This is a genomic window from Mycobacterium scrofulaceum, from assembly GCF_001667885.1.
Lineage (GTDB): Bacteria > Actinomycetota > Actinomycetes > Mycobacteriales > Mycobacteriaceae > Mycobacterium > Mycobacterium scrofulaceum_C.
Map to the genome: position 1 here is coordinate 56050 of NZ_LZJW01000177.1, position 56190 is coordinate 112239.

Sequence of the window (56190 nt, forward strand, 5' to 3'; positions counted from 1 at the left end):
CGTGGCCGCCCTCGATGTTCTCGTAGTAGAAGACCGGGTGCCCGGCCGCCTCGAGCGCGGCGGTCATCTTGCGGGCGTGGCCCGGATGCACCCGGTCGTCGCGGGTGGAGGTGGTCATCAGCACCGGCGGGTAGTGACGCGTCGCCGAGATGTTCTGGTAGGGCGAATATTCGGAGATGAATGCCCAGTCCTGCGGGTTGTCCGGGTCGCCGTACTCGGCCATCCACGAGGCGCCGGCGAGCAGCAGGTGGTAGCGCTTCATGTCCAGCAGCGGGACGCTGCACACCAGCGCGCCGAATCGTTCAGGGTACTGGGTCAGCATGATGCCCATCAGCAGGCCGCCGTTGCTGCCGCCCTGCGCGCCGAGCTGGTCGACGGTGGTGATGCCGCGGTTCACCAAATCCGTTGCGACCGCGGCGAAGTCCTCGGCCACCTTGTGCCGGTTCTCGCGCATGGCCTGGGTGTGCCAGCGGGGGCCGTATTCGCCGCCGCCGCGGATGTTGGCGAGCACATAGGTGCCGCCACGGGCCAGCCACAGCCGGCCGAGGACGCCGCTGTAGGCGGGGGTGTTCGCGGATTCGAAGCCGCCGTAGCCGTACAGCATGGTCGGGCCCGGGCCTTCCGCGTCGGCCGGCCGCACCACGAAGTAGGGGATCGGCGTGCCGTCCTCCGAGTTCACGAAATGCTGTGCCACGGTGAGGTTCCCGGCGTCGAAGAAGGCGGGCGCCGACTTGACTTGCTCGAGTGGGCCGGCGCCGGTGCCGCGCATTAGCCGCGAGGGTGTGACGAATCCGCTGGAGTCGAGGAAGAACTCGTCGCCGGTGTCGTCGGCGGCGACGACGACGGTGTTGGTCGCCTCCGGGATGCCGGCCACCGGCTCGCGGCGCCAGTCGCCCCGCACGACGGGCGTGAGGATCTCCACCCGGCTGGCCACGTCGGCGAGGGTGACCATCAGCAACCGGTCCCGCGTCCACGCGTAATGGTTCAGCGCGGTGTGCTCGTCGGGGGTGAACAGAGAGACCAATTCTGCTGTGCCGGAGAGGAATTCGTCGTACTTGGTCGCCAGCAGGGAACCGGCAGGGTAGCTTTGGGCGCCGTAGAACCAGTCGGAGCGCAGCTCGATCAACAGCCATTCGCGGTGTATCGACAGGCTCGCGTCGGTGGGCGCGTCGATCCGGATCAGCTCGGTGTTTCCTGGCGAGCCCCGCAGTTCGTAGACCTCTTCGTTCCAGAAGTCCAGGGCCCGCCCCAGCAGCGTGCGCTCGAAGCCTTCGGTGCGGTCCACCGAGGCGGACACGCGGACGTCGGTGCGGGCCCCCTCGAACAGCGTTTCCGCATCGCTCAGCGGGGTGCCCCGGCGCCACCGCTTGATCACCCGGGGATAGCCCGAGTCGGTGAGCGAGTCGGCGCCGAAATCCGTGCCGACCAGGACCGTGTCGAGGTCCACCCAGGCGACCTGCGATTTCGCCTCCGGCAGTACGAACCCGTCGTCGACGAATTGGCGTGTCGCCATGTCGAATTCGCGCACGATCGACGCGTCCGAGCCGCCCCTGGACAGCGCGACCAGCGCGCGCGTGTATTCGGGTTCGATGACGCCGGCGCCTGCCCACACCCATTTCTCGTTGTCAGCTCGCCCGAGTTCATCGACGTCGATCAGCACGTCCCACTCGGGCGCATCGGTGCGATAGCTGTCCAGCGTGGTGCGCCGCCACAACCCGCGCGGGTTGGCGGCGTCGCGCCAGAAGTTGTACAGGTACTCGCCGCGGCGGGCCACGTACGGGATGCGCGCGTCGGTGTCGAGCACCTCGAGCGCCTCGGCGCGCATCCGCTCGAATTCCGCGCCGCGGAACGCCGCCAGCGTCGGTTCGTTGCGCGCCCGCACCCAGTCCAGCGCCTCGTCGCCGGTGACGTCCTCGAGCCACAGGTAAGGGTCTTGGGCATCTTCGCGGTCGGCGGCGGCGTGTGACGTCATGGACGCCATTGTGGCCTCCGGCGGTAGTGTGAGGTGTATTACACCGACGAGCGAGGGGCCGAGCAGATGACTGTTTTCGCACGTCCCGGTTCCGCTGGGGCCTTGATGTCGTACGAATCCCGCTACGACAACTTCATCGGGGGGCAATGGGTGCCGCCGGCGCAGGGCCGCTACTTCGAGAACCCGACACCGGTGACAGGCCAGCCGTTCTGCGAGGTGGCCCGCTCCGACGAGGCCGACATCGAGAAGGCGCTCGACGCCGCCCACGGGGCGGCGAAGGCGTGGGGCAAGACCGCTCCCGCGGAACGGGCGCTGATCCTGAACAAGATCGCCGACCGCATCGAGGAGAACAAGGCCGCGCTGGCGGTCGCCGAAGTCTGGGACAACGGCAAACCGATCCGCGAGGCGCTCGGTGCCGACATCACGTTGGCGGTCGACCATTTCCGCTACTTCGCCGGCGCGATTCGGGCGCAGGAGGGTTCGCTGTCGCAGATCGACGAGAACACCGTCGCCTACCACTTCCACGAGCCGCTCGGGGTGGTCGGGCAGATCATCCCGTGGAACTTCCCGATCCTGATGGCCACCTGGAAGCTGGCGCCGGCGCTCGCGGCCGGCAACGCCGTGGTGCTCAAACCCGCCGAGCAGACACCGGTCTCGGTGCTCTACCTGATGTCGCTCATCGGCGACCTGCTGCCGGCGGGCGTGGTCAACGTCGTCAACGGCTTCGGCGCCGAAGCCGGCAAGCCGCTGGCGTCGAGCAACCGCATCGCCAAGGTGGCGTTCACCGGCGAGACCACCACCGGACGGCTGATCATGCAGTACGCCTCGCAGAACCTGATTCCGGTCACGCTGGAACTCGGCGGCAAGAGCCCCAACATCTTCTTCTCCGACGTGATGGCCAAGGGTGACGACTTCCAGGACAAGGCCCTCGAGGGCTTCACCATGTTCGCCCTGAACCAGGGCGAGGTGTGCACCTGCCCGTCACGCAGCCTGATCCAGTCCGACATCTATGACGAGTTCCTCGAGCTGGCGGCCATCCGGACCAAGGCGGTGCGGCAGGGCGACCCGCTGGACTCCGAGACGATGCTGGGTTCGCAGGCGTCCAACGATCAGCTGGAAAAGGTGTTGTCCTACATCGAGATCGGCAAGGACGAGGGCGCCAAGATCATCACCGGGGGCGAGCGCGCCGAGCTGGGCGGCGACCTGTCCGGTGGTTACTACATGCAGCCGACCATCTTCGCCGGCAACAACAAGATGCGGATCTTCCAGGAGGAGATCTTCGGTCCCGTCGTCACCGTGACGTCGTTCGCCGACTACGACGACGCGATCTCGATCGCCAACGACACCCTCTACGGCCTGGGCGCCGGGGTGTGGAGCCGCGACGGAAACACCGCCTACCGGGCCGGTCGCGACATCCAGGCCGGCCGGGTGTGGGTCAACTGCTATCACGCCTATCCCGCGCACGCCGCGTTCGGCGGCTACAAGCAGTCCGGCATCGGCCGGGAGAACCACAAGATGATGCTGGACCATTACCAGCAGACCAAGAACCTGATGGTGTCCTACTCCGATAAGGCGCAGGGCTTCTTCTGATGGTTCCGGGTGTCGTCATCACCGCCGGGGCCGCCGAACTGTTGACCCGCCTGCAGGGCCGGCACGGCCCGCTGATGTTCCACCAGTCCGGCGGCTGCTGCGACGGGTCGTCGCCGATGTGCTACCCGTCCGGGGACTTCCTGGTGGGCGACCGCGACGTGTTGCTCGGCGTGCTCGACGTCGGGGACGGGGTCCCGGTATGGATCTCGGGTCCGCAGTACGAGGCCTGGAAGCACACCCAGCTGGTCATCGACGTGGTCCCGGGCCGCGGCGGCGGGTTCAGCGTGGAAGCCCCCGAAGGGCTGCGCTTTCTGTCCCGCGGCCGCGTCTTCACCGACGAGGAACAGGCCGAGCTGCGCGCCGCGCCGGTCATCACCGGCGCCGATTATCAACGCGGCGAGCGCCCTTCGGCGCGCGGTCAGGTGGTGACTGACACGGCGTTGCGAACGTGCCCTCCGGGTCGGTGACGGCAGTAACCTCGAAGGCGTGATCCCCCTTCCGCGCCCGCGGTTGTTGGCCGGCGCCATGCTGATCGGCGCCGCCGTCGGGCTGTTGGCGGGCGTGGGATTCGCCGGGACCGTCCACGGCGGCATCCGCCCGGCCTTCGCCCTGGCGCTGGTGGTCGGGGTTCCGAGCGTCGCCGGGCTGGTGACGATCCTGTTCTCCGGGCGTCGGTGGGTGACGATGGTCGGCGCGTTCGCCTTGGCGGTGGCCCCGGGCTGGTTCGGTGTCCTGGTCGCCCTCCAGGTGACGTCCCGTGGCTGACGACGACACCCCGTCGAGCCCGGGCACCCAAGCGTTCAAGCCCGACTTCTCGGATTCCGACGACGACCCGGGCACCCAGTCGTGGACGCCGGATTTCTCGGATTCCGACGAGGACACGGGCGCTCGCCCGGTGGCCGCCCACGACGACGAGCCGGAAACGTCTGAGCCGCCCGCCGGCGAGGACGATGCGGCCGCCGAATCCGCCGCCGTGCCGGTGCAACCGGTGACCGTTCCCGGGCGCTACCTCTACCTGAGGTGGTGGAAGCTGTTGTTGGTCGCTTTGGGCGTGTGGTCGGTGGCCGCCGTCGTCGGGCTCGGCCTGTTCTCGTGGTGGTACCACTCGGCGGACGCGACCCCGGCGCTCTACGTGGTGCTGGTCTACGTGGTGGCGTGCGCAGTCGCCGGCGTGCTGCTCGCGATGGTCGAGGGCAGGCCGCTGGTCTCGGCGCTGTCGCTGGCGGTGATGTCGGGACCCTTCGCCTCCCTGGCCGCCTCCGCGCCGCTGCTCGGCTATTACCACTGCGCGCGGGTGGGCCACTGCCTCGTCGGCCTCATTCCGTATTAACGCCCCGGCCGGGCGGCCACTAGGGTAGGGGCCGTGACCCATTTTGACGTCGTCGTCCTCGGGGCCGGTCCCGGCGGATATGTCGCAGCCATCCGCGCCGCGCAGCTTGGCCTCAACACCGCAGTCGTCGAGCCGAAGTACTGGGGCGGTGTCTGCCTCAACGTCGGCTGCATCCCGTCCAAGGCGTTGCTGCGCAACGCCGAGCTGGTGCACATCTTCACCAAGGAGGCCGCGACGTTCGGGATGAACGGCGAGGCGACCTTCGACTACGGCGTGGCCTTCGACCGCAGCCGCAAGGTGGCCGAGGGCCGGGTCGCGGGCGTGCACTTCCTGATGAAGAAGAACAAGATCACCGAGATCCAGGGGTACGGCCGGTTCACCGACGCCAACACGCTCTCGGTCGAGCTTAACGACGGCGGCACCGACACCGTGACGTTTGACAACGCCATCATCGCCACCGGCAGCAGCACCCGGCTGGTGCCCGGGACGTCGCTGTCGGAAAACGTGGTGACCTACGAGGAACAGATCCTCTCGCGCGAACTGCCCGAGTCGATCGTGATCGCCGGTGCGGGTGCGATCGGCATGGAGTTCGGCTACGTGCTGAAGAACTACGGCGTCGACGTGACCATCGTGGAGTTCCTGCCCCGCGCGCTGCCCAACGAGGACGCCGACGTGTCCAAGGAGATCGAGAAGCAGTTCAAGAAGCTGGGTATCAAGATCCTCACCGGCACCAAGGTCGAGTCGATCTCGGACAACGGTTCCGAGGTCACCGTCGTCGTCAGCAAGGACGGCAACGCCCAGGAACTCAAGGCCGCAAAAGTGCTGCAGGCCATCGGGTTTGCGCCCAACGTCGAGGGATACGGCCTGGAGAAGGCCGGCGTCGCGCTGACCGACCGCAAGGCCATCGGCGTCAACGACTACATGATGACCAGCGTGCCGCACATCTACGCCATCGGTGACGTCACCGGGCTGCTGCAGCTCGCGCACGTCGCCGAGGCGCAGGGCGTGGTGGCGGCCGAAACCATTGCCGGCGCAGAGACTTTGGCCCTGGGTGACTACCGGATGCTGCCGCGCGCGACGTTCTGCCAGCCCCAGGTGGCCAGCTTCGGGCTGACCGAGCAGCAGGCCCGGGACGAGGGCTACGACGTGGTGGTGGCCAAGTTCCCGTTCACCGCCAACGGCAAGGCGCACGGCCTGGGCGACCCCAGCGGCTTCGTCAAGCTGGTCGCCGACGCGAAACACCTCGAGCTGCTGGGCGGGCACCTGATCGGCCACGACGTGTCCGAGCTGCTGCCCGAGCTGACCCTGGCGCAGAAGTGGGACCTGACCGCCACCGAGCTGGCCCGCAACGTGCACACGCATCCGACCATGTCCGAGGCGCTGCAGGAGTGCTTCCACGGCCTGACCGGCCACATGATCAACTTCTAGGTTCCCATGCGCAGCGACATCGTTCTGGGGGCCATCGGCGGCCTCGCCGCGGGCTATGTCCTGTGGCTGGTGGCCTTCTCGATCGCCGACGACAACGCGGCCGTGGGCCAGTGGGCCCCGACGGTGTTGCTGCTGTCGCTCGCGCTGGCGGTCTGCGCCACGATGTGGGCGTCGTTTCTGCGGCGGCGGCGCAACTACGCGTGGTCGGGGTTCGGGTTCGGGCTGCCCGTGCCGCCGCTGCTGCTGACGCTGGCCGTCCTGGCGAACGTCTACCTCTAGGCGGGGCCGCTCTGGCGCGGGTTGTCCAGCGGGATCGCCAGGGCCGACATCGTCGCGGCCAGGCCGTCGTATTGGCTTGCCAGCAAACAGAATTCGATGAGCTGACGCCGGTCCAGGTGCTGGGCGAGCTGCCGCCAGGTGGCGTCGGTGACGGTGCGGTCCTTGACGAACTCGTCCGTCGCGGTCAGCAGCGCCTGCTGGCGCACGGTCAGGCGCGCCTCCACCCGGTCCAGGCGCTCCGGCCACGCGAAGATGGCGGCCTGCAGGTCCGCGTCGAGCCCCTGGCGGGCGGCCATCCGGCGATGGTGCTGCAGCTCGTATTCGCAGGCGCGCAGGTGCGCGACCCGCAGGATCACCAGCTCGGTGTCGATCGCCGGCAGGCGGCCGCGCAGCACGCGGCCGCTGTAGATGCTCCACACCAGGAACAGGAACTTGTTCTGGCCCAGCGTGGTGAACAGGTGCATCTCGGGCGCGCCGACCTTGCGGGCGGCCGACTTCGCGAGAATCCAGTTGATCAGCCCGAGTTCGCGGAACCGCCCGGAGGGGATCCGGCCCCCTTGCCCCGCGGTCACGGCTGCTTCACCAGGTACGGGGAGACGGTGCTGCGGTGCTCGTCGAGATCGAGCGCGCGCCCCAGGGCCGGGAAGGCCCGCTGTGGGCAGTTGTCGCGTTCGCAGACACGGCAACCTGCCCCGATCGGTGTGGCCACTGTTCCTGGTCCTCCGGAGACGTCGAGTCCTTCCGAGTAGACGAGCCGGTGCGCGTGGCGGAGCTCGCAGCCCAGGCCGATCGCGAAGGTCTTACCCGGCTGACCATACCGCGCGGCACGGCGCTCCACGGTGCGGGCCACCCACATGTAGTTGCGGCCGTCGGGCATCTGGGCGATCTGCACCAGGATCTTGCCCGGGTTGGCGAACGTTTCGTAGACGTTCCACAGCGGGCAGGTGCCGCCGCTGGAGGAGAAGTGAAAACCCGTGGCGGACTGACGTTTTGACATATTGCCGGCCCGGTCCACCCGGACGAAGGAGAACGGCACGCCACGCATCGAAGGCCGCTGCAACGTGGAGAGCCGGTGCGCGATGGTCTCGTAGCTGACCGAGTAGAAGGAGGACAACCGTTCGACGTCGTAGCGGAAATTCTCTGCGACGTCGTGGAATTGGCGGTACGGCAGCACCGCGGCCGCGGCGAAGTAGTTGGCCAGCCCGAGCCGGGCCAGCGTGTGCGACTCTTCGCTGGTGAACTTGCCCTCCTCCACCAGGGTGTCGATCAGGTCGCCGTACTCGAGGTAGGCCAATTCGGCGGCCATCTTGAAAACCTGCTGGCCGAGCGACAGGTGGTTGCTGATCTCCAGCGTCTTGGTCCCGGGGTCAAACCGGTGCAGCACCGTGTCACCGAGATCGATCCGCCTGTTGATGTGCACGCCGTGCACCTCGGTCAGCCGGCGATTCAGCTCGCGCGCCAAATCGCCGTGGTGCAGCCGCATCTTGATCGTCAGGTCCTCGGCGGCGGTGTCCAGCTCGTGCAGGTAGTTCTGCCGCTGGTAGAAGTAGTCGCGCACCTCCTCGTGCGGCATGGTGATCGATCCGGTGCCGCTGCCGTCGGAGTACCGCTCCTCGGTGGCGGCGGCCAGCTGCGCCGTGGTGATGCGGTAGCGCCGGTGCAGGTTGACCACCGCGCGGGCCAGCGCGGGATGGGAGCCGACCATCTCGGCCACCTCGGCCGGGTCGACGTCGATGTCCAGGTCGCGGTCCATGGTGACCTCGCGCAGCTCGGCCACCAGCCGGGTGTCGTCCTGGGACGCGAAGAACGTCGCGTCCACGCCGAACACCTCGGTGATCCGCAGCAGCACCGCCACGGTCAGCGGCCGGACGTCGTGCTCGATCTGGTTGAGGTAACTCGGCGAGATCTCCAGCATCTGGGCCAGGGCGGCCTGGGAGAAGCCGCGCTCGTTGCGGAGCTGACGGACGCGGGAGCCGACGAAGGTCTTGGACACTTTGCCAGGATACCGGGTTGCTAAGCCGAAGTTGGCAGGGTTCGCAGCGGGCGCAAACGCGTCGCGATTGGTTTTTGACAGTGGTCGTTGGCATGATTCGCAACGGAGGCCTCAGCGTGAGTGCCCACAAGGAGGAAACGGGGAGCGAAGCCGTGAGCCTGGACAAAGAACTGATGCCGGTTCCCGACGGCCACCCCGACGTGTTCGACCGTGAATGGCCGCTTCGGGTGGCCGACATCGACCGGACGGGCCGGCTGCGGCTGGACGCGGCGTGCCGGCACATCCAGGACATCGGCCAGGATCAGCTGCGCGAGATGGGCTTCGAGGAGACCCACCCGCTGTGGATCGTCCGCCGCACGATGCTCGACCTGATCCGTCCCATCGAGTTTCAGGACATGCTGCGCTGCCGGCGGTGGTGCTCGGGCACGTCGAACCGGTGGTGTGAGATGCGGGTCCGCGTCGACGGACGCAAGGGCGGCCTGATCGAGTCCGAGGCCTTCTGGATCAACATCAACCGGGAGACCCAGATGCCGTCGCGCATCTCCGACGACTTCCTCGCCGGCCTGCACAAGACCACCTCGGTCGACCGGCTGCGGTGGAAGGGCTACCTGAAGCCGGGCAGCCGCGACGACGCGGTCGAGATCCACGAGTTTCCCGTCCGGGTCACCGACATCGACCTGTTCGACCACATGAACAACTCGGTGTACTGGAGCGTGATCGAGGACTACCTCGCGTCGCACCTGGCCCTGATGGCGCGGCCCCTGCGCGTGACGATCGAGCACGAGGCCCCGGTGGCGCTGGGCGACAAGCTGGAGATCATCTCGCACATCCACCCGGCCGGATCGACCGACCAGTTCGGTCCCGGGCTCGTCGATCGGCCTGTTACAACGCTCACATATGCGGTCGGCGACGAGACCAAAGCGGTCGCCGCGCTCTTCAACCGCTAACAGGACAAGCGTCCCGGTAAATGACCCGCTGACCTGCGGATTCTTGTTACCAGCCGGTAGTTTCTGGAACGGTTCAGTTCCCGTTCATCTTTGCAAGATTTGCTAAATACCGCCGAGTCGTTGCCGAAATTGGCAAATGAAATGGGTGGAAATGCGTGGTCAAGCTGTGCCATCTTCGAATTAGCACACCAGCGAAGTTGAGCCGCTAGCTACCGCCGGTGACGCGTTCACCAACTCAGAAGTAGTGAAGATTCGTTAAGGAGCATGCCCAATGTCTGCCGTTGGCACCCCGAAGAGCGCCGAAGAGATCAAGAAGGACTGGGACACCAACCCGCGCTGGAAGGGTGTCACCCGCACCTACAGCGCCGAGGATGTCGTCGCCCTGCAGGGCACCGTGGTCGAGGAGAACACCCTGGCCCGGCGCGGCGCCGAGGTCCTGTGGAGCCAGTTGCACGACCTCGAGTTCGTCAACGCGCTCGGCGCGCTGACCGGCAACATGGCCGTCCAGCAGGTCCGCGCCGGCCTGAAGGCCATCTACCTGTCGGGTTGGCAGGTCGCCGGTGACGCCAACCTGTCCGGCCACACCTACCCCGACCAGAGCCTGTACCCGGCCAACTCCGTGCCGCAGGTCGTGCGCCGGATCAACAACGCGCTGCTGCGCGCCGACCAGATCGCCAAGGTCGAGGGCGACACCTCGGTGGAGAACTGGCTGGCCCCGATCGTCGCCGACGGCGAGGCGGGCTTCGGTGGCGCGCTGAACGTCTACGAGCTGCAGAAGGCGATGATCGCCGCCGGTGTCGCCGGTTCGCACTGGGAGGACCAGCTGGCCTCGGAGAAGAAGTGCGGCCACCTCGGTGGCAAGGTGCTGATCCCGACCCAGCAGCACATCCGCACGCTGACCTCGGCCCGCCTGGCGGCCGACGTCGCCGACGTGCCGACCGTCGTGATCGCCCGGACCGACGCCGAGGCGGCCACGCTGATCACCTCGGACGTCGACGAGCGCGACCAGCCGTTCATCACCGGTGAGCGGACCAAGGAGGGCTTCTACCGGGTGCGCAACGGCCTCGAGCCCTGCATCGCCCGGGCCAAGGCTTACGCGCCGTACTCGGACCTGATCTGGATGGAGACCGGCACCCCGGACCTCGAGCTGGCGGCGAAGTTCGCCGAGGGCGTCAAGGCCGAGTTCCCCGACCAGCTGCTGGCCTACAACTGCTCGCCGTCGTTCAACTGGAAGAAGCACCTCGACGACGCGACCATCGCCAAGTTCCAAAAAGAGCTGGGCGCAATGGGATTCAAGTTCCAGTTCATCACGCTGGCCGGCTTCCACGCGCTGAACTACTCGATGTTCGATCTGGCCTACGGCTACGCCCGCAACCAGATGACCGCCTACGTCGAGCTGCAGGAGCGCGAGTTCGACGCCGAGGAGCGCGGTTACACCGCGACCAAGCACCAGCGCGAGGTCGGTGCGGGTTACTTCGACCGCATCGCCACCACGGTCGACCCCACTTCGTCGACCACCGCGCTGACCGGCTCCACCGAAGAGGGTCAGTTTCACTGAGGACGAGCGGGCCTCGGCCCGCGAGGACGAAGTGAAACCGGATGGCTTGAGTCACTGAGTGAAAACCAGTGGCCTGAGCCACTGACCCTCCGGAGCCGAGCGGCCGGGGAACCGCACCGCTGCGATCCAGATCGTGCGAGTTTCCGGCCGCTCACCGTGAAGTAGCATTGGCCCCGCCCAGCGAACCTGGGCGGGGCCTATTGCGGTGCAAGACGATACGACACCGAAAGAGATGACAGTGAGCGACGCAGCGATTCAGCGGGTAGGGGTGGTCGGGGCCGGCCAGATGGGGTCCGGCATCGCCGAAGTCTCGGTCCGCGCCGGCGTCGACGTGACGGTGTTCGAGACCACCGAGGCCCTGATCACGGCCGGACGCAACCGCATCGTGAAGTCGCTGGAGCGCGGGGTCAGCGCGGGCAAGGTGACCGAGCGGGAACGCGACCGCGCGCTCAGCCAGCTCACCTTCACCACCGACCTGAAGGACCTCGCCGACCGCCAGTTGGTCATCGAGGCGATCATCGAAGACGAGTCGGTCAAGGCGGACATCTTCGCCGAACTCGACCGGGCCATCACCGATCCCGACGCCGTGCTTGCCTCCAACACGTCCAGCATTCCGATCATGAAGATTGCGGCGGCCACCAAGAACCCACAGCGGGTGTTGGGGCTGCACTTCTTCAACCCCGTGCCGGTGCTCCCGCTGGTCGAGCTGGTCAGCACGCTGGTCACCGACGAAGCCGCCGCCGCGCGGACCGAGGAATTCGCCAGCGCCGTCCTGGGCAAGCAGGTGGTGCGCTGCTCGGACCGGTCGGGCTTCGTCGTCAACGCCCTGCTGGTGCCCTATCTGTTGTCGGCAATTCGCATGGTGGAGGCGGGTTTCGCCACCATCGAAGACGTCGACAAGGCGGTTGTCGCCGGCCTGTCCCACCCGATGGGCCCGCTGCGGCTGTCCGACCTGGTGGGCCTGGACACCCTGAAGCTGATCGCGGACAAGATGTTCGAGGAATTCAAGGAACCGCAGTACGGTCCTCCGCCGCTGCTGCTGCGCATGGTGGAGGCGGGCCGGCTGGGCAAGAAAACCGGCCAGGGCTTCTACACCTACTGACGGCGAAGCGCCTGCTGACGGCGAAGCCGCCCGGCGCTTCTACTTTTCCAGCGTGAACTGGTCGACGTCGGTGTAGCCCTGGCGGAACAGCTTCGCGCAACCGGTCAGGTACTTCATGTAGCGGTCGTAGACCTCTTGCGACTGGATGGCGATGGCCTCCTCGCGATTCGCCTCGAGGGCGGCCGCCCACATGTCCAGCGTGCGCGCGTAGTGCAGCTGCAGCGAGTGCACCCGGGTCAGCTCGAAGCCGGCCGTGACGGCGTACTCGCCGACGGTCTGCGGGGTGGGAAGCCAGCCCCCCGGGAAGATCTCGGTGAGGATGAACTGGGAGAAGTGCACGATCTCGTGGGTCAGCGTCATGCCCCGCGCCCTGGCCTCCTTGAAGGACGGGCGAACGATGGTGTGCAGCAACATGATCCCGTCGGACGGCAGCGCCTGGTAGGCCATCTTGAAGAAGCGGCCGTAGCGCTGGCGGCCGAAGTGCTCGAAGGCGCCGATCGAGACGATGCGGTCGACGGGCTCGTGGAACTTCTCCCACCCCTCCAACAGCACGCGCCGGGTGCGGGGGGTGTCCATCTCGTCGAACGCCCTCTGCACATGCTCGGCCTGGTTCTCCGACAACGTCAGGCCCACGACGTTGACGTCGTACTTCTCGATGGCCCGGCGCATGGTCGCGCCCCAGCCGCAGCCGATGTCCAGCAGCGTCATGCCCGGTTCCAGCTTCAGCTTCCCCAGCGCCAGGTCGATCTTGGCGAGCTGCGCCTCCTCGAGGGTCATGTCGTCGCGCTCGAAGTAGGCACAGCTGTACGTCTGGGTGGGGTCCAGGAACAGCCGGAAGAAATCATCGGACAAGTCGTAGTGGGCTTGCACGTTTCCAAAATGCGGCGTGAGCTGCACAGACATGTCGAGAAGAGCCTTTCGTTACGCGGAGACAAAGACGCCCGGCCAGCACGGCGCATGGGCGTCGCCCCCGATGCACCCCCTGCATGTTAGTCGCTCCGGGGGATGCACGTCGTTCTCACTAGCGGGTCATAGCGTCACACGAGACGGGATGAATTCACAAAATGAGCCCCGTCACTCGGCAGCACCGGGCCCCTACCGCGGGGACCGATCCTGCTGCCCGCGGGGCGGAACGATCGGCGACGGGTGGGGCTCTTCGCGGAACTTCTCCAGCGACCCGCCGACCTCGACGATGCCCTTCAACGCGTTCCAGCTCAGCATCGTCAGGTAGTCGATCAACTCATCGCGGCTCATGCGCGGGAAAGACATCCAGGAGTGCGTGGCCAGCTGCACGCCGCCGACGATGAGGTAGGCCCACGGCTCCGCCCCGCCGGTGTCCATCCCCGCCTGTTGCATGCGGCGGCGCATGAGCACCGCGAGCATGCGGGCGATGATCCGCTCGGAGTCGGCGATCACCTTGCTCTTGCTGGCCGAGCTGTTCGACATCACGAAGCGGTAGGGCTCGGGTTCGTTCGCGACCGTTTCGACGTACACCCGGATGACCTCGCGGGTCAGGTCGAAGCCGTCCAGATTGGACGTCAGCGCGGCGGCCAGGTTGGGGATCAGGGTGGTTTGGGTGAACCGCATCATCACGGCGGTCGTCAGGTCGTTCTTGTCGACGAAGTAGCGATACAGCACCGTCTTGGAGACGCCGATATCCGCGGCGATGTCATCCATGCTCAACGTGCCGCCGTGCCGCCGGATCGCGTCGATCGTGCCGTCTACCAACTCGTTGCGGCGCTCCACCTTGTGTTGGTGCCAGCGCCGCTTGCGACCATCCGTCTTGGCCGCTACCGCCAACGTTCGCTCTGCCACTGTCGCCGATATCCCATTCACTAGACGCCCTCGATACTACGGCGTGCGGGCCTGTTTCGAACGGTGACCGCGCGCCCGTGCGGGCTTGTGAACAGTGCGGTCACACCAAACGCCCGCGACGATGAATGATGGAGTGGTGGTACACAGAGCCTCGCCCCGAGGCGAAGCGCCGGGCCCCCGCACGACGGGCCCGGCATCGACGACTCCGGTGAGTGAAACCGGGCGCCCGCACCCGTCGCTCGCCGAATCCTTCGCCGGCGCCGACCCGCAGGCCGACGCCGAGCGCCGGGTGGCGCTGCGCCGCATGAAGGCGGTGGCGCTGAGCTTTCTGATCGGCGCCACCGGCCTGTTCCTCGGCTGCCGCTGGGCCCAGGCCCACGCCCACCTGGGCGCCTGGGTGGGTTACGTCGGCGCCGCCGCCGAGGCCGGGATGGTGGGCGCTCTGGCCGACTGGTTCGCGGTGACGGCGTTGTTCAGGCATCCGCTGGGCATCCCCATCCCGCACACGGCGATCATCAAGCGCAAGAAGGATCAGCTCGGCGAGGGGCTTGGCACCTTCGTGCGGGAGAACTTCCTGTCGCCCGCGGTGGTGGAGACCAAGCTGCGGGACGCCCAGGTACCCGGACGGCTGGGCAAGTGGCTGTCGGAGACCTCGCACGCCGAGCGCGTGGCGAGCGAGACGGCGACGGTGCTGCGGGTGCTGGTCGAGCTGCTGCGCGACGAGGACGTCCAGCAGGTGATCGACCGGATGATCGTGCGCCGCATCGCCGAGCCGCAATGGGGGCCGCCGGTCGGGCGGGTCCTGGCGACGCTGCTGGCCGAAAACCGGCAGGAAGCGCTGATTCAACTGCTGGCCGACCGGGCCTTCCAGTGGTCGCTGAACGCCGGCGAGGTGATCCAGCGGGTGGTCGAGCGGGACTCGCCGACGTGGTCGCCCCGCTTCGTCGACCATCTGGTGGGCGACCGCATCCACCGCGAGTTGATGGATTTCACCGACAAGGTGCGCCGCAATCCCGACCACGAGCTGCGCCGGTCGGCGACCCGGTTCCTGTTCGAGTTCGCCGACGACCTGCAGCACGACGCGGACACCATCGCGCGCGCCGATGCCATCAAAGAGCAGCTGATGGCGCGCGACGAAATCGCCAACGCCGCGGCGACGGCCTGGAAGACGCTGAAACGGCTGGTGCTCGAGGGCGTCGACGACCCGTCGAGCACGCTGCGCACCCGGATCGCCGACACGGTGGTCCGCATCGGGGAGTCGCTGCGCGACGACGCCGAGCTGCGCGACAAGGTCGACAACTGGATCGTGCGGGCGGCCCAGCACCTGGTGTCGCAGTACGGGGTGGAGATCACGGCGATCATCACCGACACCATCGAGCGCTGGGACGCCGAGGAGGCCAGCCGCCGCATCGAGCTGCACGTCGGCCGTGACCTGCAGTTCATCCGGATCAACGGGACCGTGGTGGGCTCGCTGGCCGGCCTGGTGATCTACGCCGTCGCGCAAGTACTTTTCTAGTAGTGCTAACAAGTGCTTGCAATAGCAAGCACTTGTAGTAGTCTGATGGCCGTCACCATCGACCATCCGACCCTGGAGCACGCCATGGCACCCGAGGAGAAGCTCTCCGCGAAGGTGTCCAATGCCGCCTCCGACATGGCCTCGGACATCGGCAGCTTCATCCGCAGCCAGCGCGAACTGGCGCAGGTCTCGGTGCGCCAGCTCGCCGAAAAGTCCGGGGTCAGCAACCCGTATCTGAGCCAGGTGGAGCGCGGACTGCGCAAGCCGTCCGCCGACGTGCTCAACCAAATCGCGAAGGCCTTGCGGGTGTCCGCCGAGGTTCTCTACGTGCGGGCCGGGATTTTGGAGCCCAGCGACAAGAGCCAAGTGCGCGACGCCATCATCACCGACACCGCGATCACCGAGCGCCAAAAGCAGGTGCTGCTCGACATCTACACATCGTTCACTCAGCAAAACGAAATAAGTGAACCGAGCGACGAGGGGTGTTCCACCGAATCCACCGGCGGCGAGTGAGCTCGCCCCGTTGGCCGGTGGAGGGACGCTCCCCTCGCGTGCACAACACACACCCAAGAACGCCGTAACGAAAGGAATCACCATGGCGGACAACACCAACATCGAAGATCTGCGGGCTCCGCTGCTCGCGGCCCTCGGAGCGGCCGACCTGGCCCTGGCGACGGTCAACGAGCTGATCGCCAACCTGCGTGATCGCGCCGAAGAGACCCGCGCCGACACCCGGACCCGGGTGGAGGAGAGCCGCGCTCGCCTGACCAAGTTGCAGGAAGACCTGCCCGACCAGCTGGGCGAGCTGCGTGAGCGTTTCACCAGCGACGAGCTCCGCAAGGCGGCCGAGGGCTACCTGGACGCCGCGACCAACCGCTACAACGAGCTGGTCGAGCGGGGCGAGGCCGCGCTGCAGCGGCTGCGCAGCCAGACGGGCCTGGACGACGCCTCCGCGCGCGCCGAGGGCTACGTGGACCAGGCCGTCGAGCTGACCCAGGAAGCGCTGGGCACCGTCGCATCGCAGACCCGCGCGGTCGGCGAGCGTGCGGCCAAGCTGGTCGGCATCGAGCTGCCCAAGAAGTCCGACGAGACGGCCAAGAAGGCGCAGAAGGCCTTGGACAAGGCGCCGGCCAAGAAGGCGCCCGCCAAGAAGGCTCCGGCCAAGAAGGCTCCGGCCAAGAAGGCGTCCGCCAAGAAGGTCACCCAGAAGTAAGTCCGACGGTCGACTCGGAGTTGTCCTTCGGGCAACTCTGAGTCGACGTTTCCGACGGCGCCCGCATACGCTTAACGCGTGAGCCACCTCGTGGGAACCGTCATGTTGGTCTTGCAGATCGCCGTCTTGGTCACGGCGGTGTACGCGTTCGTGCATGCCGCGCTGCAGCGGCCCGACGCGTACACGGCCGCGGAGAAGCTGACCAAGCCGGTGTGGCTGGTAATCCTCGGACTGGCTGTCGCGCTGACATCCATCCTGAGTTTTGTTTTCGGGGTACTCGGGATGGCGATCGCCGCGTGCGCGGCCGGCGTCTATCTCGTCGACGTGCGGCCGAAACTTCTGGAAATTCAAGGTAAGTCGCGCTAGCCGGTGAAGCTGCTGCTGACGGCGCCGGCCGCGGTGCTTGTCGCGCTGTGGGGCCCGGCGGGCACCGCGGCGGCCAGTCCGGTCACGGCGTCCCCGCCGTTCATCGACCACACCGAGTGGGGGCAGTGGCACGGCCTGAGCAGCCTGCGGGTCTTCCCGACGCCCTCGGGGCGGGCGGCCGCCGCCGGGCAGCCCGGAGACGCGGCGCTGGCCGACGAGGCGTGGGGTGAGGTGTTGACGCTGTCGCCGGACGCGGACACCCCGGGGATGCGCGCGCAATTCATCTGTCACTGGCAGTTCGCCGAGGTGGCCCAGCCCGGCAAGACCAGCTGGAACCTGGAGCCGTGGCGCCCGGTCGTCGACGACGCCGAGATGGTCGCGTCGGGATGCAATCCCGGCGGCCCCGAGGAAAGGTTCTAGTGGCGAGCAAACCCACCCGGGCGCAACTGGCGGCGATGGTCGACCACACCCTGCTCAAGCCGGAGGCCACCGAGGCGGACGTGACCGCGCTCGTCACCGAGGCCGCCGAATTGGGCGTCTACGCGGTGTGCGTGTCGCCGTCGATGGTTCCGGTCGCCGTGCGCACCGGGGGCGTCCGGGTGGCGAGCGTCGCGGGTTTCCCGTCCGGCAAGCACGTCTCGTCGGTCAAGGCGCACGAGGCCGAACGGGCGGTGGCGTCCGGCGCCGCCGAGGTGGACATGGTCATCGACATCGGCGCCGCGCTGGCCGGCGACATCGACGCGGTGCGGGCCGACATCGCGGCCGTGCGGGCCGCGATGAACGCCGTCGACGCCGGGTCCGTGCTGAAGGTGATCGTCGAGTCGGCGGTGCTGTTCTCGGGGACGGACGACAGCACGCTGGTCCGGGTGTGCCGCGCCGCCGAGGACGCCGGCGCCGACTTCGTCAAGACCTCGACCGGGTTCCACCCCGCGGGCGGCGCCTCGGTGCGTGCGGTCACCGTGATGAGCCAGACCGTCGGCGGCCGGTTGGGCGTCAAGGCCAGCGGCGGCATCCGCGCCGTCGCCGACGCGCTCGCGATGCTGGACGCCGGCGCCACCCGGCTCGGCCTGTCGGGCACCCGAGCGGTGCTCGACGGGCTGGACTGAATTGTCCGGCGCCTCCTCGCGCCGTGCCGGCGCGCATCGTTACCGGACGGCTAGCCGTCAGAGGTTGGCGAAGCAGGGGTCGTTGTTGTTGCCCGTCGGGATGCTCGCGTTCCTCGTCGAGAAGTGGCTGGTCACACCGTCGTTGGTGACCTGCACACTGTCGGCGTGGATGCCCAGCGGGTAGTTCTTGGTGAACTGCGCGGTGAAGTCGTCCAGCGTCGACTGCACCGACTCCTTGGGCATCGTGAAGCCGAGCGCGTTGAAGCTGACGATCTGCAACTGCAGGCCCGTGCCCGACACCACCGGCTTGGTGGTCAGGTTGTCCAACATGCCCTTGAGCTCGATGGTCCCGTCGGCGGGGTGGGTGGTCACGGTGTTGGTGACGAACGGCCCCAGCACCGGGATCGCGTTCTGGACCGATTCCTTGATCCCGTCGGACGTCCAGGTGATGGTCGCATCGAGGGATCCGATGGTGCCCTTGGAGTCCTGCGTGTCCTTCAGCTGCACGTCCCTGATGTTCAGGTCCAGCTTCATGCCCTTGGCGTCGCGGATCTGATTACCGGCGGTCTGCACCGAGATGTTGGTGTAGTGCTTGGTGAGCTGCTGCCACAGCATCAACGGCGCCACCCCGAACGACGCGGTGGCCTGGTCCTTGACCTCGCAGGCCACCGCCTCGGCGACCTTGCTGTTCGCGACGTGGCGGACGTACAGCTCCGCCCCGACCAGGCCGGCGATCACCAGGCAGACCACGATGATGCAGACGAGCACCACTGAGAGCGGGTCACGCAGGAAGCGACGTTTCTTCTTGCCCTGCGCCGGCTCCTCGCCCGGGGTGGGCAGCTTCTCCGTCGGCCCCGCGGGCGGGGTGGGCGGAGGCGGCGGCGCGTAGTCGGGCCGCTGCATGTTCGGCGGCGGCGTGGCGATCCGTTCGGTCTGACCCGGCGGCGGACCGGCGGCCGGCGGCGGCGGCGCGGGCGCCGGACCACCGGTGTTGATCCGTTCGGTCGGCCGCTCCGTGGGGGGCTGGCCGAACGGGCCTTGGTTGCCGGGACGGCCCCACGTCGAAGGGTCCTGGTTCGGTGGTCCTTGTGGGTTCGTCACCCGACTGATTCTGCCCTATCCAGCTGAGCGAAATCTGAGTGGTTGCGCAGCACCGCGATGCTCTCGCGGGCCTTGGCGACCCGGTCGACGTCGATGTCGGCCACCACCAGCTGCGGCCCGGACCCGGCCGACGCGACGACTTCGCCGAACGGGGAGGCCACCAGGCTGCCGCCCGCGCCGGTGGGCGCGCCCGACCCGCCCAGCGCGGCGCCCGGGTCGGCCTGGCCGGCCGCGGCGACGTAACTCATCGAGTCGAGGGCGCGCGCCCGCGCCAGGAGCGTCCACTGGTCGAGCTTGCCGGGCCCGGCGCCCCACGACGCACTCACGGCGATCAGCTGGGCGCCGCGGCGGGCCAGCTCGGTGTACAGCGCCGGGAAGCGGATGTCGTAGCAGACGGTCAACCCGACGCGGACGCCGGCGACCGTGATCACCACCGGCTCGCGGCCGGGCGCCACGGTGCGCGACTCGGTGAAGCCGAAGGCGTCGTAGAGGTGGATCTTGTCGTAGTGCGCGTCCGGGTCGTTGGGGCTGCCCGGACCGGCGGCGATCAGCGTGTTCTTCACCCGGCCATCCCCGGACGGGGTGAACATGCCGGCGATCACCGTGATCCCGCAATCGGTCGCGATCCGCCGCACCTCGCCGGCCCATGGGCCGTCGACCGGCTCGGCGACGGGCGCCAGCGGAACGCCGAACCGGCACATGGTCGCCTCGGGGAACACCACCAGCTTCGCGCCCGCGTCGGCCGCCTGCGCGCTGTACTCGCGGACCAGCCCTAGGTTGGCGGCCGGATCGGTCCCGCTGAGGATTTGGGCCAACGCGATTCGCATGGGCGCCAGCTTAGGCTCGGCGCCCTCACACCGTTTTGGCGATCCACTCCGTGGTGAACCGCTGCTCCGCCGCCACCAGCTCAGCCAACTGGGTGCCGATGATGTTCTCCAACTTGCCGCCGATGATCGGAACGCGCACCTGGACGGTGGCCCGGAACGTCAGCCGGGCGCCGCCCGTCTCCAGGATCGGCAGCAGCGTCGCGGTGCCGGTCAGGTTGACCGGGGCGTCCAGGATCGAGCCGAGGACGGTGCCCTGCGCGGTGCCGTCGGCGACCGGGCCCCACACTTCCTCGCGCCGGATCCGCAGATCCCCGCTGTGCAGCTGGGTGACCATCCCGGGCAGCTTGTGGCTGTGGATGACCTGGACCGTGACGACCTCGACGGTGTCGTCGTCCCCGGTTTCGCCGCCGACCCGCATCGATTCCAGCGTGGCGACGTCGACACCGGATCCGGCCAGCCGTGCCCGCCAATAACTCTCGTCGGTGAAGGCCCGATGAACCTCTTCAACGCTGCCGTCGTAGTCGGCCGACAAGTCGAATGAACGCGGCATAGCAGGTGAGGCTACCGTTACGGGCCATGAAATCCAGCGACGCCGGTCCGACGTTCGCCGGCGCGCGGGTCGCCGAAGCGGTGTCGCTCGCGCCGCTGACGACGTTGCGGGTCGGGCCGGTGGCGCGCCGCCTGATCACCTGCACCAGCACCGAGCAGGTGGTCGCCGTGCTGCGCGAGCTGGACGCCGAAAGCGGTGGGGGAGAACGTTCCCCGGTGTTGGTGTTCGCCGGCGGCTCCAACCTGGTGATCGCCGACACCCTCACCGACCTGACCGCGGTGCGGTTGGCCAACAGCGGCATCACGGTCGACGGCGCCCTGGTACGCGCGGAGGCGGGCGCGGTGTGGGACGACGTCGTGGTCGCCGCCATCGAGCGCGGTCTGGGTGGGCTGGAATGCCTCTCCGGCATCCCCGGTTCGGCCGGGGCCACCCCGGTGCAAAACGTCGGGGCCTACGGTGCCGAAGTCTCCGACACCATCACCCGGGTCAGGATCTTCGACCGCGCCAGTGGGGAGGTGCGCTGGGTGCCGGGCGGCGAGCTCGGCTTCGGGTACCGCACCAGCGTGCTGAAGCAGGCCGGCCCCGAAACCCCTTGGGTGGTATTGGAAGTCGAGTTCGCGCTGGACGCCTCCGGCCGCAGCGCGCCGCTGCGCTATGGCGAGCTGGCGGACGCCTTGGGGGCCGGCGGCGGCGAGCGGGCCGACCCGCGCGCGGTCCGCCGGGCGGTTCTCACGCTGCGGGGCCGCAAAGGGATGGTGCTCGACCCGGACGACCACGACACCTGGAGCGTGGGTTCGTTCTTCACCAACCCGGTGGTCGCGCCCGAGGTGTACGACCGGCTGGCCGGCGGTGTCGACGGGCCGGTTCCGCACTACCCGGCCCCCGACGGCGTCAAGCTGGCCGCCGGCTGGCTAGTGGAGCGGGCCGGCTTCGCCAAGGGTTATCCGGACGATCCGGCGGCCCGGTGCCGGCTGTCCACCAAGCACGCGCTGGCGTTGACCAACCGCGGCGGCGCCACCACCGAAGAGGTGATCGCGCTGGCCCGCGTCATCCGCGACGGGGTTCGTGATGTGTTTGGTGTCACATTGAAACCCGAGCCGGTCCTGCTCGGCTGCAGGCTGTAGCTCCGAATCCCTCGACGCCCGAATTGTCGCGGCGGGGTCGGTGGATTTTGCCCGGTATCTTTGACTTTCGTGAGCACGTCGCGTAACCCGCAGCCGATCAACCGGCGCGCGGCTTTGGCGACCCTCGGACTGGGGGTGTTCGCCCCCAGCGTCTTGGCCGCGTGTGGCGGGCCGTCGGCCAAGCAGGCCGAGAAGAAGGAGCAGCCCGCGGCGAAGCTGAAGTTCCAGCCGGCCGACGCGACCGAGAACGTGGTGCCGATCGCGCCGGTCAGCGTCGAGATCAGCGACGGCTGGTTCCAGCACGTGGCGCTGACGAACTCCGCGGGCAAGGCCGTGGCGGGCAAGTTCAACTCCGACCGCACCGTCTACAGCACCACCGAGCCGCTGGGCTACGACGCGACCTACACGTGGAGCGGCTCGGCCGTCGGGCACGACGGCAAGGCGATCCCGGTGACGGGCAAGTTCACCACGGTCGCTCCCACCAAGAAGATCGGTGGGGCGTTCCAGCTGGCCGACGGCCAGACCGTCGGGGTCGCGGCGCCGATCATCATCCAGTTCGACGCGCCGATCACCGATAAGGCCGCCGTCGAGAAGGCGTTGACCGTCACCACGAACCCGCCCGTCGAGGGCAGCTGGGCCTGGCTGCCCGACGAGGCGCAGGGCGCCCGGGTGCACTACCGCACCCGCGAGTACTACCCGGCGGGCACCACCGTCAACGTCGACGCCAAGTTGTACGGGCTGCCGTTCGGCGACAGCGCCTACGGCGCCGAGGACATCTCGCTGAACATCCAGATCGGCCGCCGGCAGGTGGTCAAGGCCGAGGTCTCGTCGCACCGCATCCAGGTGGTCCGCGACGAGGGCGTCATCATGGACTTCCCGTGCAGCTACGGCGAGGCCGACAAGGCGCGCAACGTCACCCGCAACGGCATCCACGTCGTCACCGAGAAGTACGCCGACTTCTACATGTCCAACCCCGCGGCCGGCTACAGCCACGTGCACGAGCGCTGGGCCGTCCGGATCTCCAACAACGGCGAGTTCATCCACGCCAACCCGGCGAGCGCCGGCGCGCAGGGCAACACCAACGTCACCAACGGCTGCATCAACCTGTCGACGGGGGACGCCGAGCAGTACTTCCAGTCGGCGATGTACGGCGACCCGGTGGAGGTGACGGGCAGCACGATCCAGCTGTCCTACTCCGACGGCGACATCTGGGACTGGGCCGTGGACTGGGACACCTGGGTCGCCATGTCGGCGCTGCCGCCACCCACCGCGCACCCGCCGTCCACGCAGATTCCGGTGACCGCGCCGGTGACGCCGTCGACCGCCCCGAGCCTGTCCGGCACGCCGACGACGACCACCACCACGTCGTCTAGCCCGGCGACTGGCCCCGGCGGTTAAAGCGGGTGGCCGACGCCTGGTCGCGCGGCTTCATGACGATCAGGTCGAGGTCGACGTGCGGCGGCCGCGAGGCCACGAAACCGATCACCTCGGCGACATCGGCGGCCACCAGCGGCGTGAGGCCGGTGTAGACGGCGTCGGCGCGTTGCTGATCACCGTCGAAGCGGACCAGGGAAAACTCCGTCTCGACCGCGCCCGGCGCGATCTCGGTCAGCCGCACCGGCTTGCCCAGCAGCTCGCCGCGCAGCGTGCGGTGCAGCGCCCCCTGTGCGTGTTTGGCCGCCGTGTACCCCGCGCCGCCGTCGTAAACGTCAAGTGCGGCAACCGAAGTCACGGTGACGATCAGCCCGTCGCCGGAGGCGATGAGCTTGGGCAGCAGCGCGCGGGTGACCCGCAGCGTGCCCATCACGTTGGTCTCCCACATCCACCGCCAGTGCTCGAGGTCGGCTTCGGCGACCGGCGCCAGGCCGCGGGCGCCGCCTGCGTTGTTGACCAACACGTCGACGCGGCTCAGCTCCTCGGCGAGCGCGGCGACAGCCGCGTCGTCTGTGACATCGGCCACAATGGCGGTTCCGCCGATCTCCCGTGCCAGGGCGTTGATGCGGTCGGCCCGCCGCGCGACCGCGACCACGTGAAAGCCCTGCGCAGCAAGGGTCTGGGCCGTCGCCTCGCCGATTCCGGAGCTGGCCCCCGTGACGACGGCGACGCGTTCATTCCTGACATTTCCAGCCATCGAAACAACCTTAGTGAACGTGCTAAATTTTGGACGTGCACCTCAGCGCCCTGTCCAGCACCACCACCGCGTGTCTTTGCGCGGCGGGTGCGTGTTGTTGTCGCGCACTTTGCCGCTCCTGACTTTCAGGTGTGGCCAGTGACGGCCAACAAGGACTCGGACAAAGGACGCTCGTGCGCTCGAATACCCTCACCCAGACTCATCATTCGCCCACCCGGGCCACCTACCGCGGCCATCGGTCGGCACGCCGTCAGATCGTGCCGCCGGCCCTGCACATCGCCGACTCGGCGGCGGCATCGGTTTTCCGGGCCGTTCGCTTGCGCGGCCCCGTCGGCCGTGACGTCATCGCCGGCGTCACCTCGCTGAGCATCGCGACGGTCAACCGCCAGGTCATCGCCCTGCTCGAGGCCGGTTTGCTGCGGGAACGCGCCGACCTGGCCGTCTCCGGCGCGATCGGTCGCCCCCGCGTGCCGGTCGAGGTCAACCACGAACCGTTCGTGACGCTGGGCATCCACATCGGGGCCCGCACCACCAGCATCGTGGCCACCGACCTGTTCGGCCGCACGCTCGACACCGTCGAGACGCCGACACCGCTCAGCCCCGCCGGGCCCGCCCTGGCGACGCTGGCCGAGAGCGCGGCCCGCTACCTGCAGCGCTGGCATCGGCGGCGCCCGCTGTGGGTCGGCGTCGCGATCGGTGGCACCGTCGACAGCGCGACCGGTCACGTCGACCACCCGCGGCTCGGGTGGCGGCAGGCGCCGGTCGGCCCCGTGCTGGCCGACGCGCTGGGGCTGCCCGTCTCGGTGGCTTCACACGTCGACGCCATGGCGGGGGCCGAGCTGCTGCTCGGCATGCGGCGATTCCTGCCCAGCTCGCCCACCATCCTGTACGTGTACGCCCGCGAGACCGTGGGCTACGCGCTGGTGATCGGCGGGCGCGTGCACTGCCCGACCAGCGGCCCGGGCACCATCGCCGCCCTGCCCGCCCACTCCGAGCTGCTCGGCGGCACCGGCCAGCTGGAATCCACGGTCAGCGACGAGGCGGTGCTGGCCGCCGCCCGCCGGCTGCGGATCCTGCCGTTCGCGCCCGCGGGCCGCCCGAACGCGTCGACCGCCGGCATCAACGACCTGCTGCGCCTGGCCCGCGGTGGCAACGAGCATGCGAAAGAGCTGCTGAGCGAGCGGGGCCGGGTCCTCGGGCAGGCGGTGGCGTTGCTGCGCGACATGCTCAACCCCGACGAGCTGGTGGTCGGTGGCCAGGCCTTCACCGAATTCCCGGAGGGCATGGAGAACGTCGAGGCGGCGTTCGCCGAGCACTCGGTGTTGCCGCCACGCGACATCCGCGTCACCGTCTTCGGGAACCGGGTGCAGGAGGCCGGCGCGGGGACGGTGTCGCTGGGCGGGCTGTACGCCGACCCGCTCGGTGCGATGCGCCGCGCGGGGGCGCTGGGCCCCCGGCTGCGCGGCGTGGCTGCCGACGAGTCTTCCGCTTAACGCGAAGCCGTGTCCTGGGCGTTGGGCTCGCGGGTCGGACGTCCTGTAAAGATGAAAGAGTGCGGCACGACGACGTCTTCCGGCTGAAACCGCGCCGCGTCGCAGTGTTGGCGGTGCACACCTCACCGCTGGCGCAGCCGGGCACCGGCGACGCCGGGGGCATGAACGTCTACGTGTTGCAGACCGCGCTGCACCTGGCTCGCCGCGGCATCGAGGTGGAGATCTTCACCCGGGCCACCGCGTCGGCCGACCCGCCGGTCGCGCGGGTGGCGCCCGGCGTGCTGGTGCGCAACGTGGTGGCGGGGCCGTTCGAGGGCCTGGACAAATACGACCTGCCCACCCAGCTGTGCGCGTTCGCCGCCGGGGTGCTGCGCGCCGAAGCCTCGCACGAGCCGGGCTACTACGACATCGTGCATTCCCATTACTGGCTGTCCGGACAGGTCGGCTGGTTGGCCCGCGACCGCTGGGCGGTGCCGCTGGTGCACACCGCGCACACGCTGGCCGCGGTCAAGAACGCGGCGCTGGCCGCGGGTGACGCGCCCGAGCCGCCGTTGCGCACGGTCGGCGAGCAGCAGGTGGTCGACGAGGCGGACCGGCTGATCGTCAACACCGATGACGAAGCCAGGCAATTGATTTCGATTCACCGCGCCGACCCGGCCCGCATCGACGTGGTCCACCCCGGCGTGGATCTCGAGGTCTTCCGCCCGGGCGATCGCCGGGCGGCCCGCGCCGCGCTGGGGTTGCCGCTCGACGAGGACGTGGTGGCGTTCGTCGGGCGCATCCAGCCGCTGAAGGCGCCCGACATCGTGCTGCGCGCCGCCGCGAAATTGCCGGGGGTGCGCATCGTGGTGGCCGGCGGGCCGTCGGGCAGCGGCCTGGCCGCGCCGGACGGGCTGCGGCGGCTCGCCGACGAACTCGGCATCGCCGCGCGGGTGACCTTCCTGCCCCCGCAGTCCCGCCCGGACCTGGCCACGCTGTTCCAGGCCGCCAGCCTGGTCGCGGTGCCGAGCTATTCGGAGTCGTTCGGACTGGTCGCCGTCGAGGCCCAGGCGTGTGGCACCCCCGTGGTGGCCGCCGCGGTGGGCGGCCTGCCGGTGGCCGTGCGGGACGGGATCACCGGCATGCTGGTGGCCGGCCACGACGTCGATCGGTGGGCGGACGCGCTGGAGAAGATGCTGCGCTTGCCGGCGCCGCAGGCCGAGGCGATGAGCCGGGCCGCCGCCGCGCACGCGGCGACCTTCTCCTGGGAGAACACCACCGACGCGCTGCTGACCAGCTATCGCCGCGCGATCAGCGAGTACACCGCCGAGCGCCGCGGGGTCGGCGCGTGAGCGCCACTGTCGAGCGCGTGATCGAGGACGCGTTGCGGGCCAGTGGCCTCGTCTACTCGAAACACGATGGCGCGCACGGCGGCCTGTCGGGGCTGGTGGTGGAGTTGCCCGGCGAGCGCAAGCTCAAGACCAACACCATCCTGAGCGTCGGCGAGCACTCGGTGCGCGTCGAGGCGTTCGTGTGCCGCAAGCCCGACGAGAACCACGAGGGGGTCTACCGCTTCCTGCTCAAGCGGAACCGCCGCCTCTACGGCGTGGCGTACACCCTGGACAACGTCGGCGACATCTATCTGGTCGGCCGCATGTCACTGGCGTCGGTGGACGCCGACGAGATCGACCGGGTGCTCGGACAGGTTCTCGAAGCCGTGGATGCGGACTTCAATACGTTGCTGGAGTTGGGATTTCGCTCGTCGATCCAGAAAGAGTGGGATTGGCGGGTGTCTCGCGGCGAGTCGCTGAAGAACCTGCAGGCGTTCGCTCATTTGATCGACGAAGACGACGAATAAGCTAGCCGGCATGTCAGATACCGGCACGTTGGTGCTGCTCCGCCACGGCGAGAGCGAATGGAACGCAAGCAACCAGTTCACCGGGTGGGTCGACGTGGACCTGACCGAGAAGGGCCGGGCCGAGGCGGTGCGCAGCGGCGAGCTGCTGGCCGAGCAGAACCTGTTGCCCGACGTCCTATACACCTCGCTGCTGTGCCGCGCGATCACCACCGCGCACCTGGCGCTGGACGCCGCCGACCGGTTGTGGATCCCGGTGCGGCGCAGCTGGCGGCTCAACGAGCGGCACTACGGGGCGCTGCAGGGCCTGAACAAGGCGGAGACCAAGGACCGCTACGGCGAGGAGCAGTTCATGATCTGGCGGCGCAGCTATGACACGCCGCCGCCGCCGATCGAGAAGGGCAGCCGGTTCAGCCAGGACGCCGACCCCCGCTACGCCGACATCGGCGGCGGCCCGCTGACCGAATGCCTGGCCGACGTGGTCGTGCGATTCCTGCCGTACTTCACCGACGTCATCGTCCCGGACCTGCGTTGCGGCAAGACGGTGCTGATCGTCGCGCACGGAAACTCGCTTCGCGCCCTGGTCAAGTACCTCGACCAGATGTCGGACGACGACGTCGTCGGGCTCAACATCCCGACCGGAATCCCGCTGCGCTACGACCTCGACGCCGACCTGCGGCCGGTCGTCCCGGGCGGCACCTACCTCGACCCGGAGGCGGCCGCGGCGGGTGCTGCGGCCGTTGCCAGCCAGGGGCGCCGGTAAAACGGGCCACCGGCCGAAAGCGAGTTTCAAAGGCCCGTTAGCCGAACATCGCGTAAACGGGAGTGGAACACCTGAAGCGGAAAGTGTGACTTGTCCGATTTTGGCCTCGTTCCGCTAGGGCGGCGTTCAGGAAGATTTGTAGGATTTGCTATGTGACTGTGTTCTCGGCGCTGTTGCTGGCCGGGGTCTTGTCCGTGCTGGGGCTGGCCATTGGGGTAGCAGCCGGGACCCGGCTGTCGCCGAAAGCCGCTCACCGCAGGGAGCGGGTCAGCACCGAATGGACCGGGATCACCGTCGCGCAGATGCTGCAACGCATCGTCGCGCTGATGCCGCTGGGGGTGGCGGTGGTCGATTCCCACCGCGACGTCGTCTACCTCAACGACCGGGCGAGGGAGCTGGGGCTGGTGCGCGACCGCCAGCTCGACGACCAGGCGTGGGAGGCGGCACAGCAGGCGCTCGGCGGCGTCGACGTCGAATTCGACCTGCGGCCGGCCAAACGGGCCGCCGGTCGGTCCGGGTTGTCGGTGCACGGCCAGGCGCGCCTGCTCAGTGAGGAAGACCGCCGCTTCGCGGTGGTGTTCGCCCACGACCAGTCCGACTACGCGCGCATGGAGGCGACCAGGCGCGACTTCGTGGCCAACGTCAGCCACGAGCTCAAGACCCCGGTGGGCGCCATGGCCCTACTCGCCGAGGCGCTGCTGGCGTCCTCGGATGACTCCGAGACCGTCCGCCGGTTTGCCGAGCGGGTGCTCGTCGAAGCCAACCGGCTGGGGGACATGGTCGCCGAGCTGATCGAGCTGTCCCGGCTGCAGGGCGCCGAACGGTTGCCCAACGTGACCGAGGTCGACGTGGATACCGTTGTGTCCGAAGCGATTTCACGGCACAAGGTGGCCGCCGACAATGCTCAGATCGAGGTGCGCACCGATGCGCCCAGCGGCCTGCGGGTGCTGGGCGACGAGACGCTTCTGGTCACCGCCCTGGCCAACCTGGTGTCCAATGCGATCGCCTACTCGCCACCCGGGTCGCCGGTCTCGATCAGCCGCCGCCGCCGCGGCGACAACATCGAGATCGCCGTCACCGACCGGGGCATCGGGATCGCGCTGGAGGATCAGGAGCGGGTCTTCGAGCGGTTCTTCCGGGGGGATAAGGCACGCTCGCGCGCCACTGGCGGCAGCGGGCTGGGCCTGGCCATCGTCAAACATGTCGCGGCCAATCACAACGGCAGCATCGGGGTGTGGAGCAAGCCGGGCACGGGTTCCACATTCACGCTGTCGATTCCGGCCTACAAGGACACCGACGAAGAACCCGAGCAACCGCCGGGCCGCGAGGTGCGGCCCAACAGGTCACAACGAGAGGAAGAACTAAGTAGATGACCCGCGCGTACGACGATGCAGAGCGTCGCGATGAGAAGGAGTCGCGCTGATGACCAGTGTGCTGATCGTGGAGGACGAGGAGTCGCTGGCCGATCCGCTGGCATTCCTCCTGCGCAAGGAGGGCTTCGAGGCCACCGTTGTGACGGATGGACAGGCCGCACTGGCCGAGTTCGACCGTGGCGGTGCCGACATCGTGCTGCTCGACTTGATGCTGCCCGGCATGTCGGGGACCGACGTGTGCAAGCAGCTGCGTGCTCGTTCCAGCGTGCCGGTGATCATGGTGACCGCGCGGGACAGCGAGATCGACAAGGTCGTCGGGCTGGAACTCGGCGCCGACGACTACGTGACCAAGCCGTATTCGGCGCGCGAGTTGATCGCCCGGATTCGGGCGGTGCTCCGCCGCGGCGGTGACGACGACTCCGAGATCAGCGACGGTGTGCTCGAGTCCGGACCGGTGCGGATGGACGTCGAGCGTCACGTCGTCTCGGTCAACGGTGACACGATCACGTTGCCGCTCAAGGAGTTTGACCTGCTCGAGTACCTGATGCGCAACAGCGGGCGGGTGCTGACCCGCGGGCAGTTGATCGATCGGGTGTGGGGCGCGGACTACGTCGGCGACACCAAGACGCTCGACGTCCACGTCAAGCGTCTGCGGTCCAAGATCGAAGCCGACCCGGCCAACCCGGTCCACCTGGTCACCGTGCGGGGACTGGGCTACAAGCTGGAGGGCTAGGCCGAGTCGGTAAAAGCTCGCTTTACCGCGCCGCCTTGGCGGCTTCGCGATGACCCTTCTTTTTCGCGTGGGTTGAGCAGCAATGCGTCATTTCACAATGGAACCGGTCGCTGCATTCATGCGAACAATAAATTGACGCGGCCGGAAGCCAATCGGGGTCGGACAGGTCGCGCGGTCGGTCATTGGGATCGAACGTGTGGCCGCAATGCACGCAGGTCTTGACCTTGGTAGCCATGTCGTCAGGGTACGCGCAGAGGCGCTCAGTCGCTGCCCGTTTCTGCATTTCGCGGCGTCGCCAAGTGTGCAATTCAACCGGAAATCGCCGGCGCCAGCGAATTACTTTTTGTAACTAATTCGGCCGTCGGCCGATGTCGACCGCGCCGCGGTTCGAGACGACCGGTGCGGCCATCCCGATGAATTCGACGGGGCGGCAGGCAAATAGGCGCCAGATCGGCACTGGGCGGCGAAATCGCCTGCGGCGCAGGCCATTCCGGGGCTGTGATGCCGGCCGGCATCGGCGGGTGGCCCCAGGCGGCTTTCGGCAAGCGGTGCGGTCACGGGGCCCGGGCGACGATGTGGCCGCGAACACACTGCGCACCGCAGGAATTAATTCGGCAGCCATGACGTTCGGGGTAGCCGTGGCGCGCGACGAAATGCTCGAACGGGTGAACTGTCTTAGCATCAGCCGATTGGTCGACCGTGATCGGGGGGAACGGTGTTGACGCTTCTCAAGCGGGCATGGGTTCCCGTGGTCGTCGTGGTGGCGGTGATCATCGGCGGCGTCGCGGTGGACCGCCTCAACGGCGTTTTCCCGGGGCCCGGCCTGCCCAAGCCCGATCCGCGGGATGCGACCCCGCCCTACGCCGCCAAGACCGCCGTCTACGAAATCCTGGGGCCACCGGGGACCACCGGCGTCGTCAACTGGATGGATGCCGACGCGCAACCGCAGAAGGCCAACTTCACCACGTTGCCGTGGTCGACGACGATCGTCGCCCAGATGCCCGGCATCTTCGCCTACGTCGTCGCGCAAGGTGACAGCCCCTCCATCGGCTGCCGGATCACGGTCGACGGCAAATTGGTCGATCAACGGCAAGCCGAGACGCGCAATGCGCAGGTCTCCTGCCTGGACAAGTCCGCATGACCGACAACACCAGCGACACCGACGAAATACCCGTCGCACAACCCACCGAAGTCGAGCACAAGCCGCGCATCGCCCGCGCCGTCCGCGTCCTGGCGCTGCCGATCGTCGTCTGCTGGGTGCTGATCGCGGTCGGCGTCAACGTCTTCGTCCCACAGCTGGAGAAGGTTGCCGAGGAGATCTCCGTTCCGCTCTCGCCCTCCGACGCGCCATCGGTCACCGGGATGAAGCACATCGGCGAGAAGTTCAAGGAGTACGACTCGGACAACCTCGTCCTGGTCACCCTGGTCGGTGATAAGCCGCTCGGCGAGGACGCGCACCGGTTCTACGACGACCTGGTCAAAAAGATCCAGGCCGACCACGAACACGTCGAGCACGCGCTGAACTTCTGGGGACAGCGCTTCACGTCCTCGGGTGTGGAGAGCTACGACCACAAGGCCGCCTACGTCCAGGTCAACCTCAAAGGCGATCAGGGAGGGGCGGTCGGCGACGCATCCGTTGCCGCGGTGCGCAAGATCGTCGCGGACTCCAAGCCGCCCGCCGGCGTCAAGGCCTACGTCGCGGGCCAGGGAGCGCTGACCGCCGACGTGATCGTTGTCGGTGACAAGAGCCTGGCCAAGATCACCATCATCACGGTCGTCATCATCGCGATCATGCTGATGTTCGTTTACCGGTCCATCAGCACCGTGTTGCTGACCATGGTGATCCTCTTCGTGGGGCTCGCGGCCGGCCGCGGCGTGGTGTCGCTGCTGGGCGAAACCGGCGTCATGGGGTTGTCGACCTTCGCCGTGAACCTGTTGACCTCACTCGCGATCGCGGCGGGTACCGATTATGCGATTTTCATGGTGGGCCGCTACCAGGAGGGCCGTGAACGCGGTCTGGACCGGGAAGCCGCCTATTACGACACCTTCGCCGGTGTCAGCAAGGTGGTCCTGGGCTCGGGTCTGACCATTGTTGGGGCGCTGGCCTGCTTGAAGTTCACCCGGCTGCCTTACTTCAGTTCGCTGGCGTTCCCGTGCGCGATAGGTCTGCTGGTGGTGGTGGCGGCCGGGGTCACGCTGACGCCCGCTCTCATCGTAGTCGCCAGTGGCTTCGGTCTTTTGGACCCCAAGCGCAAGTTCAACTACACCCGGTGGCGCCGCCTGGCGACGGCCATCGTGCGCTGGCCGGCGCCCATCCTCGCCGTTTCCGTCATTCTTGCCATCGTTGGCGCCCTTGGTCTCGCGGGCTTCACCCCGCGCTACAACGACCTCTACTACCTGCCGCATAGCGCCGCCTCGGTGCAGGCCTACGACGCGGCCGATCGCCACTTCACCCAGGCCCGTCTCAACCCGGACCTGCTGATGATCGAATCGGACCACGATCTGCGCAATCCCCGAGACATGCTGGTGCTGGACAAGGTTGCCGGTGCCATCTTCCGGGTGCCGGGCATCGAACGGGTGCAGAGCATCACCCGACCGCTCGGCCCACCGATCGAAGACGGGTCAATTCCGTTCCAGCTCAGCGTGCAAACCGCGCCGATCCGTGACAACCTCAACTACCTGAGGGACCGCGTCGGCGACATCAAGAAGATCACCGGGTTCCTCGACACCCAGATCTCCCTGCTGGAACGCCAATACGCGATCACCCAGAAGCTCGCCAACGCGACGGACGACAGCGCAAAAACCACGGCGGAGACCGCCGCCATCACCGACGAAATTCGCGACCACATCGCCGATTTCGACGACTTCTGGCGACCGATCCGCAGCTACTTCTACTGGGAGAGGCACTGCTACGACATCCCGATCTGCTGGTCGCTGCGTAGCCTGTTCGATGCCTTGGACGGGTTTGATCAGCTCGCCGAGAAGTTCCACGCCCTCACCGGCGATCTCACCAACACGGCCGCGGCCACGCGCGAATTGTTGGCGATCATTCCGGAGAACATCGCGGTGTCGAAGGCGATCCGGGATACGACGCTGACCATCTACAGCTCGTTCGACAGTCTGATCGACCAGTTCGACCGGCTCACCGACACCAATGCTGTGATGGGTAAGTCGTTCAACGACGCTCGGGTGGAAAGCCTGTTTTACCTGCCGCCGGAGATCTTCCAGAACTCCGATTTCCAGTTCGGGTTGAGCCTGATGGTGTCGCCCGACGGAAAGGCCGCGCGCTTCATCATCACTCACTCCCTGGACCCGGCAACCGCGGAAGGCATCAAGTCCGTCGAGCAAGAGCGCAACGCGGCCAAGGAGGCGCTGAAGCTCACTTCGCTGGAGAACGCCGACATCTATCTCGGCGGCACCGCCGCGACATTTAACGACATCGCCACCGGCGCCTGGTACGACCTGCTGATCGCCGCGGTGGCGTCGATCGTGCTGATCTTCATCATCATGGTGATCGTCACCCGCGCCCTGGTAGCAGCAGGTGTCATCGTCGGCACGATCGTGCTGTCGCTAGGCGCAGCGTTCGGATTCTCGACATTGATCTGGCAACACCTGGGCCACTTCCAGTTGCACTGGGTAGCAACGGAATTCGCGTTGATCGTGCTCTTGGCGGTGGGGTCTGATTACAACCTGATGCTGGTGTCGCGGATCGAGGAGGAAATCGGGGCCGGCCTGAACACCGGACTCATCCGCGGCGTCGGCGTGACGGGCCCGGTGGTGTCCGCGGCCGGTGTGGTGTTCGCCGTGACCATGGCCACGATGCTCTCCAGCGATCTCCGCGCGATCGGTCAGTTCGGTACGACGATCGGGCTCGGCCTGATGTTCGACACCTTCGTCGTGCGATCGCTGATCACCCCGTCGATCATGACCCTGATGGGCCGCTGGTTCTGGTGGCCGAAGCGGGTACGGGTCCGTCCGGCGAGCCAGATGCTTCGGTCCGTCGGCCCGCGTCCGCTGGTTCGTGCGCTGCTGTACCAGCCGCGGCACGCGGCTGCGTCGGAATCGCGGACGTAACCGTCTAGCTCCTCGGGCATTTCGCGGCGGCGGACCGCTGCCTGATCGTCACGCGCCGTTTACGCCATTTGCTGGTGCTCGACCACCCTGCGCGTTATTCTATCGCCGTTGAAAAAATATTCTATGGCCGTTGAAAATCGCCCATGCCCGGCGCGGAGAGGACTGACGACATGGACTTTGCGTCGCTGCCTCCGGAGGTCAACTCCGGGCTGATGTATTCCGGTCCCGGGGCGGCGCCGTTGCTGGCAGCAGCGGCGGCCTGGGAAGCGTTGGCGGGTCAGCTGGAGTCCACGGCCGGTGGCTACGCCGTCGAGCTGGCGGGGTTGACCGGCCAGGCGTGGTCCGGCCCGTCGTCGCTGCTGATGACCGCCGCTGCCACACCCTATGTCCAGTGGCTGTCGACCGCCGCCGCCCAGGCCGCGCAGACCGGCGTCCAGGCCTACGCGGCGGCGGCGGCCTACGAGGCGGCGTTTGCGATGACCGTGCCGCCGCCGGTGATCGCCGCCAATCGGGCGCAATTGCTGGCGCTGATCGCGACCAACTTCTTCGGGCAGAACACCCCGGCGATCGCGGCGACCGAGGCGCAATACCTGCAGATGTGGGTGCAAGACGCCACCGCGATGTACGGCTATTCCGCCGCCTGCGAGACGGCCGCCACGCTGGCCCCGTTCGACGAACCGCCGCGGACCACGAACTCGACCGGGCAGGGCGCTCAGGCCCAGACGCTGTCGGCGCAGGCCACCGGCAACACCACCCGGCAGCTCGCTTCGACCAATGTCACGATGCACACCGCCAATGCGGTCACGCCCGTCGCGCCCGGCGAGACGGTCGCCGCCCCGCCGGGCAGCACCATCACGCTCGGCGCCAACACCGGCATGTACCTCAACAGCGGCTCGATCTCGATCACGGGTTCCGGCACCAACCTGATCAGTTTCGGCTCCGTTATCGTCAACCCCGGCAGCACAATTCACACGCTGATCGATTGCTCGGAGGGCGGTGTCCTGGTCCCCGGCGGCGTCGACGTCACCGCCGGTGCCAGCCCGCTCGTCCTCACCCCCGGCTCGTTCCAGGAGGTTCTGGTCACCCTCGTCAACGGCTCCGCCACACTCCCCGTCGTCGGGGCGGAGCAGGTCGCGGTCCAAACCCTCGGCAACACGGCCACCGCGATCGCCGGTCCCGCGGGCGCGTCCGTCACCAACGTCTTCGGAACGGTCAGCATCGTCACGGTCACCCCCTTACCCGGCCCGTCGAGCGCCCTCGGGGCCCCGCTGGCCGGATTGGCCGCGCCGGGACTGGCGGGTACCGCCGGAATTCAGCCGCAACTCGATGTGGATGAGCTATTGGACTGGGCGCAAACGGTTTCCAGCGTCGGATGAGGGACGTGCCGACACACCCCAACGCGCGGCCCGCGTGGCCGTTTCACCCGGCGTGCGGGGTCGGCGCCCCGTCCGCCGGGATGGGCGACGCGGCCGCACTCGGTCCGCTGTCGGTTCCCGCGGCCTGGACGACGTCCGCCCCGCACGCCGGGTCGCCGCCGTCGCCGCCGGATACGCGCGTCGACGCCGCCGCGCCGGGGCGCACCTTCCAGCGGGCGTTGATGGCAACGATCACCGGTCGCTCATCCTCGGCAACGGTTGTGCGCTCACGGCTTTCGGCGTGCGCCCATGGCGCAGATTTCGCCGATTCCCCGCCGTGGACGCACTCGCGAAGCCCTGAGCGCACTACCGGGCGGCCAGCACCTCGTCGGCCACGCCCAGCGCGAGCGCCATGATCGACACCTGCGGGTTGACCTCCGGGCAACTCGGCAGGATCGAGGCGTCGGCCACCCACACGCCGTCCACGCCGCGCAACCGCCCCGCCTCGTCGACGGGGCACAACTGATCGTCGGCGCCCGCGGCGGCCGTGCCGGTCGGGTGGAAGGCGGCCAGGTGCAGGCTTCGGGGGTCGCTGCGCCGCAACGCATCACGCAGGGCGGGCAGCGATGTCACCGTCATCGCGCCGGGCAGTCCGGTGAGCACCTCGGTCGCGCCCGCGGCGAACAACAGCCGGCCCATCGCCTCGATCGCCACCACGAGCTTGCCGGCGTCGGTGGGGGCGATGTTGTAGCGCACCAGCGTCTCGCCGCGCACCGTGGACACCGACCCGACACCGCGATCGGCCACCATGGCGCCGAAGGTGGCCACCCGGGGCGCGGCGTCCAGCCAGCCGAGCAGCTCGGCGCCGTAGCCGGGATACACCATCGAGCCCATCCCTGGTGGGGTGGAGGTGGCCTCGATCAGCACGCCGTGCGATTCGTGCAGCTCGTGTACCGCGGCGCTTTGCAGCACCCCGTGCCAGGCGACGACGTCGTCGTCGAAGCGCCCGGCGAGCATCGTCGCGGGATGCAGGGCCAGGTTGCGGCCGAGCCGCAGGTGTGATCCAAACCCGCTGCGCCGCAACAACCCTGGCGTCTCGGTGGCGCCGGCCGCCACGATCACCGTGTCGGCCAGGATGTCCAGCGCCGTGCCGTCGGGCCGCCGGGCCCGCACGCCGCGGGCGCGTCCGTGCCGATGCAACACCCGCTCGACGCGGGCCTCGGAGATGATCCGCGCGCCCGCCGCGCACGCCTGCGGTAGCGCGTTGAGGTGTACGCCGAACTTGGCGTTGCGCGGGCAACCGATCGCGCACTGGCAGCACCCTTCGCAGCCCGGCGCGTTGCGCGGGATCGGCGCGGCCCGCCAGCCCAGCGTGGCGGCGGCGTCCAGTAGCAGCCGACCGTTGCGGCCCATAATCTCCAGCGGCACCGGGGCGACCCGCAGGGTGCGCTCGACGTCGTCGAGGCGCTCACCCAGCCGGTCGGGATCGGCCAGGGTGAGCCCGAACTCGTCGCGCCAACGCCGCTGCACCGCCGAAGGCGGGCGATAGCAGGTGCCGGAGTTCACCACCGTGGTGCCGCCCACCGCCCGGCCGATGGGCAACACCACCGACGGGCGCCCCAGTGCGACCGTGGCGCCGGCGCCCCGGTACAGCCCGGCATAGCGATCGATCGGGTGGGTGGTGCGCAGTTCCCCGACCGACCACCGCCGTCCCTCCTCGAGGACGACGACCTCCAGTCCGGCCCGCGCCAGCGCGCGGGCCACCATCGCGCCGCCGGCGCCGGACCCCACGATCACCGCATCGGCGGTGACCACGGAGCGGCTCTCGGCCGACGAGACGATGTTCAACGCCGCGTCGGGCCGGGCCGTCCCGTGCTGCGCCGCATGCGAAAGCAGCTCGGGCGCATACGTTTCCGCGCCGTTGGCCAGCAACACGATCGCTTTCATGGCCTCGACGGCCGCACCGGCGTCCGGGCTCAGCGCGGCGACCCGGCGCAGCACCTGCTCACGTCGGTCGGGGCCCAGCCGCGACATTGACCGGCCGGTGGTGACGTAGCTCGCGGCGGCCAGGGTGAGCAGCCCGGCGCGCGCCGCCACCCGTGACGTCGCCGGCAGCTGCCGCAGGTAGCGCTCGACGCGCTGCGCCAGCTCGGGCGCCGCCGGGCCGCCGTACTCCTCGGGCAGCAGCGCGGCGCCGAACGAGGCGACCAAGCTCATATCAACCGCGCGAGGCGGCGGCCCATCTTGATGAAGAACGGGTAGGTGGCGAAGATGGCGCCCGCCGCCGCGTGCAGCGGCCATTCCGCCTTCGCGGTGTCCACGCCGAAAACGCCGCTGTTCCACATGAAGTCGCGGCCGTTGCGGGCGCGGAAGGGCCGCCACAGCACCCCGAGGCCGGGCACGTTGTTGTAGAGCCCGAACGACCCGCCGAAGAAGACGCCCAGGGTGGCGGCCTCGGCGACGTCGCGCCGGTCGGCGGGCAGGCGCCGCTCGATGAGCACACCGGAGGCGAACAGCAAGGGTGGGTCGAGCAGAAAGCTCATGTCGGGATCCTTTCGTTGACATCCGGTGCCGCATCGCCGCGCAGGCCCACCTCGGCGTGACCCGTGCCCAGCACCGACCAGCGCCGGTCGTCGATCTCGACGTGGACGTCGGCTTGTTCGGTGTTGGTGCACACCGCCTTAGCGCCGTCGGGGTCGGTGTATTCGAGGCTCACGCACTTTTGCGCCGGCTGGTCGATCCGGATGAGCACCCGGCGACCGCCGATGCGCCCCTCCAGCTGCCAGTGGGTCAGGCCGAGCGTCGTCCGCATTCGCAGGGACGGCAATGGGCTTGCGGGCCAATCCTTTCCGTCGAGGCGAAACCGGACGAACGCCAGCGGGGCCAGCCTGTTCAGCCCCGGCTTGTGCGAGACGGCGCTGACCGCCTCCACCACGTCGCCGTTGCCGAGGTCGGCGTGCACCCATCCCCAGCGCTTGGCGTTACCGTGCCCGTAGATATGGGCGACCCCGCCGCGCCACCCCTCGAGGCGCAAAGCGGTGTCGGCCACGGTGAGCGAGCCGGCGAAGTCGGCGGTGGGGGCGAGAACGACCTGGGCGCCCGGCAGCAGTTCGCGCTCCCAGGCCGCGCGGGGAAACGTCCACAGCGGTGCGCCAGTGTCGGTCCACGACAGCTCCCAGGCGAGCGATCCGGCGCGCCCACTCAGCCGTTTGTCGCCCACCCGCGCGCCCGCGGCGTCGAACCACCAGGTGCCCGACGCGGGCTGGGCGGGGGCCGGACCGAACCGCTCGGTGCGGGGCGGACCGTCGGCCGGGAACCAGGTGGCCCAGCCGTGCGCGTAGGGGTCGCCCCGCAGCGGGGCCACCGTCTCGCAGTGCACCCACAACCCGGCACGCGTCGCCGGGTCCGACAGGGTGGCGTACCAGACCTCCAGGCGGCCGGGCTTGCCGCGCCAGCGTGGGGCCGCCGCCAATCGCGTGTCGCCGTCCATTGCTCACCTTCCGTGGGTCCGTCCACTATATTGGTTGAGCCAATGAACCAGTCAAGTCCGCTGCGCCCGCCCGACCGCCAACGCGTCGATGAACAGATCGCCGCGTCGATCACCGACGCGATCCTCGACGGCGCGTTTCCGCCGGGTACGGCCTTGCCGCCCGAGCGGGATCTCGCCGAACAGCTGGGCGTCAACCGGACGTCGCTGCGGCAGGGGCTGGCCCGGCTGCAGGAGATGGGTCTGATCGAGGCCCGGCACGGCAGCGGCAACGTGGTCACCGACCCGCACGGGCTCACCCATCCCGCGGTGGTGGAGGCGTTGGTGCGCAAGCTGGGGCCCGAATTCCTGGTGGAGCTGTTCGAGATCCGCGCGGCGCTGGGACCGTTGATCGGCCGATCGGCGGCGCGACGCGGCGCGCCCGAGGATGCCGAGGCCCTGCGCGCCGCGCTGGCCGCCGTCCGCGACGCCGGTAGCGCCGAAGCGCGGCAGGCGGCCGACCTCGCCTACTTCCGGGTGCTCATCTCGCACAGCCGCAATCGCGCGCTGGTGTTGCTGTATCGCTGGGTCGAGGACGCGTTCGGTGGCCGGGAGCACGACCTGACCGCCGCTTATGACGACGCCGCGCCCGTGCTGGCCGGCCTCAGCGCGATCACCGAGGCCGTCCTGGCGGGCGACGAGGCGGGGGCGGCCGCGGCGGTCGAGGCATACCTGCACGCCAGCGCGCAGCGAATGCTCTTGTCCTACAAGAAGACTGGTGCTACTCGGCGAGCCGAGTAGCCGGATGCACCGCGATGAGCCCTAACTTGCTGCGGCGCTTGCACATCGCCGCCAGCTCCGCGTAGGCCTTGGCGCCCAGCAGCTCGGTGAGCTCGTCGGCCATGCTCTCCCACACCTGCGTGGCGCCGACGTGGGCGCCGGGGTCGCCGGTGCAATACCAATGCAGGTCGGCGCCGCCGGAACCCCAACCGCGGCGGTCGTATTCGGTGACCCACGTCTTGAGGATCTCGGTGCCGTCGGGCCGGGTCACCCACTCCTGGCTGCGCCGGATCGGCAGCTGCCAGCAGACGTCGGGCTTCATGGTCAGCGGCGCGACGCCGAGCTTGAGGGCCTTGCTGTGCAGTGCGCATCCGACGCCGCCGGGAAAGCCGGGCCGGTTCAGGAAGATGCAGGCGTCCTTGTGCTTGCGCGTGCGGTACTGCGGCTGCCCGTCGTGCTCGTCGAGCTCCAGATATCCCTTGCGGCCCAGGCCCTTCTCGCGGAATTGCCAGTCTTCGTCGGTCAGCTGCTGCACGGCGTCGTCGAGCCGGGCGCGGTCGTCGTCGTCGGACAAGAACGCGCCATGCGAGCAGCAGCCGTCGTCCGGGCGGCCCGCCACCGTGCCGTGGCAGGCGGGCGTGCCGAACACGCAGGTCCATCGCGACAGCAACCAGGTGAGGTCGGCCGCGATCAGGTGCTCGGGATTGTCCGGGTCATAGAACTCCACCCACTCACGGGCGAAGTCCAGTTCGACCTCTTGTCCCGGCTCAGGGTAGGAATCCGCCACGCCGTCCACGTTAGTCGACGAATCCGGCTCTTCGGCCTGCTGACACTCGGGGCCCGGCGGAACGAGATCGGGCAACCTGCGCAGCGGGCCGCAACGCGGGGGCCACCCGGATCCGACTAGGTTGTTTCCCGTGCGATTGGGCGTGCTCGACGTGGGCAGCAACACGGTTCACCTCTTGGTGGTTGATGCGCACCGTGGTGGGCATCCCACGCCCATGAGTTCGACGAAGGCCACGCTGCGATTGGCCGAGTCGATCGACAGCTCGGGCAAGATCACCAAGCGCGGCGCCGAGAAGCTGATCTCCACCATCGACGAGTTCGCCAAGATCGCGGACAGCTCCGGCTGCGCCGAGTTGATGGCGTTCGCCACCTCCGCGCTCCGCGACGCGGTGAACTCCGACGACGTGTTGGCCCGCGTCCGCAAGGAAACCGGCGTCGAGCTGGAGGCGCTGAGCGGCGTCGACGAGTCGCGGCTGACCTTCCTGGCGGTGCGCCGGTGGTACGGCTGGAGCGCGGGGCGGATCATCAACCTCGACATCGGCGGCGGATCGCTGGAGATGTCCAGCGGTGTCGACGAGGAGCCCGAGGTCGCGCTGTCGCTGCCGCTGGGCGCGGGCCGGCTGACCCGCGAATGGCTGCCCGACGACCCGCCCGGGCGGCGCCGGGTCGGGATGTTGCGGGACTGGCTGGATGCCGAGCTGGCCGACGCCGCCGTGGCCGTCCTGGAGGCCGGCGCGCCCGACCTGGCGGTGGCGACGTCGAAGACGTTCCGCTCGCTCGCGCGGCTCACCGGCGCGGCGCCGTCGGCGGCCGGACCGCGGGTGAAGCGGACACTCACAGCAAACGGCCTCAGGCAACTCATATCTTTCATCTCTAGGATGACGACCGCCGACCGGGCAGAACTGGAAGGGGTGAGCGCCGAGCGCGCGCCACAGATCGTGGCGGGTGCGCTGGTAGCGGAGGCGAGTATGCGAGCGCTGTCGATCGAATCGGTGGATATCTGCCCGTGGGCGTTACGGGAAGGTCTCATCTTGCGCAAACTCGACAGCGAAGCCGACGGAACGCCCCTCATGAAGCGATCCGTGCGCGATGCTGGAGGCCAGGCAGGTGATCGGGACGGCAACCGATCGAGAGGCGACAAAGCATGACCGGACCACACTCCGAGACCGAGAGCCCCGGCACACGGCCGATCTCGGTGGCCGAACTTCTGGCCAAGAACGGAACCATCGGCGCCCCCGCGGTCACGCGGCGCAGGCGCCGGCGGCGCGGCGACAGCGACGCCGTGACCGTCGCCGAGCTGACCGGCGAGATCCCGATCATCCGTGACGACGACGAGGACCCCCGCACGGCCGAACGGCCGCCCGCCGCCGAGGAAACCGAGCCCGAGCAGCAAACCGAGGAAAAGCCCGCGGCCGCCTACTGGTCGCAGCCCGAGCCGCGCTGGCCCAAGTCGCCGTCGCAGCCCAAAAAGAGCTCCGGCCCCGAGCGCAGCGCCTACCCGCGGCCCCTGAGCCACGGCGAGGCGGGGGAAACCAACGGCGCCGGGCAATCGGGTGCCGAGGACATGAATCCCGACCCGCTGGACCACTACACCGATCTGCCGGTGGACGTCATGGATTCGGAGGTGCGCGAAGCGGAGCCCGCGCTGGAGGATTCCGCCTACGTGCGCTCCTATCTGCAGACCGAGACCGACGAGGACGAAGACGGCGCGGAGGACCCGTTCGCCGCCGGCTTGTTGCCCCACGAGGAGCGCGACGAAGACCACCTCGACGGCGCGCCCGATGCGGCGGCCGCCGACGTCCACGCCCCAGGCCGGCTCGAGGCGCTGTGGCGCGGCAGCCTGGTCGTCTTCCAGTCAATCCTCGCGGTCGCCTTCGGCGCCGGCTTGTTCGTCGCCTTCGACGAGCTGTGGCGCTGGAACAGCATCGTGGCGCTGGTGCTCTCGGTGCTGGTGATCCTCGGCCTGGTCGTCGGCGTCCGGGTGGTGCGCAAGACCGAGGACATCGCCAGCACGTTGATCGCGGTCGCGGTGGGGGCGCTGATCACCCTGGGCCCGTTGGCGCTGTCGTTGCAGTCGGGCTAGGCGGACCGGGGACCACACAGACCGTTGCGCCCAGCTATCAAAGTCGGACTCTCAACGGCTTCGGTCTACCCATTGCGGGCCGAGGCCGCGTTCGAGTACGCGGCCCGGCTCGGCTACGACGGCGTCGAGCTGATGGTGTGGGCCGAGGCGGTCAGCCAGGACATCGACGCCATTCAGAAGCTGTCCCGGCGCTACCGCGTCCCGGTGCTGTCCGTGCACGCGCCGTGCCTGCTGATCTCGCAGCGGGTGTGGGGCGCCAACCCGATCCCGAAGCTGGACCGCAGCGTGCGGGCGGCCGAACAGCTCGGCGCGCAGACCGTCGTCGTCCACCCGCCGTTTCGCTGGCAGCGCCGCTACGCCGAGGGTTTCAGCGACCAGGTCGCCGCGCTGGAGGCCTCCAGCGACGTGCTGGTGGCGGTGGAGAACATGTTCCCGTTCCGGGCGGATCGGTTCTTCGGCTCGGGCCAATCGCTGGAGCGGATGCGCAGGCGCGGCGGTGGCCCGGGTCCGGCGATATCGGCGTTCGCGCCCTCCTACGACCCGCTGGACGGCAACCACGCCCACTACACGCTGGACCTGTCCCACACCGCGACCGCGGGCAGCGACTCGCTGGACATGGCGCAGCGGATGGGCAATGGGCTGGTGCACCTGCACCTGTGCGACGGCAGCGGTCTGCCCGCCGACGAGCACCTGGTGCCCGGGCGCGGCACGCAGCCCACGGCCGAGGTGTGCGAGATGCTGGCCGGCAGCCACTTCGCCGGCCACGTCATCTTGGAAGTTTCCACGTCCAGCGCGCGTTCAGCCAACGAGCGCGAAAGCATGCTCGCCGAATCGTTGCAGTTCGCCCGCACGCACCTGCTGCGCTGACCACCCAGGAGACCATGACCGCGTTATTCACCACCGCAATGGCATTGCGGGAGGTCGACCCCGGCGTCTTTGAAGCCGAGCTCGACAAGCACTGGACCATCGGTCCCAAGGTGCACGGCGGCGCCATGCTGGCGCTCTGCGCCAACGCCGCCCGCACCGCCTGTGGCGGGCCGTCGAGCGAGTTCGAACCCGTCCAGCAGCCGGTGGCGGTGTCGGCGAGCTTCCTGTGGGCCCCGGACCCGGGCCCGATGCGGCTGGCCACCTCGATCCGCAAGCGTGGCCGCCGGATCAGCGTCGTCGACGTCGAACTCATCCAGGGGGATCGGACCGCGGTGCACGCCGTGGTCAACCTCGGCGAGCCGGAACACTTTCCGCCCGACGGTGACGCCAAGCCGCTGCTGTCGGCCAACCCGGTGGTGGGTCTGATGGCGCCCGTGCCGCCCGAGGACATCGCGCCGATCGGACCGGGGCACCCGCTGGCCGGCCTGGTGCACCTGGGCGAGGGCTGCGACGTGCGACCGGTGCTGTCGACGCTGGGCCCGACGGCCGACGGGGGCCCGCCGGTGATCCAGATGTGGGCGCGCCCCCGCGACGTCGCCCCGGACGCCCTGTTCGCGCTGATGTGCGGGGATCTGTCGGCCCCGGTGACCTTCGCCGTGGAACGCACAGGCTGGGCGCCCACCGTCCAGCTGACCGCCTTCCTGCGCGGCCTGCCCGCCGACGGCTGGCTGCGGATCATCGCGACCTGCACCGAGATCGGGCACGACTGGTTCGACGAGGACCACACCGTCGTCGACAGCCTGGGCCGCCTCGTCGTGCAAGCCCGCCAACTGGCGTTGGTCCCTGCCGCTGGTTAGGCGCCGGTGTCTGCGATGCTGTCGGGCATGGCAAGAATCGCGATCATCGGTGGCGGCAGCATCGGGGAGGCACTGCTTTCGGGTCTGCTGCGCGCGGGCCGGCAGGTCAAAGACCTGGTGGTGGCCGAGCGCGTGCCGGAACGGGCCCAGTACCTGGCCGACACCTATTCGGTGTTGATCACCTCGGTGGCCGACGCGGTGGAGAACGCGTCCTTCGTCGTGGTCGCGGTCAAGCCCACCGACGTCGAGCCGGTGCTGGCGGAGCTGAGCCGGGTGGCGGCCGCGTCCGAGAGCGACACCGCCGAGCAGGTGTTCGTCACCGTCGCGGCGGGCATCGGCATCTCGTATTTCGAATCGAAACTGCCGGCCGGGACGCCGGTGGTCCGGGCGATGCCCAACGCGGCGGCGCTCGTCGGCGCGGGGGTGACCGCGCTGGCCACGGGCCGGTTCGTCACCGCCCCGCAGCTCGAGGGGGTGTCGGCCCTGTTCGACTCCGTCGGTGGCGTGCTGACCGTGCCGGAAGCCCAGATGGACGCCGTGACCGCGCTGTCCGGGTCGGGCCCGGCCTATTTCTTCTTGATGGTCGAGGCGCTGGTGGATGCCGGGGTGGCCGCCGGGCTGAGCCGGGAGGTGGCCACCGACCTGACGGCGCAGACGATGGCCGGGTCCGCGGCCATGCTGCTGGAACGGATGGACGCCGACGGGCGGCCGGGGGAGGGCGAGGCGCCGGGGTTGCGCGTGGACGCCACGGCGACGCAGCTGCGCGCGACGATCACCTCGCCCGGCGGCACCACCGCCGCGGGGCTGCGCGAATTGGAACGGGGCGGCCTGCGGGCGGCCGTCGACGCGGCCGTTCAGGCCGCCAAAACGCGCTCTGAGCAGCTAAGAATTACATCGGAGTAATCCAAGAATTTTGAACTGATTGTCCCCCACCAGTACCAGTAACCCCATTAGTCCCGCTATTCTCCTCTTTGTATGCACGTGTGGGGCCAGCGGAGGGGAAGCCGCTGGCATTGCGGGTGCCTGACACGATTGGGTTGCGATGACGTCTACGAACGGGCCATCGGCGCGCGATTCTGCTGGTAAGCGGGACACCGGTTCCGGCGAAGGCCAGCAGGGCAGGACACAATTCTTGACCGTCGCCGAAGTGGCGGCGTTGATGCGGGTCTCCAAGATGACGGTGTACCGACTGGTGCACAACGGCGAGCTGCCCGCGGTCCGGGTCGGGCGGTCTTTCCGGGTGCACGCCAAGGCGGTGCACGACATGCTGGAGACGTCGTACTTCGACGCGGGCTGACCCGAAACCGCACGTCGCTCTTCGCTCGGTGGTCCCGACGCCGGTTTGGTGTTCGGTGCGTCCCGCCGGGTAAAGTGTCCCGGTCAATCCTGCAAGCAGGTCACGGGTCAGATAGCGGAGTTCATGGGTTCAGTAATCAAGAAGCGGCGCAAGCGCATGTCGAAGAAGAAGCACCGCAAGTTGTTGCGTCGCACTCGGGTGCAGCGCAGAAAACTCGGCAAGTAAGGCCCGCCCGCGGCGTCGTGCTGCGGTCTCTGCCGAGTCGATAGGCTGTTTGGGTGGATCAGTCGAGCGGGGATGGCGCCGGAACCGGCGACACCGCGAGCAACACGGTGCACTACCCCAAGGTGGTGCTGGTCACCGGTGCCTGCCGGTTCCTGGGCGGCTACCTGACGGCGCGGCTCGCGCAGAACCCGATGATCAACTCGGTCATCGCGGTGGACGCCATTGCGCCCAGCAAAGACATGCTGCGCCGGATGGGGCGCGCGGAGTTCGTCCGCGCCGACATCCGTAACCCGTTCATCGCCAAGGTGATTCGCAACGGCGAAGTGGACACCGTGGTGCACGCGGCCGCGGCGTCGTACGCCCCGCGGTCCGGTGGCACCGCGGCGCTGAAGGAAATCAACGTGATGGGCGCGATGCAGCTGTTCGCCGCCTGTCAGAAGGCGCCCTCGGTGCGGCGCGTGGTGCTCAAGTCGACGTCTGAGGTGTATGGGTCCAGCGCGCACGATCCGGTGATGTTCACCGAGGACAGCACCAGCCGTCGGCCCCTGCGCGGCGGTTTCGCCAAGGACAGCCTCGACATCGAGGCGTACGCCCGCGGACTGGGGCGGCGCCGGCCGGACATCGCCGTGACGATCCTGCGGCTGGCCAACATGATCGGGCCGGCGATGGACACCACGCTGTCGCGGTACCTGGCCGGGCCGCTGGTGCCCACGATGTTCGGTCGCGACGCGCGACTGCAGTTGCTGCACGAGCAGGATGCGCTGGGCGCGCTGGAGCGCGCGGCGATGGCCGGCAAGGCCGGCACGTTCAACATCGGCGCCGACGGCATCATCATGCTGTCGCAGGCGATCCGCCGGGCCGGCCGGATTCCGTTGCCAGTGCCCGGTTTTGGGGTGTGGGCCCTCGATTCGCTGAGACGGGCTAACCGTTACAACGAGATCAGCCGCGATCAGTTTGCCTACCTCAGTTACGGCCGCGTCATGGACACCACCCGGATGCGCGCGGAGCTGGGCTATCAGCCGAAATGGACGACGGCCGAGGCTTTCGACGACTACGTTCGCGGCCGCGGCATGACTCCCATTATCGATCCGCATCGGGTACGCTCCTTGGAAGGTCGCGCCATATCCCTAGCTCAGCGCTGGGGCAGCCGAAATCCAATTCCGTGGGGTGGGGTCAGGTAGGTATCGTGGCGGGTGAAAGCAGAGCGAATGTTATTCCGCTGCATACGAATCGGGGTCGGGTAGCAGCACGCCGGAGAGCCGATCAGCGCGCGGAGTCAGCTCGCCAGCATCCCTCCTTACTTTCGGATCCGCACGGCCGGGCGTCGGCCGAGCAGATCGCCGCCGTCGTCCGCGAGATCGATGAGCACCGCCGTGCCGCGGGCGCCGGGTCGTCGGACGCGCCGCTCAACGACCTCGCCCAGCGCGTCGCCGCAGTGGCCGGCTTCCTGCGCCAGCGGATCACCGGTGACTACACCGTCGACGAATTCGGTTTCGATCCGCACTTCAACAGCGCGATCGTCCGGCCGTTGCTGAGGTTCTTCTTCCGGTCGTGGTTCCGGGTCGAGGTCAGCGGAGTCGAAAACCTGCCCAGCGAGGGGGCCGCGCTGGTGGTGGCCAACCACGCCGGGGTCTTGCCGTTCGACGGGTTGATGCTGTCGGTGGCCGTCCACGACGAGCATCCCGCGCAGCGCGATTTGCGGCTGCTCGCCGCCGACATGGTGTTCGACCTGCCCGTCGTCGGTGAAGCCGCCCGCAAGGCCGGCCACACCATGGCCTGCACCACCGACGCGCACCGGCTGCTCGCCGCCGGTGAACTGACCGCCGTGTTCCCGGAGGGCTACAAGGGGTTGGGCAAGCGCTTCGAGGACCGTTATCGGTTGCAGCGGTTCGGCCGCGGCGGGTTCGTCACGGCGGCGCTGCGCACCAAGGCGCCGATCATCCCGTGCTCGATCGTCGGTTCGGAAGAGATCTACCCGATGCTGACCGATGTGAAGCTGCTGGCCAGGCTGTTCGGGCTGCCCTACTTCCCGATCACGCCGCTGTTCCCGCTGGCGGGGCCGGCGGGGCTGGTGCCGCTGCCGTCGAAGTGGCGCATCGCGTTCGGTGAGCCGATCTACACCAACGACTACGCCGCATCCGACGCCGAGGACCCGATGGTCACCTTCGAGTTGACCGACCAGGTGCGCGAGACCATTCAGCAGACGCTGTACCGGTTGCTCGCCGGCCGGCGCAACATCTTCTTCGGCTGAGCTCTTCGTTTACTGACCCTGCCCGCTTCGCTATGCGGCCGGGCGTCGACGCGAAAACGCCCCGGAGCCAATGGCTTCCGGGGCGTTTCTTCGGGCGGAATTACTTGACCATGGTGAACTGGCAGACGTTGGTGTAGCCGTCGCGGAACAGGTCGGAGCAGCCGCGCAGGTACTTCAGGTAGATGTCGTAGGTTTCCTGGCCCTTGAGGGCGATCGCTTCTTCCTTGTGCGCCTCGAGCGCGTCGCCCCAGGCGGTCAGCGTCGGGACGTAGTTCTTGCCGATGAAGTGGTGCCGCTCGATCTTGAAACCGGCGTCGGTCGCGTACTTGTCGACCAGGTCGACCTGCGGCAGCTTCCCGCCCGGGTAGATCTCCTTGAGGATGAAGCTGATGAACCGCAGCAGGGTCATGTTCACCTGCAGGCCCATCTTCTTGCCCTCTTCGGCGGAGGGCACCACGATCGAGTGCAGCAGCATCCGGCCGTCGTCGGGCAGCAGGTCGTAGTACTTCTTGAAGAAGGTGGCGTACCGCTCGTACCCGGCGTCACCCGCGCCGTCGGCGAAGTGCTCGAACGCGCCCAGCGACACGATCCGGTCGATCGGCACGTCGCCGGGGAATTCTTCCCAGCCCTGGATGCGCACCTCTTTGCGGCGCGGGCTGTCCATCTTGTCGAACTCGGCCACGCAGTGGGCGTACTGGTTCTCGCTGAGGGTTAGGCCGATGACGTTGACGTCGTACTCGGCCACCGCGTGCCGCATCGTCGAGCCCCACCCGGAGCCGATGTCGAGCAGCGTCATGCCGGGCTCGAGGTTGAGCTTGTCCAGCGCGAGCTTGCGCTTGGCGTACTGCGCCTCTTCCAGCGTCTTGGTCAGGTTCTGGGGGTCCGGATTTTCGTCGAAGTAGCCGCAGCTGTAGGTCATCGACGGGTCGAGCCAGAGCTTGAAGAACTCGTTCGACTTGTCGTAGTGCGACCGGACCTTTTCGACCGGCGGCTTCAGCTGGGTGCTGCCGGTTTCCCCCTGTGACGTCATTGAATCGAACCTACTTTCCCGCTGATATGGACGCGACTGCCGCGACGGTTGCTTCGTGGTCGGCTTCGTGTTGGGCGGCTTCCCCCAGCATCGTGACTGTACTGGTGATGACCGGTTTGCCGTCGGCGTCCGTGACCTCGCTGCGGATCTCCGTGATCACGGCGCCGTGGGACTCAATGACCGAGTCTAGATAGGTGTCGAAGTAAAGCCTATCCCCGGCGACGATCGGTCGGTGGAATTTGAATTTCTGGTCGCGGTGCATGACGCGCGCGATGTTGATCGGAATGCTGAACTTGGTGAAGATCTCCAGCTGCACGCGCCGACCCGCGATGGCGAGGAAGGTCGGCGGGGCCACCAGCGCGTCATACCCGGCGGCGGCGGCGTCGGCCTCGTTGAAGTGCGTCGGATGGTCGTTACTGATGGCGAGCGCGAACTCCCGGATCTTCTCGCGGCCGACCAGGAAGTAATCCGGCGCCCGGTAATGGCTGCCGATGAGCCCTTCGGCTCCTTTGGGGATTGTCATACCGCTGTCGCTCTCCGCTCGAATAGGTCTCAGCGGCGCAGCCTATCAGCGCGATTGCCGCCGCGATGCCACCGCGGCCAGTGCGCCACCGGCCGCTCCGAGCGCCAGGGCGGACGGAACCCCGATCCGGGCGGCCTTGCGGGCGGTGCGAAAGTCGCGGATCTCCCAGCCGCGTTCGCGGGCCAGGGTGCGCAGGCGCGCGTCCGGGTTGATGGCGACCGCGGTGCCCACCAGCGACAGCATGGGCACGTCGTTGAAGCTGTCGGAGTAGGCGGTGCAGCGTTTGAGGTTCAGGCCCTCCCGGATCGCCAGCGATCGCACGGCGTGCGCCTTGCCGGTCCCGTGCAGGATGTCGCCGACGAGCCGGCCGGTGAACACCCCGTCGACGGACTCCGCGACGGTGCCCAGGGCGCCGGTCAGGCCGAGGCGCCGCGCGATGGTCGCGGCGAGTTCGTAAGGCGTGGCGGTGATGAGCCAGACCTGCTGGCCCGCGTCGAGGTGCATCTGGGTGAGCTCGCGGGTGCCGGGCCAGATCTTGTCGGCGATGATCTCGTCGTAGATCTCCTCGCCGAGTGCCACCAGCTGTTCGACCGACCGGCCCTCGATGAAGGCGAGCGCTTTGCGGCGGCCGGCGGCGACGTCGTCGCTGTTCTCCTTGCCGAGGATCTGGAATTTGGCCTGGGCGTAGATGAAGCCGAGGACATCGCGGTAGGTGAAGTAGTTTCGCGCGGCCAGGCCGCGACCGAAGTGGACCGCCGAGGAGCCCTGCACCAGGGTGTTGTCCACGTCGAAGAAGGCTGCTGCGGTCAGGTCGACCGGCGGTTGGGGGCGACCCTCGTCGGTGGCGGCCTTTTCGGCTTGCAGGCCTTCCAGCGCGCGGGCGGCGCTGGCGTCGGCGGCCAGCGACTCCAGGTCAGCGCGACTGACGTCTCCGTCGACCGGGTCAGAGGAAGTCATCGCCAAACCTCCTAGATCGCTGTGTTGCCTGGCGACCCAGCGGGTCCCGGTATCCAACCCTATCGGGGAGGGGTAGTGGATGTGCCGGCGTATCGCGTGCCGTCGAGTGTGAAGACAGCTCCCGATCCCGCGTGAGCGGCGTGTTTCACGTTCCGAAGGGTTCGGTGGACTGTCAGTTCGTGCGTCCATTCTTAATTCGCCCTTGGGTCAGCTACCCGCTCCAGGAACAGCTTCATTACAGCGTTGAATTGATGCGCAAATTGTCAGCATGGTCGAGCGCCTAACTGATTCGGCGTCGCGAACCCACGCCGCGTTCACGCTTGGCGTGACATAGTCGGGGATTAATCGCCTGGTTCGCCGCGTCCGTCGAGCCCTAGGGCTTTCCTATCGATAACTACCCAATCGTCCGCATTGTTCATCAACTGGACACCTTTGATCTCCGGCAATGCGCGCATCATTTCCCGGAGCGCAGACCAACGAAGACCTCCGTATCTAATACCGGGACGAAGCCGACTTGTGTACGCACGGACTACCGACCCGAGCGGCTCAATTAAGAAAGAATTCATACTCTGACGACCGTCATCGCTCGTATAGCTGCTCATCTCTAGGAATATTTCGCGGTCCTCGAGCGCGGCAGTCACCGCAGAAACCGAACTCATGGATTCGGAGCCAACCGCGCGGCTCACCAGTTCTTCGACCGCGTCAAAGCCAACACCGCCTTCGGGCAACGGTGCGTCGAAATGCGTGTTGTCGAGAGAATCAAGATATGCTTGAATCTGAGATTTGTGAATTGAGACCCAGTCCGAAGTCCGATTCGTGACTATTACCCAATCAAGTTCGGGCATTCTGAGGGCGGCCTTCAGCGCTGACTCGAACGTTGCCCCTGCGAATGAATCCGGCAGATCCGGATGCGAATTATTGGTGTACGTCATCATGGCATGGGTGCCATCCGGAAGCAAAAGAAGCGGAACGGTCTTGACTTCCTTGCCATCTCGAAGAACCGCTTTGAACGGCATGAAAACTTCGCGAGATTTCAAGGCCCGGACTGCCTCCCTGAGATCGTCCTGCGCGTGTGTGCGAGCGGCAGTGCTTATCAATTCGTCGACGTTGTCGCTAGTTGCCACCTGAATTGGGCCTTTCGTAGGGGCTTAATTCTCCCGTATTTTCGTCCCATATACCTTCTACATCATATAGCTTCCCGGTCGGGCAGGTGCCGTCGTAAGTGCACACTGCTAGGTGCACATTGCCCATATCCTCTTGTAGTAATTCGCTCAGCCGCGTCGGAATTAGCACCGTCCGCGGTTCCCCCAGAATATTCAGGCCGTCGGGTGGGCCAATCGTGTAGTCGGGTATCGATTCGCCCGCATGAAAAACTTGCGAAAAGACGCGAGACGTGTCACCGCGAGTCTCGATGAGATTTCCGAGGTCGTCAGTGATTGATGACCCGTGCTCGGCGTAGGTGGTGACCGTGGTTCCGCGGGGCACGAGTGTTGGACCGTGAATGGGGTTGTACCCCCCGTGGCCGCTAATCACGAGATCACGCGTCGCTTGATCGGCGGCATCTACGGGAAGGGGAGGTGTTCCTTCTGACGGATGATCGCCGCTGCCCGTTTTGGGACTTTCGCTTGGTGACGACGGCTCCGTCGGGTTGGCGTCGCCGGGTGTCGGGTCCGACGGTGGCCTCTCGCCTTCGGCGGGGTGGGCGGGGCCATCTGGCGAGCGAGGCATTTCGGGCGGGTGTCCACCCGGCTCCCCGCCGTGGGGCATTTCGCCGAGAACGGCCGTCGTTTCGGCGGGTGCTGCTGCACCCATGGGCACGGACGGCGGCGTCGGCAGGTGCGGTGCTTCGGCCGGGGATGGGCAGCCCGCGCGTGGGGTCGGCTCACCGCCGGGAGACGGCGGCACATGGGCGGGCGCCGGCTCGGCCGGTGTCGAGTGGGGTAGCGGCGTCTGCTCGACGGGCGCGGATCCAACCGGCTTGCCCACGGACTCCGGCGGCGTCGCGGACGGCTTGGGTGGCGCCCCCGGCTCAGCGGCCGGGGGTGCCGCGCCGACCGGTGGCTTCGACTCCGTCGGGCTGTGCGGAAGGGGGCCGTCAGCGGGTCCGGGCGCGGGCTTGCCCGAGGCTTGAGGTGCAGGCCTGCCCGGCTCCGGCTTGCCTGGGGTCGCGGGTGGTCCCGATTCCGGCGGCTTGGGGCCGGCCGGCGGTGGCTCCGTCGGCGGCTTCACCGAAGGCGGTTTCACGCCTTCCGGCAGCCGTGCGCCCTTGAGCGCAGCGGCGGCGTCGCGGCCCCACTTCCCAAGCTTGGACAGAGGTCCCCCGGGGAGCGCCAAGGTTGCCAAGTCGAAGAGGGTCTTTCCGAACGCTTCGTCCGGGTGTGAGGCCCAATCGTCCCAGTGGACGATGTTTTTACCCAACGCTTTCCACGCTTGGCCGGCACCGTGCAGACCGTCGGGGCCCAGTCCCGCCAGCGTGGCTTCCCCTTCGACCATTCCGACCGTGTCTTTGATGAAGCCCACCGGATCGGATTGGAGGCGGGTCGGGCTGAATTGGTTGAGGCCCTCGAGATAGTCGTAGCCCTCCACGCCGAGGCCTTTAAGGGACCGGCCGACGTGACCGAGGAATCTGCCCACCTCGGTGCCGTGTAGGAAGTGGTCCCACTCCTTTCCCGCCCACCGGCCCATGGCTTCGGCTGCCGCGGCGGCGGCCGTCATGGTGGCGCTAAGTTGATGGCCCAGCGTCTCGGCTTCCTGAGCGAAGTTGTTGACGACCGTGCGGATGTCGTCGGCGATCCTCTTGATCTCGTCTTCGTCTTCGTCGGTGAGTAGGTCCCAAACCTCTTTGATCCCGGTCAGCGGATCGCAAATGCGAGACAGCAGATCCAGGATCGCCGCGTGTACCTTGTCGACCTTGGCCGCGTAGTTGTTGAGCTGGGTGGCGATCGTTTGGCACTGGCGTGCGACGTTGATGGTCGCCTCGGAGGCGTCCGTCAACGCCTTGTCGATGGCGGCTCCCTCCGGGATCTGCTGGGCGGCGATGGCGGCCATCGTGCCGCCGCCCGCAGCGGTCTCGGTGGCCATGAAGCTCGCGCCCGCGCTGGCCCACGCCGCCGCGGCCGCCCGCAGTTTCGCCGAATCGCCAGTGGGCCAAATCATTCCGATGTAGGGAGCCACCCAGCCCCATCCCGCCGGCGCGCCGGTGCCGGCGCCCACCGCCGACGGCGGCTTCGCCCCAACGGTCAACGGCGCGGTCACCTGCGGCGTCGGCAGGCCCGCGGCCCTCCCGGTGACATCCGACTGCGCATCGGCCACCGCGTAGTTGTGGGCCGACACCCGCACCCCGTCGCCGATGCTGCACAGCCCGTTGCGGGTGCTGGCCATCGCCTCGATCACTTTGGCCGCCGCACCGTCGTACGAGCGGCCCAACGCCGCGCCAACCGGGTCGTCGCCGGCCATGCCCGCGCTACCGGCCAGCGCCGCCGTCAACGCCGAAATCACCGATCCCAGTGACTCGCCGGTGACCAACACCGTGGCACCGGCGCGGTCTAGCGCGGTCGGATCACACGCCAGCGGCGCCATCTGGTCACGACCACATGCCGAGATTCGTCGACATCGCCCCGGTGTAGTTGCCGTGCGCGGTCGCGGCGGCCTTCTTCAACTGCGCCAGCGCCTCGCGCATCATCGCCTCGCCGCGCACCCAGTGCTGATGCGCCTCGGCGTGCGCGGCCGCGGCCTCACCTGTCCATGTGGTGTGCAAACGCGTTACGCGGGAATCGATTTCGGTGATCATGTCCTCGGCGTAGCGCTGAAAATCGGCCATTCGCTGCACCGAGTCGGCCAACGCCTGCGGATCCACCCGAAACGCCTCAGCCACCGAGCACCGCCCGCTCGGCTGCGGCGGACCCGGCCTCGTTGGCCTGATAGCCCTCGGAGGCCTGGCCCACCAGATGCCCCAACATCGACAACCCCAGCTGCACCTCGCGAGCGCCCCGATGCCAGAGCTCCCACGCCGAGGAATACGCCGTCCCGGACGCGCCTTGCCAGCCGCCCAGCATCTGCCCCACCTGATCGTCCAGCTGGGCGAGGCGGCTCGAGAGGTGCTCGGCCGCGCCAGCGATGGAAGCGGCGTGACTTTGCATCACCACCGGGTCAACCCGCACGGTCTCGTCGGCCATAACCGGAAAATAACGCCAGCTAGATGCCCCCACAAGTCACCGGTGCCAGACTGATGGCCATGACCGACGCCCCCCGACGGCCGCAGGTGGAACTGCTGACCCGCGACGGCTGCACCATCTGCGTGCGGGTGTATGACCGGCTCAGGGAACTGGCGCCCGAGCTCGGTTTCGACCTGTCAACCACCGACGTCGACGCCGCCGCGGCCGCCGGCAACCCCGCGTTGCGCGCCGAATTCGGTGACCGGCTGCCCGTGATCCTGCTCGACGGCCGCGAGCACAGCTATTGGGACCTCGACGAGCCGCGGCTGCGCGAGGATCTCGGTCGATGAGCGTGCGGCCGGCAGCGGGCCGCTGTGACGCTGGGCAATTATTTGGTAGCCCACCTGATAAACGATTACCTTGGAAACCAGTTCAGTTACTGGAGGAAGCAAGGGAGCTGGCCAGGTGATGCTGCCGTGAGCGTCTTGCTCTTCGGGGTTTCGCACCGCAGTGCGCCGGTCTCCGTCCTGGAACAACTCAGCATCGACGAATCCGATCAGGGCAAGATCGTTGACCGAGTGTTGCAGTCGCCGCTGGTGACCGAGGCGATGGTGCTGTCGACATGCAACCGGGTCGAGGTCTATGCGGTGGTGGACGCGTTCCACGGCGGGTTGGCGGCCATCGGGCAGGTGCTGTCGGATCACTCCGGCATGTCTATGGGGGACCTGACCAAATACGCGTATGTCCGCTACAGCGAGGCCGCCGTCGAGCACCTGTTCGCGGTGGCCAGCGGCCTGGACTCCGCGGTGATCGGTGAGCAGCAGGTGCTCGGCCAGGTGCGTCGCGCGTACGCCACCGCGGAAGGCAATCGCACCGTCGGCCGGGTGCTGCACGAGCTGGCCCAACGGGCGCTGTCCGTGGGTAAGCGGGTGCACTCCGAGACCGCCATCGACGCGGCCGGCGCCTCGGTGGTGTCGGTCGCCCTCGACATGGCCGAACGCCGACTGGGCGGCCTGGAAGGCAAGACGGCCGCGCTGGTCGGCGCCGGCGCGATGGGCGCCCTGGCCGCGGCCCACCTGACCCGCTCCGGCGTCCGGCGGGTGCACGTCCTGAACCGGTCGTTGTCCCGGGCGCAGCGGCTGGCCCGCAAGATCCGCGAATCCGGTGTGCAGGCCGACGCGATGTCCCTCGACCGCCTGGCCGACGCGGTGGCCGAAGCCGACGTCATGGTCAGCTGCACCGGCGCGGTGAGCCCCGTGGTCACGCTGGCCGACGTGCACCACGCGCTGGCCGCCGCGCGCCGCGACGAGTCGACCCGTCCGCTGGTCATCTGCGACCTGG

59 protein-coding genes and 1 pseudogene (2 of these 60 cut by a window edge) are annotated in these 56190 nt (G+C 68.2%); 39 read left to right on the forward strand and 21 right to left on the reverse strand.

What is annotated here, in order from left to right:
* Positions 1-1972: the 5' portion of a prolyl oligopeptidase family serine peptidase gene (locus tag A5681_RS24855; protein ID WP_067282388.1), read on the reverse strand. 95 nt of this gene lie to the left of the window's left edge; only the first 1972 of its 2067 coding nucleotides appear in the window; it begins with the start codon at positions 1970-1972; its stop codon lies off the left edge, out of view.
* Positions 1973-2038: 66 nt separating this feature from the next.
* Between A5681_RS24855 and A5681_RS24860 the strand changes: the two genes are divergently transcribed.
* Genes A5681_RS24860 through A5681_RS24885 form a run of 6 tightly spaced genes read left to right on the forward strand, consistent with a single transcriptional unit; the run spans position 2039 to position 6599 of the window.
* On the forward strand, positions 2039-3562 hold the full coding sequence (locus A5681_RS24860; RefSeq protein WP_067282390.1) for an aldehyde dehydrogenase family protein: 1524 nt from the start codon (positions 2039-2041) through the stop codon (positions 3560-3562).
* On the forward strand, positions 3562-4029 hold the full coding sequence (locus tag A5681_RS24865) for a DUF779 domain-containing protein (RefSeq protein WP_067282174.1): 468 nt from the start codon (positions 3562-3564) through the stop codon (positions 4027-4029). The genes A5681_RS24860 and A5681_RS24865 overlap by 1 nt, the downstream gene beginning before the upstream one ends.
* 19 nt (positions 4030-4048) lie before the next feature.
* Complete coding sequence (locus A5681_RS24870) at positions 4049-4327, forward strand: putative holin (RefSeq protein WP_067282178.1); 279 nt, start codon at positions 4049-4051, stop codon at positions 4325-4327.
* Complete coding sequence (locus A5681_RS24875) at positions 4320-4892, forward strand: hypothetical protein (RefSeq protein WP_067282181.1); 573 nt, start codon at positions 4320-4322, stop codon at positions 4890-4892. Before A5681_RS24870 ends, A5681_RS24875 begins: the two co-directional genes overlap by 8 nt.
* Before the next feature lie 33 nt (positions 4893-4925).
* On the forward strand, positions 4926-6320 hold the full coding sequence (gene lpdA, locus A5681_RS24880; RefSeq protein WP_067282184.1) for a dihydrolipoyl dehydrogenase: 1395 nt from the start codon (positions 4926-4928) through the stop codon (positions 6318-6320).
* 6 nt (positions 6321-6326) lie between these two features.
* Entirely contained in the window at positions 6327-6599 is a 273-nt protein-coding gene (locus A5681_RS24885; protein WP_067282187.1) for a hypothetical protein, read from the forward strand.
* Here the strand turns inward: A5681_RS24885 and A5681_RS24890 are convergent.
* Both A5681_RS24890 and ramB read right to left on the reverse strand, forming a co-directional pair.
* Positions 6596-7171, reverse strand: a complete 576-nt coding sequence (locus A5681_RS24890) for a carboxymuconolactone decarboxylase family protein (RefSeq protein WP_067282189.1) — start codon at positions 7169-7171, stop codon at positions 6596-6598. The genes A5681_RS24885 and A5681_RS24890 overlap by 4 nt on opposite strands.
* A complete protein-coding gene (gene ramB / locus A5681_RS24895; protein WP_067282192.1) occupies positions 7168-8592 on the reverse strand; it encodes an acetate metabolism transcriptional regulator RamB in 1425 nt (474 codons plus the stop codon). The genes A5681_RS24890 and ramB overlap by 4 nt, the downstream gene beginning before the upstream one ends.
* 152 nt (positions 8593-8744) lie before the next feature.
* Between ramB and A5681_RS24900 the strand changes: the two genes are divergently transcribed.
* The 3 genes from A5681_RS24900 to A5681_RS24910 all read left to right on the forward strand — a co-directional run bounded on the left by A5681_RS24900 (position 8745) and on the right by A5681_RS24910 (position 12199).
* A complete protein-coding gene (locus tag A5681_RS24900) occupies positions 8745-9539 on the forward strand; it encodes an acyl-[acyl-carrier-protein] thioesterase (protein WP_067282393.1) in 795 nt (264 codons plus the stop codon).
* Positions 9540-9810: 271 nt separating this feature from the next.
* Complete coding sequence (gene aceA, locus A5681_RS24905) at positions 9811-11097, forward strand: isocitrate lyase (protein WP_055400703.1); 1287 nt, start codon at positions 9811-9813, stop codon at positions 11095-11097.
* A 238-nt stretch (positions 11098-11335) separates the two neighbouring features.
* Positions 11336-12199: a 3-hydroxybutyryl-CoA dehydrogenase gene (locus A5681_RS24910; RefSeq protein ID WP_156738148.1), complete on the forward strand. Its 864-nt coding sequence runs from the start codon at positions 11336-11338 to the stop codon at positions 12197-12199.
* A gap of 39 nt (positions 12200-12238) precedes the next feature.
* Here the strand turns inward: A5681_RS24910 and pcaA are convergent, their stop codons facing one another.
* Both pcaA and A5681_RS24920 read right to left on the reverse strand, forming a co-directional pair.
* Positions 12239-13102 carry a cyclopropane mycolic acid synthase PcaA gene (gene pcaA, locus A5681_RS24915; RefSeq protein ID WP_067282198.1) on the reverse strand — a complete coding sequence of 288 codons (864 nt, stop codon included), beginning with the start codon at positions 13100-13102 and terminating at the stop codon, positions 12239-12241.
* A 192-nt stretch (positions 13103-13294) separates the two neighbouring features.
* Positions 13295-14014, reverse strand: coding sequence for a TetR/AcrR family transcriptional regulator (locus A5681_RS24920; RefSeq protein ID WP_067282200.1), 720 nt, complete (start codon positions 14012-14014; stop codon positions 13295-13297).
* 133 nt (positions 14015-14147) lie between these two features.
* Here A5681_RS24920 and A5681_RS24925 point away from each other — a divergent pair, with 133 nt between their 5' ends.
* The 6 genes from A5681_RS24925 (at position 14148) to deoC (ending at position 18215) form a co-directional block, all read left to right on the forward strand.
* Positions 14148-15530, forward strand: coding sequence for a DUF445 domain-containing protein (locus A5681_RS24925; protein ID WP_156738149.1), 1383 nt, complete (start codon positions 14148-14150; stop codon positions 15528-15530).
* Positions 15531-15614: 84 nt separating this feature from the next.
* A complete protein-coding gene (locus tag A5681_RS24930; protein WP_067282395.1) occupies positions 15615-16043 on the forward strand; it encodes a helix-turn-helix domain-containing protein in 429 nt (142 codons plus the stop codon).
* Positions 16044-16125: 82 nt separating this feature from the next.
* On the forward strand, positions 16126-16743 hold the full coding sequence (gene hbhA / locus A5681_RS24935) for a heparin-binding hemagglutinin HbhA (RefSeq protein ID WP_067282204.1): 618 nt from the start codon (positions 16126-16128) through the stop codon (positions 16741-16743).
* 78 nt (positions 16744-16821) lie between these two features.
* Entirely contained in the window at positions 16822-17109 is a 288-nt protein-coding gene (locus A5681_RS24940; protein ID WP_067282206.1) for a DUF2516 family protein, read from the forward strand.
* A gap of 3 nt (positions 17110-17112) precedes the next feature.
* Complete coding sequence (locus A5681_RS24945; RefSeq protein WP_067282208.1) at positions 17113-17529, forward strand: DUF2599 domain-containing protein; 417 nt, start codon at positions 17113-17115, stop codon at positions 17527-17529.
* Positions 17529-18215 carry a deoxyribose-phosphate aldolase gene (deoC, locus tag A5681_RS24950; protein ID WP_156738150.1) on the forward strand — a complete coding sequence of 229 codons (687 nt, stop codon included), beginning with the start codon at positions 17529-17531 and terminating at the stop codon, positions 18213-18215. The genes A5681_RS24945 and deoC overlap by 1 nt, the downstream gene beginning before the upstream one ends.
* A gap of 57 nt (positions 18216-18272) precedes the next feature.
* Here deoC and A5681_RS24955 read toward each other — a convergent pair whose 3' ends face one another.
* The 3 genes from A5681_RS24955 to A5681_RS24965 are packed head-to-tail and all read right to left on the reverse strand — an operon-like array spanning position 18273 to position 20693.
* The gene (locus A5681_RS24955; RefSeq protein WP_067282216.1) at positions 18273-19316 is read right to left on the reverse strand and encodes a DUF2993 domain-containing protein; all 1044 of its coding nucleotides are present in this window, start codon (positions 19314-19316) and stop codon (positions 18273-18275) included.
* Positions 19313-20143 (reverse strand): carbon-nitrogen hydrolase family protein, encoded by an 831-nt coding sequence (locus A5681_RS24960; RefSeq protein WP_067282220.1) that lies wholly within the window; start codon positions 20141-20143, stop codon positions 19313-19315. The genes A5681_RS24955 and A5681_RS24960 overlap by 4 nt, the downstream gene beginning before the upstream one ends.
* 25 nt (positions 20144-20168) lie before the next feature.
* Positions 20169-20693, reverse strand: a complete 525-nt coding sequence (locus A5681_RS24965; protein ID WP_067282223.1) for a DUF2505 domain-containing protein — start codon at positions 20691-20693, stop codon at positions 20169-20171.
* 26 nt (positions 20694-20719) lie between these two features.
* Here A5681_RS24965 and A5681_RS24970 point away from each other — a divergent pair, with 26 nt between their 5' ends.
* Both A5681_RS24970 and A5681_RS24975 read left to right on the forward strand, forming a co-directional pair.
* Positions 20720-21817, forward strand: coding sequence for a UDP-N-acetylmuramate dehydrogenase (locus tag A5681_RS24970; protein WP_067282226.1), 1098 nt, complete (start codon positions 20720-20722; stop codon positions 21815-21817).
* Positions 21818-21877: 60 nt separating this feature from the next.
* A complete protein-coding gene (locus tag A5681_RS24975) occupies positions 21878-23215 on the forward strand; it encodes a L,D-transpeptidase (RefSeq protein WP_067282230.1) in 1338 nt (445 codons plus the stop codon).
* Here A5681_RS24975 and A5681_RS24980 read toward each other — a convergent pair.
* Positions 23187-23948 (reverse strand): SDR family NAD(P)-dependent oxidoreductase, encoded by a 762-nt coding sequence (locus A5681_RS24980; protein ID WP_067282233.1) that lies wholly within the window; start codon positions 23946-23948, stop codon positions 23187-23189. The two genes, A5681_RS24975 and A5681_RS24980, sit on opposite strands and share 29 nt — an antisense overlap.
* 254 nt (positions 23949-24202) lie before the next feature.
* Here A5681_RS24980 and A5681_RS24985 point away from each other — a divergent pair, with 254 nt between their 5' ends.
* The 6 genes from A5681_RS24985 (at position 24203) to regX (ending at position 30144) form a co-directional block, all read left to right on the forward strand.
* Positions 24203-25441 (forward strand): ROK family transcriptional regulator, encoded by a 1239-nt coding sequence (locus A5681_RS24985; protein WP_156738155.1) that lies wholly within the window; start codon positions 24203-24205, stop codon positions 25439-25441.
* Positions 25442-25500: 59 nt separating this feature from the next.
* Positions 25501-26772, forward strand: coding sequence for a D-inositol-3-phosphate glycosyltransferase (mshA, locus tag A5681_RS24990; RefSeq protein ID WP_067282239.1), 1272 nt, complete (start codon positions 25501-25503; stop codon positions 26770-26772).
* Positions 26769-27278: a YbjN domain-containing protein gene (locus tag A5681_RS24995; protein WP_067282242.1), complete on the forward strand. Its 510-nt coding sequence runs from the start codon at positions 26769-26771 to the stop codon at positions 27276-27278. Before mshA ends, A5681_RS24995 begins: the two co-directional genes overlap by 4 nt.
* A 10-nt stretch (positions 27279-27288) precedes the next feature.
* Complete coding sequence (locus A5681_RS25000) at positions 27289-28038, forward strand: phosphoglyceromutase (RefSeq protein WP_067282245.1); 750 nt, start codon at positions 27289-27291, stop codon at positions 28036-28038.
* Positions 28039-28190: 152 nt separating this feature from the next.
* On the forward strand, positions 28191-29411 hold the full coding sequence (locus A5681_RS25005; RefSeq protein ID WP_156738151.1) for a sensor histidine kinase: 1221 nt from the start codon (positions 28191-28193) through the stop codon (positions 29409-29411).
* Between the two features lie 49 nt (positions 29412-29460).
* Entirely contained in the window at positions 29461-30144 is a 684-nt protein-coding gene (gene regX, locus A5681_RS25010; RefSeq protein WP_007167631.1) for a two-component sensory transduction protein RegX, read from the forward strand.
* Positions 30145-30166: 22 nt separating this feature from the next.
* Here regX and A5681_RS26870 read toward each other — a convergent pair whose 3' ends face one another.
* Positions 30167-30379 carry a ferric uptake regulation protein gene (locus tag A5681_RS26870; protein ID WP_082968532.1) on the reverse strand — a complete coding sequence of 71 codons (213 nt, stop codon included), beginning with the start codon at positions 30377-30379 and terminating at the stop codon, positions 30167-30169.
* Between the two features lie 483 nt (positions 30380-30862).
* Between A5681_RS26870 and A5681_RS25015 the strand changes: the two genes are divergently transcribed.
* The 4 genes from A5681_RS25015 (at position 30863) to A5681_RS28215 (ending at position 35989) form a co-directional block, all read left to right on the forward strand.
* Entirely contained in the window at positions 30863-31285 is a 423-nt protein-coding gene (locus A5681_RS25015; RefSeq protein WP_197498716.1) for an MmpS family transport accessory protein, read from the forward strand.
* Positions 31282-34218 carry an RND family transporter gene (locus tag A5681_RS25020; RefSeq protein ID WP_067282252.1) on the forward strand — a complete coding sequence of 979 codons (2937 nt, stop codon included), beginning with the start codon at positions 31282-31284 and terminating at the stop codon, positions 34216-34218. Before A5681_RS25015 ends, A5681_RS25020 begins: the two co-directional genes overlap by 4 nt.
* A 170-nt stretch (positions 34219-34388) precedes the next feature.
* Positions 34389-35594 carry a PPE family protein gene (locus tag A5681_RS28015; protein ID WP_067282253.1) on the forward strand — a complete coding sequence of 402 codons (1206 nt, stop codon included), beginning with the start codon at positions 34389-34391 and terminating at the stop codon, positions 35592-35594.
* Positions 35595-35674: 80 nt separating this feature from the next.
* Positions 35675-35989 (forward strand): hypothetical protein, encoded by a 315-nt coding sequence (locus tag A5681_RS28215; RefSeq protein ID WP_419866354.1) that lies wholly within the window; start codon positions 35675-35677, stop codon positions 35987-35989.
* Here the strand turns inward: A5681_RS28215 and A5681_RS25035 are convergent.
* From A5681_RS25035 to A5681_RS25045, 3 genes are read right to left on the reverse strand one after another with little or no spacing between them, the layout of a single operon-like run.
* A complete protein-coding gene (locus A5681_RS25035) occupies positions 35940-37790 on the reverse strand; it encodes a GMC family oxidoreductase (protein ID WP_067282260.1) in 1851 nt (616 codons plus the stop codon). The genes A5681_RS28215 and A5681_RS25035 overlap by 50 nt on opposite strands.
* Complete coding sequence (locus A5681_RS25040) at positions 37787-38116, reverse strand: hypothetical protein (RefSeq protein ID WP_067282262.1); 330 nt, start codon at positions 38114-38116, stop codon at positions 37787-37789. Before A5681_RS25040 ends, A5681_RS25035 begins: the two co-directional genes overlap by 4 nt.
* Entirely contained in the window at positions 38113-39063 is a 951-nt protein-coding gene (locus A5681_RS25045) for a hypothetical protein (protein WP_067282263.1), read from the reverse strand. Before A5681_RS25045 ends, A5681_RS25040 begins: the two co-directional genes overlap by 4 nt.
* A 42-nt stretch (positions 39064-39105) precedes the next feature.
* Here A5681_RS25045 and A5681_RS25050 point away from each other — a divergent pair, with 42 nt between their 5' ends.
* Positions 39106-39840 carry a FadR/GntR family transcriptional regulator gene (locus A5681_RS25050; protein ID WP_067282264.1) on the forward strand — a complete coding sequence of 245 codons (735 nt, stop codon included), beginning with the start codon at positions 39106-39108 and terminating at the stop codon, positions 39838-39840.
* Here A5681_RS25050 and A5681_RS25055 read toward each other — a convergent pair.
* Entirely contained in the window at positions 39821-40615 is a 795-nt protein-coding gene (locus A5681_RS25055) for a hypothetical protein (RefSeq protein WP_067282265.1), read from the reverse strand. The two genes, A5681_RS25050 and A5681_RS25055, sit on opposite strands and share 20 nt — an antisense overlap.
* Before the next feature lie 121 nt (positions 40616-40736).
* Between A5681_RS25055 and A5681_RS25060 the strand changes: the two genes are divergently transcribed.
* The 9 genes from A5681_RS25060 (at position 40737) to A5681_RS25095 (ending at position 48185) form a co-directional block, all read left to right on the forward strand.
* The gene (locus tag A5681_RS25060; RefSeq protein WP_067282272.1) at positions 40737-41753 is read left to right on the forward strand and encodes a Ppx/GppA phosphatase family protein; all 1017 of its coding nucleotides are present in this window, start codon (positions 40737-40739) and stop codon (positions 41751-41753) included.
* Positions 41750-42688, forward strand: coding sequence for a hypothetical protein (locus A5681_RS25065; RefSeq protein WP_067282280.1), 939 nt, complete (start codon positions 41750-41752; stop codon positions 42686-42688). The genes A5681_RS25060 and A5681_RS25065 overlap by 4 nt, the downstream gene beginning before the upstream one ends.
* A 24-nt stretch (positions 42689-42712) precedes the next feature.
* Positions 42713-43555 carry a sugar phosphate isomerase/epimerase family protein gene (locus tag A5681_RS25070; RefSeq protein ID WP_067282283.1) on the forward strand — a complete coding sequence of 281 codons (843 nt, stop codon included), beginning with the start codon at positions 42713-42715 and terminating at the stop codon, positions 43553-43555.
* Between the two features lie 14 nt (positions 43556-43569).
* Entirely contained in the window at positions 43570-44412 is an 843-nt protein-coding gene (locus A5681_RS25075) for a thioesterase family protein (protein ID WP_067282286.1), read from the forward strand.
* 27 nt (positions 44413-44439) lie between these two features.
* Positions 44440-45315, forward strand: coding sequence for a pyrroline-5-carboxylate reductase (gene proC / locus A5681_RS25080; protein WP_197498718.1), 876 nt, complete (start codon positions 44440-44442; stop codon positions 45313-45315).
* A 139-nt stretch (positions 45316-45454) separates the two neighbouring features.
* Positions 45455-45709 carry a cell division/environmental response transcriptional regulator gene (locus tag A5681_RS25085; protein ID WP_046185670.1) on the forward strand — a complete coding sequence of 85 codons (255 nt, stop codon included), beginning with the start codon at positions 45455-45457 and terminating at the stop codon, positions 45707-45709.
* 123 nt (positions 45710-45832) lie between these two features.
* Positions 45833-45934, forward strand: a complete 102-nt coding sequence (locus A5681_RS26885) for a 30S ribosomal protein bS22 (protein WP_003402602.1) — start codon at positions 45833-45835, stop codon at positions 45932-45934.
* A 53-nt stretch (positions 45935-45987) separates the two neighbouring features.
* Entirely contained in the window at positions 45988-47115 is a 1128-nt protein-coding gene (locus A5681_RS25090) for an SDR family oxidoreductase (RefSeq protein WP_067282292.1), read from the forward strand.
* Positions 47097-48185 (forward strand): lysophospholipid acyltransferase family protein, encoded by a 1089-nt coding sequence (locus A5681_RS25095; protein WP_197498719.1) that lies wholly within the window; start codon positions 47097-47099, stop codon positions 48183-48185. Before A5681_RS25090 ends, A5681_RS25095 begins: the two co-directional genes overlap by 19 nt.
* Positions 48186-48285: 100 nt before the next feature.
* On the opposite strand, the gene A5681_RS25100 is transcribed toward A5681_RS25095, so the two are convergent.
* The 7 genes from A5681_RS25100 to A5681_RS25125 all read right to left on the reverse strand — a co-directional run bounded on the left by A5681_RS25100 (position 48286) and on the right by A5681_RS25125 (position 54870).
* Positions 48286-49215, reverse strand: coding sequence for a cyclopropane mycolic acid synthase family methyltransferase (locus A5681_RS25100; RefSeq protein WP_067282300.1), 930 nt, complete (start codon positions 49213-49215; stop codon positions 48286-48288).
* 10 nt (positions 49216-49225) lie between these two features.
* A complete protein-coding gene (locus A5681_RS25105; RefSeq protein ID WP_067282303.1) occupies positions 49226-49738 on the reverse strand; it encodes an FAS1-like dehydratase domain-containing protein in 513 nt (170 codons plus the stop codon).
* 45 nt (positions 49739-49783) lie between these two features.
* Positions 49784-50695, reverse strand: a complete 912-nt coding sequence (locus tag A5681_RS25110; RefSeq protein WP_067282305.1) for an HAD family hydrolase — start codon at positions 50693-50695, stop codon at positions 49784-49786.
* 341 nt (positions 50696-51036) lie between these two features.
* Positions 51037-51819 (reverse strand): hypothetical protein, encoded by a 783-nt coding sequence (locus tag A5681_RS26890; RefSeq protein WP_082968534.1) that lies wholly within the window; start codon positions 51817-51819, stop codon positions 51037-51039.
* Positions 51809-54274 (reverse strand): putative adhesin, encoded by a 2466-nt coding sequence (locus tag A5681_RS25115; protein WP_067282308.1) that lies wholly within the window; start codon positions 54272-54274, stop codon positions 51809-51811. Before A5681_RS25115 ends, A5681_RS26890 begins: the two co-directional genes overlap by 11 nt.
* A 4-nt stretch (positions 54275-54278) precedes the next feature.
* Entirely contained in the window at positions 54279-54569 is a 291-nt protein-coding gene (locus tag A5681_RS25120; RefSeq protein ID WP_067282311.1) for a WXG100 family type VII secretion target, read from the reverse strand.
* A complete protein-coding gene (locus A5681_RS25125; RefSeq protein WP_067282315.1) occupies positions 54562-54870 on the reverse strand; it encodes a WXG100 family type VII secretion target in 309 nt (102 codons plus the stop codon). Before A5681_RS25125 ends, A5681_RS25120 begins: the two co-directional genes overlap by 8 nt.
* Positions 54871-54929: 59 nt before the next feature.
* On the opposite strand from A5681_RS25125, the pseudogene A5681_RS25130 reads away from it, so the two are divergent.
* Both A5681_RS25130 and A5681_RS25135 read left to right on the forward strand, forming a co-directional pair.
* A pseudogene (locus A5681_RS25130) lies at positions 54930-55318 on the forward strand (glutaredoxin family protein).
* Positions 55319-55325: 7 nt separating this feature from the next.
* Positions 55326-56190, forward strand: the 5' portion of a protein-coding gene (locus A5681_RS25135) for a glutamyl-tRNA reductase (RefSeq protein WP_067282318.1). Its footprint extends 506 nt past the window's final position; 865 of the gene's 1371 nt are visible here — the first part of the coding sequence; its start codon is at positions 55326-55328; the stop codon falls past the right edge of the window.

What these genes read in the sequence shown, in the direction of transcription:
- A5681_RS24860 (WP_067282390.1), top strand. Translation starts at nt 2,039, where the DNA reads ATGACTGTTTTCGCACGTCCCGGTTCCGCTGGGGCCTTGATGTCGTAC.
- A5681_RS24865 (WP_067282174.1), top strand. Translation starts at nt 3,562, where the DNA reads ATGGTTCCGGGTGTCGTCATCACCGCCGGGGCCGCCGAACTGTTGACC.
- A5681_RS24885 (WP_067282187.1), top strand. Translation starts at nt 6,327, where the DNA reads ATGCGCAGCGACATCGTTCTGGGGGCCATCGGCGGCCTCGCCGCGGGC.
- aceA (WP_055400703.1), top strand. Translation starts at nt 9,811, where the DNA reads ATGTCTGCCGTTGGCACCCCGAAGAGCGCCGAAGAGATCAAGAAGGAC.
- pcaA (WP_067282198.1), bottom strand. Translation starts at nt 13,102, where the DNA reads ATGTCTGTGCAGCTCACGCCGCATTTTGGAAACGTGCAAGCCCACTAC.
- A5681_RS24930 (WP_067282395.1), top strand. Translation starts at nt 15,615, where the DNA reads ATGGCACCCGAGGAGAAGCTCTCCGCGAAGGTGTCCAATGCCGCCTCC.
- hbhA (WP_067282204.1), top strand. Translation starts at nt 16,126, where the DNA reads ATGGCGGACAACACCAACATCGAAGATCTGCGGGCTCCGCTGCTCGCG.
- A5681_RS24960 (WP_067282220.1), bottom strand. Translation starts at nt 20,143, where the DNA reads ATGCGAATCGCGTTGGCCCAAATCCTCAGCGGGACCGATCCGGCCGCC.
- A5681_RS24965 (WP_067282223.1), bottom strand. Translation starts at nt 20,693, where the DNA reads ATGCCGCGTTCATTCGACTTGTCGGCCGACTACGACGGCAGCGTTGAA.
- A5681_RS24970 (WP_067282226.1), top strand. Translation starts at nt 20,720, where the DNA reads ATGAAATCCAGCGACGCCGGTCCGACGTTCGCCGGCGCGCGGGTCGCC.
- A5681_RS24980 (WP_067282233.1), bottom strand. Translation starts at nt 23,948, where the DNA reads ATGGCTGGAAATGTCAGGAATGAACGCGTCGCCGTCGTCACGGGGGCC.
- A5681_RS25000 (WP_067282245.1), top strand. Translation starts at nt 27,289, where the DNA reads ATGTCAGATACCGGCACGTTGGTGCTGCTCCGCCACGGCGAGAGCGAA.
- regX (WP_007167631.1), top strand. Translation starts at nt 29,461, where the DNA reads ATGACCAGTGTGCTGATCGTGGAGGACGAGGAGTCGCTGGCCGATCCG.
- A5681_RS26870 (WP_082968532.1), bottom strand. Translation starts at nt 30,379, where the DNA reads ATGGCTACCAAGGTCAAGACCTGCGTGCATTGCGGCCACACGTTCGAT.
- A5681_RS25020 (WP_067282252.1), top strand. Translation starts at nt 31,282, where the DNA reads ATGACCGACAACACCAGCGACACCGACGAAATACCCGTCGCACAACCC.
- A5681_RS28015 (WP_067282253.1), top strand. Translation starts at nt 34,389, where the DNA reads ATGGACTTTGCGTCGCTGCCTCCGGAGGTCAACTCCGGGCTGATGTAT.
- A5681_RS28215 (WP_419866354.1), top strand. Translation starts at nt 35,675, where the DNA reads ATGGGCGACGCGGCCGCACTCGGTCCGCTGTCGGTTCCCGCGGCCTGG.
- A5681_RS25035 (WP_067282260.1), bottom strand. Translation starts at nt 37,790, where the DNA reads ATGAGCTTGGTCGCCTCGTTCGGCGCCGCGCTGCTGCCCGAGGAGTAC.
- A5681_RS25040 (WP_067282262.1), bottom strand. Translation starts at nt 38,116, where the DNA reads ATGAGCTTTCTGCTCGACCCACCCTTGCTGTTCGCCTCCGGTGTGCTC.
- A5681_RS25045 (WP_067282263.1), bottom strand. Translation starts at nt 39,063, where the DNA reads ATGGACGGCGACACGCGATTGGCGGCGGCCCCACGCTGGCGCGGCAAG.
- A5681_RS25050 (WP_067282264.1), top strand. Translation starts at nt 39,106, where the DNA reads ATGAACCAGTCAAGTCCGCTGCGCCCGCCCGACCGCCAACGCGTCGAT.
- A5681_RS25065 (WP_067282280.1), top strand. Translation starts at nt 41,750, where the DNA reads ATGACCGGACCACACTCCGAGACCGAGAGCCCCGGCACACGGCCGATC.
- A5681_RS25075 (WP_067282286.1), top strand. Translation starts at nt 43,570, where the DNA reads ATGACCGCGTTATTCACCACCGCAATGGCATTGCGGGAGGTCGACCCC.
- proC (WP_197498718.1), top strand. Translation starts at nt 44,440, where the DNA reads ATGGCAAGAATCGCGATCATCGGTGGCGGCAGCATCGGGGAGGCACTG.
- A5681_RS25085 (WP_046185670.1), top strand. Translation starts at nt 45,455, where the DNA reads ATGACGTCTACGAACGGGCCATCGGCGCGCGATTCTGCTGGTAAGCGG.
- A5681_RS26885 (WP_003402602.1), top strand. Translation starts at nt 45,833, where the DNA reads ATGGGTTCAGTAATCAAGAAGCGGCGCAAGCGCATGTCGAAGAAGAAG.
- A5681_RS25100 (WP_067282300.1), bottom strand. Translation starts at nt 49,215, where the DNA reads ATGACGTCACAGGGGGAAACCGGCAGCACCCAGCTGAAGCCGCCGGTC.
- A5681_RS25105 (WP_067282303.1), bottom strand. Translation starts at nt 49,738, where the DNA reads ATGACAATCCCCAAAGGAGCCGAAGGGCTCATCGGCAGCCATTACCGG.
- A5681_RS25110 (WP_067282305.1), bottom strand. Translation starts at nt 50,695, where the DNA reads ATGACTTCCTCTGACCCGGTCGACGGAGACGTCAGTCGCGCTGACCTG.
- A5681_RS25115 (WP_067282308.1), bottom strand. Translation starts at nt 54,274, where the DNA reads ATGGCGCCGCTGGCGTGTGATCCGACCGCGCTAGACCGCGCCGGTGCC.
- A5681_RS25125 (WP_067282315.1), bottom strand. Translation starts at nt 54,870, where the DNA reads ATGGCCGACGAGACCGTGCGGGTTGACCCGGTGGTGATGCAAAGTCAC.